This is a genomic window from Aerococcus mictus, assembly GCF_003286595.3.
Lineage (GTDB): Bacteria > Bacillota > Bacilli > Lactobacillales > Aerococcaceae > Aerococcus > Aerococcus mictus.
Genome location: NZ_CP132985.1, coordinates 115,344 through 173,014, shown reverse-complemented (window position 1 = coordinate 173,014; position 57,671 = coordinate 115,344). Strand labels below are relative to the sequence as shown.

Annotated in this window: 53 protein-coding genes and 4 pseudogenes (2 of these 57 cut by a window edge); 9 read left to right on the top strand and 48 right to left on the bottom strand. The window is 40.2% G+C overall.

The features are described 5' to 3' along the window. Nucleotides 1-529: the final stretch of a PAS domain-containing protein gene (locus DBT49_RS00780; protein ID WP_070559618.1), read on the top strand. Its footprint begins 689 nt before the window's first position; only the last 529 of its 1,218 coding nucleotides appear in the window; the start codon falls outside the window, past its left edge; its stop codon occupies nt 527-529. Nucleotides 530-713: 184 nt separating this feature from the next. Here DBT49_RS00780 and DBT49_RS00775 read toward each other — a convergent pair whose 3' ends face one another. From DBT49_RS00775 to rlmD (DBT49_RS00705), 15 genes are all read right to left on the bottom strand, one after another. Continuing rightward, nucleotides 714-2,168 (bottom strand): Na+/H+ antiporter NhaC family protein, encoded by a 1,455-nt coding sequence (locus tag DBT49_RS00775; RefSeq protein WP_070559619.1) that lies wholly within the window; start codon nt 2,166-2,168, stop codon nt 714-716. 13 nt (nt 2,169-2,181) lie between these two features. Then, nucleotides 2,182-3,231 (bottom strand): aldo/keto reductase, encoded by a 1,050-nt coding sequence (locus tag DBT49_RS00770; RefSeq protein ID WP_070559620.1) that lies wholly within the window; start codon nt 3,229-3,231, stop codon nt 2,182-2,184. After that, on the bottom strand, nt 3,225-3,578 hold the full coding sequence (locus DBT49_RS00765; RefSeq protein WP_070559621.1) for a TIGR04076 family protein: 354 nt from the start codon (nt 3,576-3,578) through the stop codon (nt 3,225-3,227). Before DBT49_RS00765 ends, DBT49_RS00770 begins: the two co-directional genes overlap by 7 nt. A 362-nt stretch (nt 3,579-3,940) precedes the next feature. Next, entirely contained in the window at nt 3,941-4,366 is a 426-nt protein-coding gene (locus DBT49_RS00760; protein ID WP_070559622.1) for a hypothetical protein, read from the bottom strand. Nucleotides 4,367-4,555: 189 nt separating this feature from the next. Continuing rightward, a complete protein-coding gene (locus tag DBT49_RS00755) occupies nt 4,556-6,991 on the bottom strand; it encodes an ABC transporter permease (protein WP_070559623.1) in 2,436 nt (811 codons plus the stop codon). Beyond that, entirely contained in the window at nt 6,984-7,664 is a 681-nt protein-coding gene (locus DBT49_RS00750; protein ID WP_070559624.1) for an ABC transporter ATP-binding protein, read from the bottom strand. Before DBT49_RS00750 ends, DBT49_RS00755 begins: the two co-directional genes overlap by 8 nt. Nucleotides 7,665-7,761: 97 nt before the next feature. Continuing rightward, nucleotides 7,762-8,601: a sensor histidine kinase gene (locus tag DBT49_RS00745; RefSeq protein ID WP_070559625.1), complete on the bottom strand. Its 840-nt coding sequence runs from the start codon at nt 8,599-8,601 to the stop codon at nt 7,762-7,764. After that, on the bottom strand, nt 8,598-9,239 hold the full coding sequence (locus tag DBT49_RS00740) for a response regulator transcription factor (RefSeq protein WP_070559626.1): 642 nt from the start codon (nt 9,237-9,239) through the stop codon (nt 8,598-8,600). The genes DBT49_RS00745 and DBT49_RS00740 overlap by 4 nt, the downstream gene beginning before the upstream one ends. Before the next feature lie 146 nt (nt 9,240-9,385). Then, entirely contained in the window at nt 9,386-9,766 is a 381-nt protein-coding gene (locus tag DBT49_RS00735) for a YbgA family protein (protein WP_070559627.1), read from the bottom strand. Between the two features lie 95 nt (nt 9,767-9,861). Beyond that, complete coding sequence (locus DBT49_RS00730; RefSeq protein WP_070559628.1) at nt 9,862-10,302, bottom strand: WapI family immunity protein; 441 nt, start codon at nt 10,300-10,302, stop codon at nt 9,862-9,864. An 85-nt stretch (nt 10,303-10,387) separates the two neighbouring features. Beyond that, on the bottom strand, nt 10,388-11,338 hold the full coding sequence (locus DBT49_RS00725; RefSeq protein WP_070559629.1) for an ABC transporter permease: 951 nt from the start codon (nt 11,336-11,338) through the stop codon (nt 10,388-10,390). A 2-nt stretch (nt 11,339-11,340) separates the two neighbouring features. Next, nucleotides 11,341-12,081, bottom strand: a complete 741-nt coding sequence (locus DBT49_RS00720) for an ABC transporter permease (protein WP_070559630.1) — start codon at nt 12,079-12,081, stop codon at nt 11,341-11,343. 12 nt (nt 12,082-12,093) lie between these two features. Further along, nucleotides 12,094-13,035 (bottom strand): ABC transporter ATP-binding protein, encoded by a 942-nt coding sequence (locus DBT49_RS00715; protein ID WP_111846160.1) that lies wholly within the window; start codon nt 13,033-13,035, stop codon nt 12,094-12,096. Between the two features lie 11 nt (nt 13,036-13,046). After that, the gene (locus DBT49_RS00710; RefSeq protein ID WP_070559632.1) at nt 13,047-13,625 is read right to left on the bottom strand and encodes a TetR/AcrR family transcriptional regulator; all 579 of its coding nucleotides are present in this window, start codon (nt 13,623-13,625) and stop codon (nt 13,047-13,049) included. A gap of 204 nt (nt 13,626-13,829) precedes the next feature. After that, entirely contained in the window at nt 13,830-15,224 is a 1,395-nt protein-coding gene (gene rlmD, locus DBT49_RS00705) for a 23S rRNA (uracil(1939)-C(5))-methyltransferase RlmD (RefSeq protein ID WP_070559633.1), read from the bottom strand. Between the two features lie 209 nt (nt 15,225-15,433). Between rlmD (DBT49_RS00705) and DBT49_RS00700 the strand changes: the two genes are divergently transcribed. Then, the gene (locus DBT49_RS00700; protein WP_070559634.1) at nt 15,434-15,991 is read left to right on the top strand and encodes an isochorismatase family protein; all 558 of its coding nucleotides are present in this window, start codon (nt 15,434-15,436) and stop codon (nt 15,989-15,991) included. Between the two features lie 902 nt (nt 15,992-16,893). Here DBT49_RS00700 and DBT49_RS00695 read toward each other — a convergent pair. The 8 genes from DBT49_RS00695 to DBT49_RS00660 form a co-directional block, all read right to left on the bottom strand. Beyond that, nucleotides 16,894-17,328, bottom strand: a complete 435-nt coding sequence (locus DBT49_RS00695) for a GNAT family N-acetyltransferase (protein WP_070559636.1) — start codon at nt 17,326-17,328, stop codon at nt 16,894-16,896. Nucleotides 17,329-17,498: 170 nt separating this feature from the next. After that, nucleotides 17,499-17,642, bottom strand: a complete 144-nt coding sequence (locus tag DBT49_RS00690; protein WP_168163193.1) for a hypothetical protein — start codon at nt 17,640-17,642, stop codon at nt 17,499-17,501. 54 nt (nt 17,643-17,696) lie between these two features. Beyond that, the gene (gene abc-f / locus DBT49_RS00685) at nt 17,697-19,238 is read right to left on the bottom strand and encodes a ribosomal protection-like ABC-F family protein (RefSeq protein WP_070559637.1); all 1,542 of its coding nucleotides are present in this window, start codon (nt 19,236-19,238) and stop codon (nt 17,697-17,699) included. Nucleotides 19,239-19,643: 405 nt separating this feature from the next. Then, nucleotides 19,644-20,522, bottom strand: coding sequence for an SAM hydrolase/SAM-dependent halogenase family protein (locus tag DBT49_RS00680; RefSeq protein WP_070559638.1), 879 nt, complete (start codon nt 20,520-20,522; stop codon nt 19,644-19,646). 3 nt (nt 20,523-20,525) lie between these two features. Beyond that, on the bottom strand, nt 20,526-21,374 hold the full coding sequence (locus DBT49_RS00675) for an SAM hydrolase/SAM-dependent halogenase family protein (RefSeq protein ID WP_070559639.1): 849 nt from the start codon (nt 21,372-21,374) through the stop codon (nt 20,526-20,528). Between the two features lie 81 nt (nt 21,375-21,455). Continuing rightward, nucleotides 21,456-22,298 (bottom strand): energy-coupling factor transporter transmembrane component T family protein, encoded by an 843-nt coding sequence (locus DBT49_RS00670; RefSeq protein WP_070559640.1) that lies wholly within the window; start codon nt 22,296-22,298, stop codon nt 21,456-21,458. After that, nucleotides 22,299-24,029: an ABC transporter ATP-binding protein gene (locus DBT49_RS00665; RefSeq protein ID WP_070559641.1), complete on the bottom strand. Its 1,731-nt coding sequence runs from the start codon at nt 24,027-24,029 to the stop codon at nt 22,299-22,301. Next, nucleotides 24,029-24,583, bottom strand: a complete 555-nt coding sequence (locus tag DBT49_RS00660; protein WP_070559642.1) for an ECF-type riboflavin transporter substrate-binding protein — start codon at nt 24,581-24,583, stop codon at nt 24,029-24,031. Before DBT49_RS00660 ends, DBT49_RS00665 begins: the two co-directional genes overlap by 1 nt. Nucleotides 24,584-25,013: 430 nt before the next feature. Here DBT49_RS00660 and DBT49_RS00655 point away from each other — a divergent pair, with 430 nt between their 5' ends. Further along, entirely contained in the window at nt 25,014-25,280 is a 267-nt protein-coding gene (locus tag DBT49_RS00655; protein WP_070559643.1) for a type II toxin-antitoxin system prevent-host-death family antitoxin, read from the top strand. Beyond that, complete coding sequence (locus DBT49_RS00650; protein ID WP_064293314.1) at nt 25,273-25,587, top strand: type II toxin-antitoxin system RelE/ParE family toxin; 315 nt, start codon at nt 25,273-25,275, stop codon at nt 25,585-25,587. The genes DBT49_RS00655 and DBT49_RS00650 overlap by 8 nt, the downstream gene beginning before the upstream one ends. 109 nt (nt 25,588-25,696) lie before the next feature. On the opposite strand, the gene DBT49_RS00645 is transcribed toward DBT49_RS00650, so the two are convergent. The 4 genes from DBT49_RS00645 to DBT49_RS00630 form a co-directional block, all read right to left on the bottom strand. Next, entirely contained in the window at nt 25,697-26,206 is a 510-nt protein-coding gene (locus tag DBT49_RS00645; protein ID WP_101560493.1) for an RDD family protein, read from the bottom strand. A gap of 50 nt (nt 26,207-26,256) precedes the next feature. Next, entirely contained in the window at nt 26,257-26,472 is a 216-nt protein-coding gene (locus tag DBT49_RS00640) for a hypothetical protein (RefSeq protein ID WP_070559645.1), read from the bottom strand. A gap of 223 nt (nt 26,473-26,695) precedes the next feature. Further along, the gene (locus DBT49_RS00635; protein WP_111872409.1) at nt 26,696-28,369 is read right to left on the bottom strand and encodes a recombinase family protein; all 1,674 of its coding nucleotides are present in this window, start codon (nt 28,367-28,369) and stop codon (nt 26,696-26,698) included. A gap of 87 nt (nt 28,370-28,456) precedes the next feature. Further along, entirely contained in the window at nt 28,457-28,621 is a 165-nt protein-coding gene (locus tag DBT49_RS00630; RefSeq protein WP_258451591.1) for a cobalt ABC transporter, read from the bottom strand. Between the two features lie 137 nt (nt 28,622-28,758). Here DBT49_RS00630 and DBT49_RS00625 point away from each other — a divergent pair, with 137 nt between their 5' ends. Then, a complete protein-coding gene (locus DBT49_RS00625) occupies nt 28,759-29,355 on the top strand; it encodes a hypothetical protein (protein ID WP_073997693.1) in 597 nt (198 codons plus the stop codon). Between the two features lie 47 nt (nt 29,356-29,402). On the opposite strand, the gene DBT49_RS00620 is transcribed toward DBT49_RS00625, so the two are convergent. Both DBT49_RS00620 and DBT49_RS00615 read right to left on the bottom strand, forming a co-directional pair. Then, nucleotides 29,403-29,777, bottom strand: a complete 375-nt coding sequence (locus DBT49_RS00620) for a hypothetical protein (RefSeq protein WP_111872411.1) — start codon at nt 29,775-29,777, stop codon at nt 29,403-29,405. A 222-nt stretch (nt 29,778-29,999) separates the two neighbouring features. Further along, the gene (locus DBT49_RS00615) at nt 30,000-31,154 is read right to left on the bottom strand and encodes a hypothetical protein (protein WP_111872412.1); all 1,155 of its coding nucleotides are present in this window, start codon (nt 31,152-31,154) and stop codon (nt 30,000-30,002) included. A 594-nt stretch (nt 31,155-31,748) separates the two neighbouring features. Here DBT49_RS00615 and DBT49_RS00610 point away from each other — a divergent pair. After that, complete coding sequence (locus DBT49_RS00610) at nt 31,749-32,729, top strand: site-specific integrase (RefSeq protein WP_111872413.1); 981 nt, start codon at nt 31,749-31,751, stop codon at nt 32,727-32,729. A 162-nt stretch (nt 32,730-32,891) separates the two neighbouring features. Beyond that, nucleotides 32,892-33,128, top strand: a pseudogene (locus DBT49_RS00605) (hypothetical protein); the annotation flags it as partial. A gap of 73 nt (nt 33,129-33,201) precedes the next feature. Here DBT49_RS00605 and DBT49_RS00600 read toward each other — a convergent pair. From DBT49_RS00600 to DBT49_RS00560, 10 genes and pseudogenes are all read right to left on the bottom strand, one after another. Further along, on the bottom strand, nt 33,202-33,531 hold the full coding sequence (locus tag DBT49_RS00600) for a hypothetical protein (RefSeq protein ID WP_000359188.1): 330 nt from the start codon (nt 33,529-33,531) through the stop codon (nt 33,202-33,204). Between the two features lie 648 nt (nt 33,532-34,179). Continuing rightward, nucleotides 34,180-34,563: a hypothetical protein gene (locus tag DBT49_RS00595; protein ID WP_001027813.1), complete on the bottom strand. Its 384-nt coding sequence runs from the start codon at nt 34,561-34,563 to the stop codon at nt 34,180-34,182. 15 nt (nt 34,564-34,578) lie between these two features. Then, on the bottom strand, nt 34,579-35,268 hold the full coding sequence (locus tag DBT49_RS00590) for a hypothetical protein (RefSeq protein ID WP_111872440.1): 690 nt from the start codon (nt 35,266-35,268) through the stop codon (nt 34,579-34,581). 424 nt (nt 35,269-35,692) lie between these two features. Continuing rightward, a complete protein-coding gene (erm(A), locus tag DBT49_RS00585; protein WP_000810833.1) occupies nt 35,693-36,424 on the bottom strand; it encodes a 23S rRNA (adenine(2058)-N(6))-methyltransferase Erm(A) in 732 nt (243 codons plus the stop codon). Between the two features lie 57 nt (nt 36,425-36,481). Continuing rightward, nucleotides 36,482-36,535, bottom strand: a complete 54-nt coding sequence (locus DBT49_RS09735) for an erythromycin resistance leader peptide (RefSeq protein ID WP_223839720.1) — start codon at nt 36,533-36,535, stop codon at nt 36,482-36,484. 476 nt (nt 36,536-37,011) lie between these two features. Continuing rightward, a complete protein-coding gene (locus DBT49_RS00580; RefSeq protein ID WP_002846217.1) occupies nt 37,012-37,506 on the bottom strand; it encodes a Csac_0668 family 2Fe-2S cluster-binding (seleno)protein in 495 nt (164 codons plus the stop codon). A 383-nt stretch (nt 37,507-37,889) separates the two neighbouring features. Further along, nucleotides 37,890-38,839 (bottom strand): annotated as a pseudogene (locus DBT49_RS00575) (IS3 family transposase); the annotation flags it as partial. A gap of 12 nt (nt 38,840-38,851) precedes the next feature. Then, nucleotides 38,852-38,962 (bottom strand): annotated as a pseudogene (locus tag DBT49_RS00570) (type I restriction-modification system subunit M N-terminal domain-containing protein); the annotation flags it as partial. Nucleotides 38,963-39,196: 234 nt separating this feature from the next. Next, nucleotides 39,197-40,852, bottom strand: a complete 1,656-nt coding sequence (gene rlmD / locus DBT49_RS00565; protein WP_111872442.1) for a 23S rRNA (uracil(1939)-C(5))-methyltransferase RlmD — start codon at nt 40,850-40,852, stop codon at nt 39,197-39,199. Continuing rightward, the gene (locus tag DBT49_RS00560; protein WP_070559647.1) at nt 40,821-41,000 is read right to left on the bottom strand and encodes a hypothetical protein; all 180 of its coding nucleotides are present in this window, start codon (nt 40,998-41,000) and stop codon (nt 40,821-40,823) included. Before DBT49_RS00560 ends, rlmD (DBT49_RS00565) begins: the two co-directional genes overlap by 32 nt. Before the next feature lie 32 nt (nt 41,001-41,032). Here DBT49_RS00560 and DBT49_RS00555 point away from each other — a divergent pair, with 32 nt between their 5' ends. Together DBT49_RS00555 and DBT49_RS00550 are read left to right on the top strand one after the other, a co-directional pair. Further along, nucleotides 41,033-41,797: an alpha/beta fold hydrolase gene (locus DBT49_RS00555; protein ID WP_070559648.1), complete on the top strand. Its 765-nt coding sequence runs from the start codon at nt 41,033-41,035 to the stop codon at nt 41,795-41,797. Nucleotides 41,798-41,887: 90 nt separating this feature from the next. Further along, a pseudogene (locus DBT49_RS00550) lies at nt 41,888-42,723 on the top strand (aldo/keto reductase). Nucleotides 42,724-42,801: 78 nt separating this feature from the next. Here the strand turns inward: DBT49_RS00550 and DBT49_RS00545 are convergent. The 9 genes from DBT49_RS00545 to DBT49_RS00505 all read right to left on the bottom strand — a co-directional run. Beyond that, entirely contained in the window at nt 42,802-43,287 is a 486-nt protein-coding gene (locus DBT49_RS00545) for an S-ribosylhomocysteine lyase (protein ID WP_070559650.1), read from the bottom strand. A 76-nt stretch (nt 43,288-43,363) separates the two neighbouring features. Then, nucleotides 43,364-44,341, bottom strand: a complete 978-nt coding sequence (locus DBT49_RS00540) for a LacI family DNA-binding transcriptional regulator (protein ID WP_070559651.1) — start codon at nt 44,339-44,341, stop codon at nt 43,364-43,366. A gap of 23 nt (nt 44,342-44,364) precedes the next feature. Beyond that, nucleotides 44,365-45,945: a bifunctional metallophosphatase/5'-nucleotidase gene (locus DBT49_RS00535; protein WP_070559652.1), complete on the bottom strand. Its 1,581-nt coding sequence runs from the start codon at nt 45,943-45,945 to the stop codon at nt 44,365-44,367. An 11-nt stretch (nt 45,946-45,956) separates the two neighbouring features. Continuing rightward, complete coding sequence (gene phnE / locus DBT49_RS00530; RefSeq protein WP_070559653.1) at nt 45,957-46,772, bottom strand: phosphonate ABC transporter, permease protein PhnE; 816 nt, start codon at nt 46,770-46,772, stop codon at nt 45,957-45,959. Nucleotides 46,773-46,783: 11 nt separating this feature from the next. Beyond that, on the bottom strand, nt 46,784-47,587 hold the full coding sequence (phnE, locus tag DBT49_RS00525; RefSeq protein ID WP_180754237.1) for a phosphonate ABC transporter, permease protein PhnE: 804 nt from the start codon (nt 47,585-47,587) through the stop codon (nt 46,784-46,786). 10 nt (nt 47,588-47,597) lie between these two features. Then, nucleotides 47,598-48,335, bottom strand: coding sequence for a phosphonate ABC transporter ATP-binding protein (gene phnC, locus DBT49_RS00520; protein WP_070559655.1), 738 nt, complete (start codon nt 48,333-48,335; stop codon nt 47,598-47,600). Nucleotides 48,336-48,511: 176 nt separating this feature from the next. After that, on the bottom strand, nt 48,512-49,555 hold the full coding sequence (locus tag DBT49_RS00515) for a phosphate/phosphite/phosphonate ABC transporter substrate-binding protein (RefSeq protein WP_083300488.1): 1,044 nt from the start codon (nt 49,553-49,555) through the stop codon (nt 48,512-48,514). 527 nt (nt 49,556-50,082) lie between these two features. After that, a complete protein-coding gene (locus DBT49_RS00510; protein ID WP_111872443.1) occupies nt 50,083-54,000 on the bottom strand; it encodes a G5 domain-containing protein in 3,918 nt (1,305 codons plus the stop codon). Further along, on the bottom strand, nt 53,988-57,671 hold the 3' portion of the coding sequence (locus DBT49_RS00505) for a G5 domain-containing protein (protein WP_181646019.1). Its footprint extends 852 nt past the window's final position; 3,684 of the gene's 4,536 nt are visible here — the last part of the coding sequence; its start codon lies beyond the right edge, outside the window; it ends in the stop codon at nt 53,988-53,990. Before DBT49_RS00505 ends, DBT49_RS00510 begins: the two co-directional genes overlap by 13 nt.

Sequence of the window (57,671 nt, the reverse complement as noted above, 5' to 3'; positions counted from 1 at the left end):
TAACCACTGGCTCGAACAAGCAATCGAGGTCAAAGATCCAGCCAGTGGCCAAGACTATGTCTGCTTAGACCGCGGCATCCTCACAGTTTCTCACTTGAACCATTTCTTAAAGCAGATCCCTGTAGAAGTGGCCTACTATGACCAGGATGACCACCTGCTTTATTTCAATTATAAGAACGATGTCGATGAAATGTTGAACCCTAAAACTGTCAGCTCAGTCGGACTAGATATTAACTCTAATTACCCCGAAGCGGAACATGAAACCATCAAAGATATCCTAGCTGCTCTCAAGTCTAAAGAAAAAACTAGTGAAAAATTCTTTATTTCTTCCACTTCTCCAGGTGAATGGATTATCTGTACCTTTAAGGGAATCTATGACGCAGGCGGCCATTACCTTGGCTGTGTGGAATACTGTCATAATATCCTCCCCTACGTCAACCAAGTCCTAGAAACCTGGGGTAAAAAATTAGTTGAAAAACCCGGTCAAAAAGCGGTCTGGCCGAAAGCGAGAGGACAGTACCAAGCTTAGGTAAACTACATAATTTCTCGCAAACAAATGAAAGAAAAGTTGTATAGTTATTGACGTTGAAATGAGTGAAAGACGTAACTTACTTTTGAAAATTTCTTTAATATTCACCAATAAAAAAGTCATTTTATTTCTAAAATGACTTTTTTTCTTTATATGTATGACTTCAATGGGCCATTCTATGCTTTTAGCTAAGAATTTTTGCTTTTTCATTGAGGTTTACTGCTAAAATTTCCTTACCTTGCTGTCCTTCAAAGCGACGGCCCCAACCAGTTAAGATTGAAATCAAGAAGGCTAAAAAGAGGTTATAGCTGTGAAAAAGATAAGGAGCAATTTGAGTAACAGATAAGGGGGCAACGAATTCATAACCCTGTGTTAATTGTGAACCTACAAAAATAAAAACAGAAAGGAAAGGAACAGCTACACCTAAACCATTAGCAAAACCATCCAATAAGTTGGCCCTTCGATAGGGATGGAGCTGACAGGCTTGGCCTAGCTCATTCTGTACCTTACCAAAAGTTGTCATTGAAGCTGAGGAAACCCCACCAAATAAAATAGTTGTTAGGGTAATCCCTAACATCATAGCCAATTCTGTTCCTGAAACAGTCTGACAGAGCTTAGATTGTCTAATCTGATCAGTCAATTGCTGTAAAGCCCCTGAAGCATTCAAGACACCCATGACGCCATAAACCGATAAAACCAAGAGACAAGTTCCCATCATCCCCTCAATGCCTTTGGTAAGAAAACCTGTCAGTGCGCCATCTTGGCTAGTCATGATATCGCTAACTTGAAGCACACCCGTTAATAATCCCACCATACAACCAGAAAGCAATCCTACTAAAATAGCTAAGTAAAGATTACGCTTACGAATCGAAATGATTAGCATTAAAATTACCGGAATCAACATATAGAGCGAACGCACGTGTTCAGCTCCAGGCACTATCGAGCCAGCCTGTATGATTCCACCTCCACCAAATAAAATAAAGAGGATAAAGGACACACCACCCGCAATTAAAGCATAGGGTAAGCGGGTCCGGACTGCACCCCCAATATCACAACTTTGCTTAGAAGTCCGATAGTGCTGGGTACCAGCGGAAATAATGGTCGTATCTGAAATAGGAGCTAGATTATCCCCAAAAATCCCTCCAGAAAGGATAGCGCCAGCTAAGGCAGCTGGATGGGCGCCTAACAAGATACCTGCTGGATAAAAAATAGGAAAACAGGTAAAGAAAGAGCCAATCGAAGAGCCTGTTGCGGTAGCAATGATTGAAACAAAGAGAAAGGTCATTGCTGTATAAAGACCTCCCTTTACCCCCATAAGCTGGGCAAGATAGACAAAGCCAGCTGAGAGATTAGCAGTCTTAATCATCTGGGAAAAAATCCCAATTGTCATCAGTAAAATAACTACTGGCACGGCTTCTCTGGCCCCTTCATAAACAGACTCCCAATAGTCTGTTGCCTGTTTGGGTTTAACAAAGATTGAACCCGTCAGTAAGCCTAAGATAGCTCCCATAGCTAGTGCATGCATTTCAAAGGCCTTTAAAATCACAAAGAAAAGGATACAAAAACCTAAGAAAATTACCAAGGGCAAGTAGGCCATTAAATAGCCTCCTCTGAACGCTAGAGTTTGTTTATCTTTCATTTATTTAGCCTCCTTAACCATTAGCATTTTCGTGACGACGGATAATTGATGAAAATATTGAATTAGGGTCTCTCTCAAGTTCATAACAATCTCCAGACAAACGTGGATATTGGTCCAAGAAAGATCGGATAACATCAAGATATTCTCGACCTAGTGTAAAGTCAAAGATTGCTAAGTTATCCTTGACATGTCGATGATTTCTAATGCCGATAATACTCCCAGCTACTCCTTTTTGCTGAAGAATATAGCGAGTCGCCACGTTAGAAATAGATACCTGGTGCTTATGAGCAATCTCATCCAATAAGTGTAAGAGTTCCTGATAGCCACTCTGACCCAGGCTTTGATCAATCACTTGTTGATATTTAATCTGAGATCGCGTCTCTAATTCAATATTGGTCTGATTGAGATATTTATCCGATAACAAGCCTCCAGATAAGGTTCCAAAACATAATTGCTGGATACCATGATCAATTGAATAAGATAAGAGTTTCTTTTCGGGGCGTCGATCAAAAAGCGAATACTGGGACTGACAAGAAATGATTGGAATACCAGCATCAACTAATTGTTTAAGGTGATCGGTGTCGAAATTTGTTACCCCAATATAGCGAATCTTGCCCTTCTTCTGTAGTTTAACCAAATGTTCAGCCACTTCAATGTAGCGATCGATACTGTAGTCCCACCAGTGAAATTGTATGAGATCGATATAGTCACGACCTAATTTCCTTAGAGACCGATCGATAATCGCCTCTGTATCTTCAAAACTCACAGTCTCTAAGACATCAATATCAGGCACGTACTTTTCGTGAATTTGGATATCATGAACGGTTAGATGAGAATGATGGTTCAATTCTTTCAGGTAGCGGCCTAACGCCTCTTCAGCCCCTGTATAAATATCCGCCAAGTCAAAAGTTGTAAAACCAAGCTCTCCTAATTGATGAAAAGTTTGGTTAATCTCTTCTAGGTCAAGCTGTCCTTTTAAGGTATGTCCTGGTGATAATTGCCACAAGCCATTTAGAACACGAGCAATACTGTAACCTGGACTTAATTCAATTCTTTCTAACATTGATCATCATCTCCTTGATTTAGCGGCACAACTGTTGTTTCTGCGTGGCTAAATTGTTTTTGCTTTTTTCTCGTTATCTTAAAAACTGCCCCACAATTAGGGTCTGGACAAGCAATGATAGCATCAGAACGCATCCAATCATTCTCCTGCAAAAGTCTTTGCTTGGCTGGCAACACAGGAAGTAAGGTAGCTAAGGCATACATAGAGAAAGATCGAGTCTGTGAGAAAATTAAATTCTCACCTTCCACAATAAAATAATCTCCCTCCCGGTGACTGCAGACAAAAGGCCGATCAGTAGCCAGAACTTCAACTTTTAAAGTGTACAAAGTAAATAAATCATCTGTCATCGTTCTTCCTCCAAAATAAAATAAGCACTTGCCCCCTATTCGTTAATACGAATAAAGGACAAGTGCTTAACCTGCGGTGCCACCTCTATTAGTCAGCAACTTGCTAACTCTCTCTAACAAGTCACCAAAAACTTGCCTTCCATGATAACGCGTTTGACGCGGTAGCTCAAGATAATGAGCTACTATCCGGTGCTTGGCGCACCCTAAGGCCCAGCCCCTAGCACAAGTAGGCGTCTCTCACCCACACACCCTCGCTTTAACTTGCTTGCCTAGGTTTTTCCTCATTAGATAAATTTTTATCTAATTATAGTGACTGAGTCATTTTTTGGCAAGAATTATTTTAGTTAAAGAAATAGACTATTCTATGTCATTTCACCTAGTTTTTCAGTCAAATCTTTCTCCAGTTTAACAATCGACCGACGCATCCTTTGCAGGGCTTGGAGCTGGTCTTTGATATCTGACTGGACCCGTGCATCCGTAAAGACATTGTCAAACCAGGTATCAAAGAAGTTGTCTTTTAGTCCATCAGCCATTCCTTGGGGCAAGGTCATACTGACATCCGCTAACTCTTGGTTTAAAAATCTTAAAGATTGACCAAGAGCCTCAATTTCTTGGTTTGCCGCCTGAATTCTGCGCCGCTTGATCAAACTAGGCAGAAAGTCACCACCCAGTAAATCCCACATCCCCCATTTGGAGGCCGATTGGAGCAATTCAATCCCCTTATCTAAATGAATCAACACTTCTTGGGCGGCCTGTTGAGCTTCTTCTAATTCTTTCAATGATTTCATGATCAGTAACCTCCTTAACGGAATAGTGGGTTTCCCACGAGTTACAATTTACGCTTTTAGCTTATCACGAGAAAATAAACCAGCAAAGTATCATGCCCATTCAATGCGCCTTTCTCCTCAATAAAAAAACCGACTTTCCGCGTCCTAAAAACAGGCTCAAAAAGTCGGTTACTTTTTATTCAATCTTTATTATATTCCCCGGATCAAATCAATCGGTTCATGGTTTAGAATAGCACTGAGACCTGTCCAGTAAATGAGCAAGTTCAAGCCATAAACTAAGAGTGAAAAGCCCAGAAAGACTATGTAGGGGAAGTATAAGATTAAGGACTTCATATCAACACTCTTGAATAGACCAGCAATCCCTAGCATAATCCCTAAGGTAATCAAGGCAGACAAGAGGAAAGACTTCCCTTGTTCGAAGAGAAATTCGCGACTGAAGTGATTTCTCAAGGCCTGGATATCCATCCCAATCGAATAGAGAGTTCCAATCTCTTTACGCCGGCTCATCAGACTGAGGTTGATAGAGGAATAGCCGTTGGTGATATTCATCAGGAAGATGATGGCCGCAATCCCATAGATGATCAGCTTGAAACTTTGAATATCTGTAAACTGTTCGGCCTGGATCTCCTCATCTGTAAAGACCTTGAAGCTTTCATTATAAGCAATGGTATTTTCGATGCGACTAGTGATCTCTTCCTTGGCCCGGCCAGCTTGTCCTTTAGGAAGTTTCAGCTTCAATTCGAAGGGATAATTATAATTTTTATCGTCTTGGGCCGCTTCCATCAGCTCTTGATAGGTCTCAAAATCCGTATAGACCATGACGGTAAAGGGCAGGACCCGGGTCTGGTAGGGGCCGAGCTCATCAATAGTATGCGCAATAGGAAGGCTGTGCTGCTTCTCATTAATGCTGACGTCTAATTGATCAGGTTGATCAAAATACGGCACTTTTTCAGCCTGAGCAAGGGGCTCGTTGGGATCTGCTTGGACCTGGTTGTAGAGGGTAAATTTCCCTGGCCTGCCACCCAATTTCTGAAGGTCGTCCTCTTCGAGGGCGACCAGAATTCCCCTGATGTATTGGGGCTTGGTGTCAGCCATCATTTGCTCCAATTGCTCATCCAGGCCCAGTGATTGGGCGGTTTGGGAGAGCTCCAGGTTAGGTTCAATGGCTAGGTTCTTTTCCTTAGAAATATAGCCCTCACCCTCATAGTCAGCAAGAATTTCGGGCAGGATAGGGGGCAATTCACCGGTGTCATTGTAGTAGTGGACCGTGAGATCATAGCCATCATCAAAGGCATAGAAGTCCCGGTTGTAGTCGGCAATGGCATAGACGATACAGAAGATGGCTACAATTAGGATGCCAATAGCTGAGATGTAGCGTTGGGACTTGATACTGGCCATATTGTTCAGCCGGAGTTCTTTCCAAAGCTTGGAACTTCGCTTCTTGCCCTTCTTCTTAGACAGGCTAAAATTTCCTTTGAGCCCTTCAATAATATCGATCTTCGCGATCTTGCGCGCCGGATAGATGACCGCGACTAGGACAACCGCTAGGGCCACCAGGATAATGACCAAAGACAAGATCCAGTTAAAGTGAACCTGGTTAAAGAAGACCACTTCAGCTTTGCCACTATTGGCGACTTCAAAGAGATAACGAATAAGGAAGAAGCCCAGGACATGACCAATTAAAACAGGCAGGACGGAGACTGTGAGTGCCCCTTTCACCAGTAAGAGATAAATTTGAAAGTCCGTCGATCCGATGGATTTATACATGGAGAGCTCGCGAATCTTCTGCAGACCCCAAACCCAAAAAATATTTTTGATAAAGAAGACAAAGATTCCCATACATAAGAGGAGGGAGAGGGCATTAACCAGCTTAGTCATCAAATTTTTACTCTGGCTGACATCCAGGCCGTAGTAGCGGACCAAGGAGTCATTAAAGTCCAATTCCACTTCTTTTCCTAGTAGATCTTGAATCTCGTCTTGGATAGCCTCACTCTGGGCATAGGCTGCCTTGAAGTCATGGAAATTGATCAAAGGGATCAATGCTTCGTCGTCATCCACCAGAGGCATACCGTAATTGATTTTTAAGTTCTCATTATAGAAATCTTTGTAGACACCAACTAGGGTATAGTGGCGGCTTTCTGTGGTCTCAAAGCTTTCTTCAGCAGTATAGGTCGACCGGGCATCGATCGTCTTCCCGTCCACCTGACGCTCTCCAAGCTCGATCACTAGCTCATCGCCTAGGGAGAGGCCTTCCTGCTTAACTAGAGATTCATTCAGGACAATTTCATTCGCCGACTCAGGAAAGCGCCCAGCCAACAAATAAGACTCTTCTCGCATCTGCTTGACCTGAACATCCTGTCCCACCATAGAAATGAGATGGTCCTTGTACTTAGCACTGTGGGCTCTGGCAGAAGTCCCGCCCGCTAGCTCAATGGCTTCAACTTGGTTGAGTTTAGCGATCTCCTCCTGGGACAGGTCTTCTGACAAGCGGGCATCGTAGAAATTCGTTGCCTTCAGCTGGCGGTTACTTGACGAAATATTGGTATAGCCATAGTAAAAAATCACCGTGAAAAAGAGGCTAACAATCAGAAGTGAAATGAAAATCGGTAAATTCTTCTTATTCATTGGGCTCATCTCCTACGATAGCCCCATCGACCATGGTGATAATCCGCTGGGTCTGAAGGGCCAAATTTTCATCGTGGGTGATGATCAGGATCGTCTGCTTGAGGGTCTGGTTGAAGTACTTCAAGAGGTCAATGATCTCCTGAGAGTTCTTCCGGTCCAGGTTCCCGGTCGGTTCATCCGCTAAGATGATCGAAGGCCGGTAGATCAGGCTGCGAGCCACAGCCACGCGCTGCTCCTGGCCTCCCGATAGCTCACTCGGAAAGGCCTGCAACTTATCGGATAAGCCCAGCTTAGTCACCAAGTCATTAAAGAAGGCGTCATCCACCTGGCGCCCGTCTAACTTCAAGGGTAGTTTAATATTGTGTGCCACGGTCAGATTGGGGATGAGGTTGTAGAACTGGTAGATCAGCCCCACCTTGCGTCGCCGGAACAAGGCCATTTCCTTAGACGAATAGCTGGCAATATCGGCCCCTTCAATGAGTATCTTCCCCTCATTAGGCCGGTCCACCCCACCAAGCATATGGAGTAGGGTAGACTTCCCCGACCCACTCGGCCCGACAATGGCAATAAGCTCTCCCCGGTTGACGGACAGATTCACCCCATCGACAGCCCGAACTTGCTTCTCTCCCTCGCCATAAATCTTAGTCAAATTGTCAACGCGAAGTATTTCCATAAGATCTCCTCCTAGTTTGACTATAGCCGATGAAAATGACAAGTCGGTGACAAAGCGGCTAAAAAGAGAAAAAATTGCCTCCGCGATTACTTCCCTCTCACTTATAGAATTGCAGGATAAATTCTGCCCCTTGGTCGGTATTTCGGCAGCTAATTTGTCCCTGGTGTTTCTCAACAATGCGCTTGGCCATAGCGAGGCCAATCCCAAAGCCCTTAGAATCAGGATCCTTATAGAAACGCTGGAAAATCTTTTTTTGCTTACCTTCAGCAATTCCTCCCCCATCATCTTGAATAGATAATTCCAGATAAATGGGGTTCTCCCGAGCCCTTAGCCAGATTCGGTGCGTACCTTCCTGGTTAATGGCATTCTTTAGGATATTAATAACAGCCTCGCTCAACCAGTTAAAGTGCCCGAGCATAACCGCCTCCCCTATATCGATAGAGACACTAATTCCACGGTCCTCAATCTCGTCACTTAAGATGTCTAAGGCGTAATCCACCACTTCCCGCAAGTGGACTGGCGACAACTTGAAGCCCTCAAGGTTATTATCCAAACTGGCCAACTTCAAGAGCGCATTGGATAAGTCGTTGAGCCGGTTTAATTGCTGGGAGAAAGTCGCCGGATCCGTCTTATCATTTTCCAAGGCAAAGAGCATGCCCGTAATCGGGGTCTTAATCTGGTGGGCAATGTCTTCGATATTCTGACTCTGATCTTGGGAAAGTTGATGAACCTTTTCCTTTTCTTCAACGAGCTCAATAAATAACTTATAGATCTGGTCTTCCAACTGGGAGAAATCATCCTGCTTCATGGGAATCTGATAATCTTGCTGGTAGAGTTGGTCGATCAGGTAGGTCAGCTCTTGAATCCGCCGACGCTGGCGGATTTTCAACCAGCCAACCACAATTAAAATACTTAGAACCCAGAAAATATAAATCATAGCTTCAACCGGTAACCGATGCCGCGGACGGTTTCAATCAGATCCTTGGAGGTCTTGTCGCGGATCCGCTTAATCGTGGCGGTCAGGGTATTGTCATTTACATAGGCCTGCCGGGCATCCCAGAAGCGCTCCAGCAATTGGTCCCGAGTCAGAAGCTGGCCCCGGTGTCTGATAAAGTGGGCCAAAAGACGATATTCCAAAGCGGTCAAAGCAACCACCTGCCCCTGGTAATAAATCATACCCTGGTCTTCTTTAAGGACTAAATCCTTGTCCTCTTCCATAGGCCCAAAGTCCCTCAAACAAGCCGCAATCCGAGCCCGCAGGATATTCAGGTTAAAAGGTTTGGTGAGATAATCCGACGCCCCAGCATCGAGAGCCTCCGCAATAAAATCTACATCAGCAACCACAGTAGTAATGATCACCTTGATATGATTCTGTAAAAAGAGCTTCAAAAGATCAAAACCATTCCCATCCGGCAAATTTAAATCCAGGATAGCCAGATCATAAGCCTGCTTAGAAGCCGCTTGCCCTTCAGCAAAATTTTTCGCCAGCTCTACAACAAAGCCATGCTTGGTCAAAAAGTCGACAATCTCTTGACCAATCATGGGATTATCTTCCACTAAAAGTAGGGAATTCATGTTAAAACTCCTTCACTGATCAATGTAGTCATCTATTATCTTCACTATATCCTGATAAATAGTAGGCTGCAAGTATCATGTAAGCGCTAAAAAAGCCCCCATGCAGGAGCTTTTAAAATTTCTAAAATGGATTTGAAATCCTTTCGCTATCTTTTATTTAATAAGCTAGATCTTTCCAAGTAAGCATTAGGATAAATAGCCAGTAAAGCTCTCACAGCCTGAGCCAAATCGTCTTGACTAGCTTCGCCCTTTCGGTATGCCGACAAGAGCTGCATAAAATCAGCCTTCTCTTGGTCGGTCGCTCTATTTTTAAAGTAGCCCCAGACATGCTGGTAGGCATTAACAACCTGACCGCGGTCTTCTGGCATGGCCTCGGCTTGATCAATGTACGCTTCCACCACAGCTAATTCAGGGTCTTCTGTTTTTAAATACTCCCGAATTTCTAAGTAGATCTTTTGCGACTTACTCAATACCAGATATTTATTTTGCGCCCAAAGTTCTTGGCAGGCCTGGACTTGCTTGGACATTACCGAACCTCCTTATTACAGATTAACCATAACTCCATCAGCTTTCTTCCATACAAACATATTGGAACTTTCTTTTAAAAGAGTTTACGACAGTCTTATCTTACTGGATATCTCTGAAAGAAATCCTTTAGTTGAAGGTTCAACTGCTTAAGCTCTTCACAATTCAATGTTTGACACAGGCAGACTTCCTTCCAATCATTATCCTTAGTGTCATAGACAAAGCTTATTTGGAAAGTATAAGAATGATCGATTTCCGTAATAGCCAGGGTCAGGTAGGGCTCTGTAAATTTCTCCAAGACAGCCGTTTTCTTCCCCGATATCAGCGAATGGATACTTTCAATGATTTCTCCCAGTTCAAAACTTAATAGGCAAGGATCCACTTGTTTAAAGGACTTGACTGAATCCGAATAGCTAAACGCTACTTTTAACCAATTTCGATCAAAAACATCATCACTTTCAGATAGATCTTTGAATTCATAGCCAAGAATATCGACAGTTAACCGCTTATCTTCTTCAGTAAAAACTATGCCAGTCATCGAATCCCCTTCGTAAATATTTCTCAAATACTGCTCGTTTTATTATAACAAATCCCCAAAAACGAGAAAATCCGGCGCTCTAGCATCAATCGATGATTCTACGCTTTTGCATCAACAGCGCGATTACAAAGAAGGCCAAACTATATAGTAAAAGAACCCCTAGGGATTGACTCAACGCTTCTACTTGACCGTCCAAGGCTGAGCCTAATTTGGCAATATAGAATTGCGGAAAAATAGGCTGGATCTGTTCTTGTAAAGAGTCTTCTTTTACAGCTAATAAGGCCCCCGAAAGCAGCATGGTCAAAACAGACAGCATAGTACCGACTAGGAGGGCCTCTTGATTTTTCTTGACTAGCGTTGATAAGGCCATGCCAAAATTAGCCGCAAATAATTCAACTACAAATAAGTCTAAGAAAAGGCCTCCAGATAGGTCCAGGTCAAAGCAAGGTAAGACGATACCACACGCTAAGGCATTAATGGTAAACAACAGCAAGAAAGTAAAAAGTACTTGCTGGGAAAGGTATGAAAAGGTCGAAAGCCCGCTGGAAAAAATTCGTTGATCAATCCCCTGACGGTCATCAAAATAAAAACGATAAAGAATTAAGGATAGGATCATCGAGCTCATGGCTAAAACGCTGAGCAGCACTTTGAAATGATCGCCGCTTGGTGCAGGTTGATTGGGAATTTTTCTCTCATTGAGCCATTGACTTAAGCCTTCACCTAAAGCAGCATTTCTTACCGTTGTCACTTGATATTTACCAGCTTCCTTACTGATGTAGGCGTCATATTGACCAGTAATTAACGGACTATAATTCTGCTTCTCCCCTGACAGTTCTTCAACAGCTAAAGCGTCATTATCCATAGCTAACAAGTCACTGGCACTTGGGGCGACTCCTATTATGGGCTTAGGGGGATCCATAGTCAGAACATAAGCACTAGCAGCGACCGTTACAAAAACAATCAAAATCGACAGCCAGAGATAAGACTTTGCTTGAATTAGTCGCTTTAAATTATTGTTTAGAATGATAAATTTCATGTTTACTCTCCAAAATCTTCGGGATGATATTTTAAGTGGATAATGATTAAAAATCCTAGTGACGCTAAACATAAGGTCATCATGGTCGTTAAAAGAGAATGAGCATTGTTATCGTAAATGAGCTCAAAAAAGCGATTCATCACTTGCCCAATCGGTGACAGATTGGCTATTTGACTAATCCGCTTGCCAAAGATAGACATGGGAAAGAATAAACCTGACAAAATCGCAAAAAGGTTAATCACTAAGTTTAGAATTTTTGTGGCTAGATCTTCACTTTTTAGTAAGAGACAAAAGGCTCCCCCAAAAGTGATCGAAAAAATCACCAAGCTTAAATCAAGTAATAAGATATCCACCACATGCCGTCCCCCATAGTTAACTAGTCCGGTCCTATTAAAAACCAAGATATAGCTGGCTAGAATGGTATAGGAAACCAGAATAGCCACGATTAATTTGGATAGGTAAACCTTATACCTGGCTATGGGCGCATAGACAATCCGATAATTGGCATACTTGACTTGGTGGCCAAACAAGAGCTCGGGCAAGATAATCACCGTTGCCATAGATAAGTAGATCATCATGGTGACACCATAATAGTCATAGGACGTGAGTAAATCACCACTAAAAAGCGGAGAAAAAACAAAGCCTGTCACAGTAATTAAGAGCAGCGGATAGAGTAAAAGATAGGTCATTATTGGCTTATTTTTAAAGAGATTCACCAGATCTTGTTTCATGATGGTTAACATAAGCATCCCCCTTTAGTCTCTTAATCTCTTCCCAGTTAAGCTTAAGAAGACATCTTCTAGGGTTTTCTGTTTGCTTTGGATACCGCTAATAGCAATACGGGATTGCAACAAAAGCGACAAAATAGCATTTAGGGAAGTGCCTGTTTTCTTCATAGTGAGATTCAAATGCAAATAACTGTCTTGATCAACCGTCAACACATGAGGGAGCTGACGGATCTTGTCCAGTAAATCTTGAGACATGGGCTGATCGAGGCTAATTTTATAAACGGCATCACTATAGTCATCCAAGATATTATCTAAATAGTCATTTAACAAAACCACTCCCCCATCCATAATGATGACCCGGTCACAAATTTGCTGGACTTCTTCCATGTAATGAGTGGTGTAGATAATGGTGGCCCCTTCAGCCCGCAAAGACTTGATAGAGTCAAGAATGTGGTTTCGAGACTGAGGATCAATTCCCACCGTAGGTTCATCAAAAATAATTAATTGGGGATCATGGGCAATGGCACAGGCAATGTTTAAGCGCCGCTTCATCCCACCTGAAAAAGTGGCGGCTTTATCATACTTTCGCTCTTCAAGCCCCACCTTTCTAAGCGCACTGTTTACCTTGTCTTTCATCTCAGCTTTCTTGACCCCATAGAGAGAAGCAAAGAATTTAACATTCTGAAAGGCAGAACTATCTTCATAAATAGCCAGTTCTTGCGGCACAATACCTAGGCTTTGTTTGATTCTCTTCAAGGACAGTCCTTCATCACCAAAGTAGGTCAGCTTGCCTTCATCCGACTTTAAAAGCGTGGATAAAATATTAATGGTGGTACTTTTCCCAGCACCATTGGGGCCTAAAAACCCCAGTATTTCACCCTTTTCCACCTGAAAATTCAGATGATCTAAGGCTTTCCGCCCATTTTTATAGGTTTTCGATAGGTCTTTGACGGTTAAAATATTCTCCATAATCTCGTCCTCTATTCATTAAAGCTCAGATCAAAAATTATTTTGACCACTTTCTCCATATAAGCTTCTTGTTCTTGGTCATCCTCAAAACTAGAAAAGACAGGGTAAGAGTTTTGAATTAAGTTCATAATTAATTTGGCCTTAGTGACTTGATCTTTATCCTGACCACCATCTTGAATAATGGTTAAAATAGCAACAATGATAGCAACCATCTGTTCATTAAAAGCCAACATCAGCTCTCTAAAGGCCTGGCCCTTTCGTGACAGCATCAGGATATCGCTATTTAAGAACCGATTTTCCCAGTTCTTATCCATCCCTTTGACCAAAAATTCTTTAAACTTTAATTCTGACCGGAGGTTGTTGCCGGTAATTTCTGCTTTAAGTCTTTCCAGTTCTGCTAGTGAATAATTGAAGAAGCTCTTGACCAATTCGGTAAAGACATCTTCTTTGCTAGTGAAATAGTTGTAAAAAACACCAACAGACACTCCAGCCTCCTTTGTAATCTCCTTAGTCGTAATCGAGCTAATACTTCTATCTCTAAGCAAGCGGTCAGTCGCTTTAATTAACTTTTCTCTATTATCTTTAGTCATGATGGCCTCCATAAAATTTTACTTTTATGAATTATAGTTCATATTATCCAGAAAATAAATATGAATATGAATAAAAGTTCATTATTTATATATTTTATTTGGCAAACGATTAACAAAAGTTAATCAGAAAGACTTCCTTCCAACTATTTTTCTCCATAATAAAAAGCCCCCTTTCAGGAGCTTCTTCAGAAATTTATTTAAATGCTATTTCTTCTCCAACAACACGACCGATTCAACATGCTGAGTATGAGGAAATTGATCGATTAATTGGATCTTTGCAATCTCATAACCGAAGTCTCTTAGCCAGACTAGATCTTCAGCTAGGGTTTTGGGATTGCAGGAAACATAAATAATCTTCTCTAAACCCATCCGGCCAATCCGACGCATGATTTTTCCACCGGCACCATTCCGGGGCGGGTCGAGTAAGAGCAGGTCCGCCTGACCCCATTCTTCTTCAATTTCAGCCAAACCGTGCCGAGCATCACGAGCCATAAAGTGGGCATTAGTGATTCCATTATCTCGCGCATTACGTTTCGCCGACTCAATCGATTGTTCCACAATCTCAATCCCCACTAGGGCCTTAGCCCCTTTAGCTAAAGGCAAACTAAAGCTACCGACCCCACAAAAAAGGTCAATCACCAGACTATCTTGATCGAGATCAGCCCAGTCACAGGCTAAATCAATCATTCGTTGGGCTTGAAGAGGATTAGGTTGGAAGAAGGTATCGAAGTACAGCCGATAATTGAAACCAGCCAACTCATCACGAATATAGTCGCGTCCAACTAAGACTTCTACCTTGTCAGCCCCCATCCGGTCCGCAATGGCGGTATTCTTAATCCACATCAAGCTCTTAATCTCAGGATAAGCCTGTAGACGTTGGATTAGATCTTCAATAGCACCTGGATCAAGCTCTGCCGATTCTTCTTGGGCGAAAATCGCTACCATGACTTCCCTACTTTGATGGCCTTGGCGCAAGAGTAACTGTCTGAGCAAACCTTGCTTAGACTGTTTTTCGTAACCTGCTAAGTTCCAGGCCTTTTGCCATTCTTGAACTTCTTCTTTTAGGGACATGAAGATTTCTGGAGCCAGGATATTCTTTTGCCAATCAACAATCTGGTACTGGTCCCCCTGGACGAAGAAACCCAAGTCGCCGTCAATGGAGAAGCTTAGTTCGAGCTTATTGCGGTAGTGGTAAGGATCGTCCATCCCCCATACCTCACCCACTAAGCTAGGATCAAACCCCTTGTCAGTTAAGAAGCCCTGGGTGAGGGCACGCTTATAAGCCAATTGATCGGCGTAGTTCATGTATTCCAGGGGAGCGCCCCCAATTTGAGGGCCATTTAATTCATAGCCTCCAATCCGACTAGGCGCCGGTTCAATAATCCGGTCATAGGTCCGCGTTGCCCGTCTCCTTCCTCGGGCATTGGGTACAGTAACTAATAACTTATCCCCCGGTAGGGCCTTAGGGATCTGGAGCTTTAGCTTTCTGCCCTTACCCATCTCCGTATCCGGAAAACGATATTGGGCTAGGCCCAGCCCCTTCTCAGATAATCCCGTCACTTCGACTGCTAATTGTTCACTTGGATAACGTTGCTTCATCGGCAAATCCCCTTTATTACTTCATTTTGTTTCGCTCTGAAAAATTCATCCTGTTTAGTAAAGCATAATCTCAACCCGGGCGCAAGTGATTCTCTAAGCGGTTGTCAGAGAAAATTTATTCCTGTAAAGCTCCTAGCCCGGAAATTAGGCATCAGATCCTGTGCTTGTTATAATAAAGGTAAATAAGATTCTTAGAAAGGAAGTTCACCATGACTTCAATGACTGTTGATAATACCCTAGTTCTTGTCATCGATATTCAAGAAAAATTAGTTCCCGCAATGCATGATTCCGATACTTATCTGGCTAACCTGCAATTTCTTCTTGAAGGCTTGAACCACTTAGGCGTTAAGAAAGTGGTCACCGAACAATATCCTCAAGGTTTAGGCGCTACCCATCCTGCCATCAAGAGCTATCTGACTGAGACACCAGTTTACGCCAAGACGCGTTTCAATGCTTGCATTCCCGAAGTCGTCAACCACATCACCCCTGCCATTGAACATGTAGTGATTGTCGGGATGGAAACGCCTATCTGTATCGAGCAAACCGCTCATCAATTATTAGACGATTATCCTCAAGTGCAAGTCACCTTGGTCCGTGACGCCGTAACCGCTAGAAGTGCCCAAGAACACGAATGGGCCCTCAGCCAACTGCAAGCAGATGGGGCAACTCTCCTATCCAGTGAGAGCTTACTCTACCGTCTCCTAGAAGACGCCAAAAACCCACACTTCAAAGCGATTTCTAACTTAGTCAAAGAGCGTCAAGCTTAATAAAGTGGCTAGGTCAGTCAAGTTATTACAGAGAAACTAATACAAAATAAAAGAGACACAGAAAGCTGTAGCCCTAACTACACGCTCTGTGTCTCTTTTTGTGGAAAAGCTTCGCCAGTTTTATACCATCCACTTTGTCCTAATAATGACAAAAATAACTAAACAAATTCCATAATACCCTAGAGCCAAACAGAGGCCTAAGTTTTCTTTAAAAAGAAAACACAGGAGGGCAATCATGGTATTGAAAGCAATAGAAGGCAAGAGACTTTTAAAGTTTTCGAGACCAGTGGCTATGTCTTCCTTGCTATTCCTGCGTAAACCTTTTTGGTAACTTTTAACTGCCTTATTGAAGAAAAGTAAGATAAGATTTTCTGTTCCCAGGACAAAGAGCAACTGGATAAGCAGAGCCTCCTTGTTCACGATCGCTAGCGGATAAAAATTAAAGGCTTTTAGAATACTTAGTAAGAGAAAAACGCTAAGCAATAAAATAAGTTCAAAAAGAAGCGTGAAGAGATTTTTACTTATTATATAATCAATGACTTTCCAGGGTGAGCTGAGCTTGACGAATTCCTCATGAAATAATTCATCGGTGGTAATATACCTAAACACACTGGAAGCTAAAATAGTCGAGGCCAGAATAATTAGCCAAGCTGGCAATTGCATAAAAGCAAAAGTAAACAAAAAGAGTAAGCCAAAAAGAAAAGCATAAAGATCTAAACTGCCATCTTTTAGAAAAAAACTTCTTGACTGTTAATTGGAAATAAGACATGGCTAGTCCTCCTTAAGGATTGGTCTATCCGTCTATCTTCCCTACCATTATAACAAAAACAGCGACCTCAAGTTAAGCGAGGTCGCTGTCCTGTTCTAGTGAACAATCTCGTTAATATGAAATAATCAATCCATCAAAAAGTCTTAGAAAAGCGCTTTTGGGTACGATCTTGGGTATAGCCAATACTTTGGTAAAATTGATGGGCTTCTACACGATGGACCGCTGAATTTAATCGAATGTAGTGGAGTTGATGATTGATGGCATAATTTTCGATAAAGGTCATGAGCTGTTTACCGATGCCTTGTCCTTGATAGTCAGGACTTACCGCAAGGCCAAGAATATTTAAGCCTGTGTCACTATAGAGTCCTTCATAGATCTCAGCGTGAACAAATGCAATCGCTCTAGAAGAAGTCTCCTCTTCATAAACAGCTATAATATGATGGTCATGATCTTGGGATAATTTTTTGATTTGTGATTGGACTAGATTCAGATCAGCATCATAACCGAGTGCTACTTGGCATAATTCCTGAATCGCTTTGGCATCAGTCTCTTGAATGGATCTTATCATAGACTCTCATCTCCTATGGATAAAGGTATAAAAATGCCTCAAGTAATCCTTAGATTACTTGCTGGACTAGCATTTTATTAGGCTAAATTATATACCTCTTATAAGGCGTTTTGAAGCTGATATAAAAGTTTTTATCAGCTTCAAAACGACTAGTGAGTAAACTTTTTGGGTTAATTTTTCTTAAAGCGAACCCCATTTGCCTTTAACTTATTAATTGTACCTTTTCCGATACCATTAATGGCTAAAACTTCTTTTTCCGTTTTTGTTTTAGGATAATCGTGAACTAAGATGGGCGTGATCCCTACATTACTCAATTTTTCCTTTTCTGCTAACTATTCGGATTTTTCAAATAGTTTGTACCCTATAGCTTATTTCATCTTATGTTTTTCTTTTAATAGCCTAATCTTATTTTGGACTTCTCTGACCTCCTCTAGACCTACCCTTTTATCAGCAATCATCTGATTAAGGCGAAAATCTAAACGGCTAATTTCTTTTTCTACTTGATCCTGATTATCTTTCTGATAGGAAGGACTTAGTAGCTTTTTGTTTTTAATGAGATATTGTTTATCCACGCAATGATTGACGAATTCCTGGTCGTGAGAAACCAATAGAATAGCAGCAGGATGACTCCTGATAAAGCCCTCAACTTTTTCAAGGGTTTGGATATCTAAATAATTAGTCGGTTCATCTAATAGCAAGAGATGGTAGTCTCCTAATAATAATTTAGCGAAAGCCAAGCGAACGCGCTCACCTCCCGATAGGCAATTGGCCTTATCCGTCACTTTGTTTTGATCAAAGCCCAGAGAAGCCAGAACCTGATGAATCAAGTCATCCGACTGTAAACTTTCTTCACTAACATTTTCTAGAATACTTTTATTCAAGTGGAGCTGATCAAAATTTTGCCTAAAATAGCCAATATTTAAATCAGCCATATAATATCCGGGGAGCTGACGATGGAATAACTGGCTAAGAAAAGTAGTTTTTCCTGCTTGGTTGCGTCCCTGAATAGCCACTTTAGCTCCTGCCTGCAATTTAAATTCTGGGAATGTAAATAATAAACGTCCATCGACATGAACCTCTCCTGCTTCTAATCGGAGCAAGCTCTGTCCAGCTTTAACCGCTAAATTACCAACAGCTTTAAAGCGATACTGCCGTTCTTTCTTGGGAGGATCGACTGGGTCAATTTGGTCAATTCTTCTTTGCAAGGCCTTAGCTGATCTGGCTAGACCTTTCTGCTGACCATCATACTTTCCCGCGTAGCCACTCACTTTATAATCTGAACGAGAAAGGCTCTTTTTCTTCTTTTTAAAATTTTGCGCCCGCAGATTTCTTTCTTGGACCTCTTTCTCTAATTGATGCACTTTCTTTTGATAATTTTTATAAGCGGTTTCCTGTCCTTGAACGGCCTTTGTCTTAGCTGTCTGATAGTCGTCATAGTTACCGACATACTTAGTTAGTTTACCTTGGTCGAGCTCCCAAATCTGGTTCACTACTTGATTTAATAATCGACGATCATGAGAAACCATCAGGATAGTGCCCGAGTATTTTCCCAAAGTTTGAGTTAACCAATCAATATTTGTAACATCCAAATTTGAGGTCGGTTCATCAAGAATGAGTAATTCTGCCCCTTGGTTAAAGACTTCCTCCAATAATCTTCTCTCTTGCTCTCCCCCAGATTCCACAGTCGTTTTTTTGAGTTGAGGGAGATAGGCATAACTTGGATGAATAAACATTTGGCCGGTATATTCCTGGTCGAGTCCCGCCAGCAGGCGTAATAATGTTGATTTCCCCACGCCATTCTTACCGATAAGGCCGATCTTATCTCCCTGATTAGCTATTAGCTGGTCAATTTGAAATAATTGACGATCTGCAACGATCTTCGAAACATGCAATAATTTTATCATTTCCATCTTTAGCTCTCCTTTAAGTTCAGTACTGCGATCATCAATGAATCTGAGCTAAAAATGTGTACACAAAAAGACATGATAATACACCAAGTGTCTGAGTGCATACTTATCCCCTTAAATGATGGGAAAAATATTAGCTCAGATGCTTAGATTAAAATTACCATGTCCTTTTTTCCTCGACTTTCTTAAGTTAAGTCTATTATAGCAAATCATTCTATACAGAAAACAATTTTATTCATTTTTATCTTTCTTTTCAATGAAGCGATTTGTTTCAACGCTGGCTAACTGCTACAAAGATCAACCGATTTATCCTTTTTCGTCAAAAAGAAAGAAGCCCCATTGCTGGGGCTTCTTTCCATTCATAATACTCGTGGATTGATTTAAGATTACACAATCAACTATCAAAAACTAGTTACTTTTTTGAAAACTGACTTGCCAATCGGACCCGTAACCGACCTTGTAGGCTTGGGCAAAGCTGTTCTGGTTGAGGGCCACTGCCAAATTCTTCAGCGAGTTACAGTAAATCAATGCCCGACTCTGAGGCACGGATTGGAAAGACTGAACCACGGGTACGACGTCGTCATAGACCGTTTGCCCTTGGTGGTTGATCTTGAGATGGAGTTGGTCTCCTGTATTCACCGCTAAGTCTTGCAAGGAGTCGTAAGGAATATTAGTCCAGAGCGAGCCAAAACGTTCATCATGAATGGCAACGTGACCGCTAAGAAGCCCCTCCTCAGAATTAACCTGGAAGTCATCAATCTCGTAGAGCTTAAGCTCGCTGATATCAAGTTCTTCGCCCACCTCACTCAAGTCCAGCTGCCCACTGGCTAAGCGAGCTGCCGTATAAGCATACAAGTCACGACCATAGAAGGTATAAGACTGGTTAGTCGAGGGTAACAAGTTTTTCTCCTTGTCAATTTCCCAGACCGCCTGGATTCCCACATACTTGGCTAGGAAGGACAGAGTGCCATTATTAGGGGTGACGATATAGTGGCCACTGTCTAATAAGGCAATGACTGACTTTTGCTTGTAGCCCACACCAGGGTCCACAATCGATACGAAGATGGTTCCCTCAGGCCAGTAGAAATAGGTCTGATAGAGCCGATAGCCAGCCAAATAAATATCATAAGGGGGAATATTATGGGTTAAGTGATGGATGCTCAAGCTCTCATCCACTGTCACCACCACTCCTGTCATGGCCGATACCGCCCCATCATTCAGTCCAAAGTCACTTTGAAACACTAATTGCTGACGAAAAGCCGGTAATTTACTGAAATCAACAACCATTCTCTATTCCTCCTCACTCAATACTACTTCAACACTGACACCAACCCCATAAGGCAGGTCATATTTAGAGATAAAACTGCCTTGGTTAATGGCTAGACTCAAGTTAGCAAATTCATTCTGGTAAATGGTTAATTCACCTAGACTCACCTCGCCAAAAGTCTTATGAATTTGAATCGGCTCATCGAAGACTACTTCTCCACTAGCCGAACGAACAATGACCCAAACTGACTTCCCGGCTTGATCTTTTAACCAAGCAAAGGGAATATTGGTCCAATAATTACCAAAGTTAGGATCAATAATTTCACCCATGCCTGTCAAACGGTTCTTTCCTTGCACCGGTTCGATCAAATCGAAAGTGACAATCTCATCTACTGTGTATTCCGTCCCAAAATCTTCAAAGGCAACTTGCCCGCTAGCGAGCTGGGCGGCACAATAAGCAAAGACATCACGGCCATGAAAGACCGAGATTCCTTCCGTCCCCTGGCCTTTGAGACGGTGACGGTCAATATCTATCTCAACCACCCGTTCAATGCCAAAGTGCTCAGCAACATGGGTCAAACTCCCGTTATCAGGGGTCACAATGGTGTAGCCGTTTTTGGTCTGGGCAATACAAGCTCTCCGACTCGTGCCCACGCCCGGGTCAATGACCGAGACGAAAATGGTGCCCTTAGGCCAAAACTGCATGGGTTGGTAGAGTCGGAAAGAACCGCTCCAGATATCATAGTTAGGAATCTCATGAGTCCCAGTAATAATTTCTAAGTCGCGGTCGACTGACTTGACCACACCATACATGGCGCTAACAGCAGCCTCTTTATAGGTAAAATCGGTCTGAAATACTAAAATAGGTTTCACTATGTTAATGGTCTCCCTTCTATCATGGCGTCCAATCACTGTGAATAGTGAATACAAGCCGCCTGACTAGTCATCGCTTAGCTAAATGACCCACAATTCGTGCACTCTTCCTGTCAGCCGTAACCACATATAAATAACAAAGATTCCCCCTTGAACAATAGCCAAGAGTCTCATCTGTTTATCGTGGTCACCAGGCTCAAGGTCGCCGTAATAAGTCCGTTTTTTCCCTTGTCCATAGCCCCTCAGATCCATAGCACTGGAAATAGTTTCCACCTGGTCAAAGGAGACAATAATTAAGGGCAAAAGAATGGCGGTATTAGCCTTGAGTCGTTTGAAGAGGCCGGCCCGCCTAGGATTGAGCTCCAAGCCCCGCATCTGCATGGATTCCTTGATCGCCGTAAAATCACGGAAGATATCAGGCATATATCTCAGCCCCAAGGAAAACATGGTGCCAATTTGGTAAGGCACGCCCATGGCATACAAACCACTCGCTAACTGGGTAGGGGTAATAGTTAGGATAAAGCACAAACTGATAATCAAACTACCGATCATCTTCATAATTCTGGCAAAGAAATAAACTAGGGTCTCATAAGTAACGACAAAGTAATCATTAAAGCGATACAAGACCGTTACCTGTCCCGCCAACTCGGTCCCGGTTAAGGGATTAGCCAGATAGTATAGCAAGACATTAATCAGGTTCATAATTAACATAAAACGAAAGATAAACTTCAACGCTCGACTTTCCCGATAAACCTGCTTAAAAATCCAAGTATGAATCAGAAAGAGGGGGAGAATAATCCGTAGGTCAAAAGAGACCATCATTAGGGCAAGCGCAGTCACAAAGACCCATAGCTTGGTTGAACCCGCCAAGCGGTCAAAGTAACCATCGCCAATTTCATAACGGATAATCAATTGATCCTGCATCTACTTCCCCTCCCTTTCGCTTTTGATGAAGGCTTGGACAAAGTCAGCCACCGGTAAATTCAGACGGTGGGCAAATTCAAAAATGGATGTTTTCTTCAAGGAAGCCCGCTGAACCAATTGGTCATCCGCTAAAATGTCAAAAATCGGCCGGTCAGCAATTAAATGCCCGTCCTCAATCACCAGCCCCCGGTCGGTATATTCCAAAGCCAGATGCATATCATGGGTGATAAAGATCATGGTCATTTGATAGGTCTGGTTCAAGTCATCAATAAACTCCATGATTTCGCGGTAATGGGCATAGTCTTGTCCAGCAGTTGGCTCGTCTAGGATAATGCAGGTAGGCTCTAAGGCAAGCACAATGGCTACTGATAAGCGCTTCTTCTGCCCGTAACTTAGGGCTGAAATTGGCCAGTTCCGCTTCGCATAGAGTCCAGTGACTTGGAGGACTTGCTGGACCCGCGAATCGATTTCAGCCTGATCAACTTGACGGTATTCCAATCCTAAGGCGATCTCCCGGTAGACTGAATCCGTCACTAGCATTTGATTAGGATTTTGCATGACATAACCAATCAGTTGGGCAATTTCTTGGATAGTAACCGGGTTGCCTAGGCGCTCGATCTTACCCGACTGCGGCTTTAAGACGCCGGTTAAGAGCTTGGCCAAGGTAGACTTCCCTGATCCATTCTCACCCACAATGGCGATCCGTTCTCCCTGTCTAATGCTTAGCTTGGGGATTTGAATGAGCGGCTGCTTGGGATCATAGCCAAAGCGTAAGTCTTCTAGACGGATAATGACCTGATCAGGCTCACTTTGCGGATCCTGATCACTTGCCTCAGATTCTTTAGAAGCGGTGTTCTCGCCAGCTAGCCAAGATTGTTTGCCTTGATAGGCAGAGAGATCAAGTGTATCTAACTGGGTCAAGCCTTCCTCTTGCTTCAAGCCCCCGTACATATTCTTCAAGGCACTAATATAAAGCGGCTCACGGATGCCATATTGAATCAAGAGATCAGAAGCAATCAGTTCATCTGGCGTCATCACGGTCACAATCCGCCCTTGGTCTAACAAGACCACCCGATCAATGGGACGGTGGAGGACATCTTCGAAGCGGTGTTCGATGATGATCACGGTCTTCTCATCCTCTTTATTCAAGGAATCGATGAGTTCAACCATGGATAGGCCCATCTGGGGATCTAAGGCGGCTAGAGGTTCATCAAAGAGTAAAATCTGGTTTTTCTCCCCGAGAATCCCGGCCACAGAAACTTTTTGCTTCTGTCCGCCTGATAAGGAATAAGGTAGCGACTGTAACTGGTCAACCACCCCGACTCGCCTGGCGACTTTGTCAACAAAAGTTCTCATCACAGACCTGGGCGTATTACGGTTCTCCAGGGCAAAGGCAATATCTTCAGCCACGTTAATCCCCACAAATTGGGCATCACTATCCTGCAAAACAGAGCCGACTTCTTGGGACAAATCAAAAACCGACGAAGACCCCACCGCGTGTCCAGCCACAGTAGCTGTTCCAGTGATGGTCCCGTCAAACTGGTTAGGAATCAGTCCATTGATGCACTGTCCCAGGGTTGATTTCCCACTCCCGCTGGCTCCTAAAATCAGAATCTTTTCGCCGGGATAAATTTCCAAGTTAATGTCTTTAAGGGCTGGTTCTTTGGCGGAGGCGTAGGTAAAAGAAAAATCTTTGAATTGAATGATTGGTGAAAGGCTAGTGTGCTTCATTAGTCCTCATCCACCAAATTAGTTGACCCCCGATACCGTTTAGCTAGAGTAAAGAGCAATGGAATCCCAACGACAAGGACGACGATGGAATTGGTTAAAACAGCCACTTGGGCTTGAGTGATGGTAATCGCTAACTCACCACCGTAGAAGACTTTAGTCAAGAGTGGGGTGATCAAACCAAAAGAAAGTTCTAAGCCAACCACCGATACCAAGGCATAAATCACTGCGTGCTTAGCTGTAAAGATGCCCCGCCGGATATCTGCTCCATAAAGGCTTAAAGCACCGATAAAGAAACAAGCAAACATATTGCCCACGGTCCAATCTAGCCAGAAACCACTGCCGCCTAAGGCATCTGCAAAGACGTTTCCGATCAAACCAACTAAGGCTGCTTGAACCGGTCCAAAGAGGGCGCCAACGACGATAGGAACGATATAAGCCGTGGATAACTTGGTATTGGTAAAAACCGGAATCCCTCCATAAGTCATCAAAATCCCAAATAGGGCTGCTCCAATAGCGACTGCAACAATGTTTCGTGTGGTAAAATGTTTATTCATCTTTTTTCCTCCTTTACTTAAATCTAATATCAATAGTATTTAAGTTCTTTATGATTAAGTTATTCTATCATGGGACTTTTAAAAATGAATTATCATTTACCGATCAAGCGTGTACATTAAATAAGGATGTGAGGAAGGATCAGGGAGGGAGATTCCTTGGAGGAAAAGATGATAAGATCAACTTGTTGATCGTTCAGCTTTTCTGAAAGGACATCCCCTCACCCTTCCGAACTCAACTTGAGAGTGTAACAAGCGCTCAAAAAAAGCCCCATTGCTGGAGCTTCTTGCTAGTTTATTATTTCAATTTTCATTGATTCATCTATTTTTTCAAGATCTTATTGAAAGTATAGGCAATAAGCTAGGCTAGGAATACCTTTCTTTGCCGATCTAAAGAAATAATGGTATTATTTCTTTATAAGGAGTGATTTAAATGCCTAAGATTCAATCAAGTACAGATTTAAGAAATAACTACAATGATATTTCTAACTTTTGTAACGAAACCAATTCTCCTGTTTTTATCACTAAAAATGGCCGTGGCGATTTAGCTGTGATGAGTATTCAAGCCTACGAACAACTCGTTGGCAAGCATGAACTTTATGCCTTATTAAAAGCCGGAGAGCAAGATGTTGCCGCTGGACGAACAAAACCACTCAAAGACGTCATGAATAATTTAAGAAAAGAGCTGGAACATGAATGATTACGGGATTGAAGTCACTGACTCGGCTCAAGCTGACCTCAAAGAAATCGTTCGCTATATTCAAACTGACTTAACTTCTCCTCACACAGCTGATAAATTTCTTAATGGCATTGAAAAAGCTATGGAACAATTAGCTTTTATGCCTGAAAAATTTCAACTCGTCAGAGATGATTACCTAGCTGGTAAGGGCTATCGTTACACAGGCTATAAAAACTATCTCATTTTCTATATCATTAATAACAGTCAACACACTGTGCTCATTCATCGTATTCTACACGCATCAAGACAATGGGAATATTTAATCTAATGACACTCTCCGAGCGAGAGTGTTTTTTTAATGATTCCTCGCTCTTGGTAAATGGACTGGACTTGTTGTCCTTCCCTAAAATTTTAATGCTTATTTTGCTAACCAATTTCTATTGCTTCTGTACTTGAGTATGCGCCAACAAATCGCCTAAATGTCTTTTATCATTGCGCATAAGCCCCATTAATAATAATAAGACAGCAAATCCGATGCTTACAAAAGACAGCCCCATAGCCCATGTGTCATAGTCAGCATAGATTCCATGAATCGTGCTCATATGGCCTATTTGCCATGGTAAAAATTTGATCACGTTTCTGATAAGGCTTGTTAGAAAAGATTTATCTTTATAAACAAGTTTTAAACCGGCTTTTCGTTTACCCATACTGCCATCTTTTGAATAATCCAAATAAGCAAAAAGCAAAATCATCGGAATAACTGATGTCAATAAAGCAATGACCTGCGCTTGTAACTCATTCATTTTCGGAATCCCTTTAAAAAATAGCCGATAAACTACCAGGCTTATTCCAAATAACAAGGCTAAATACAGAAGGGTAAGTAAATAATCAAGAAACAATTCTTTCATGCGGTTTTTAAGTGGTATTGGATTATTTTTGATAAGCATAATTTCTCTCTTGGGGCTAAACATCTTTTCTTTTTTTAGACTGGTACTTATTATTTTTTCATTAATTGTTCTATATTTTTATTTAGTCTATCAAGTTGTCTCATGATGATATAATTTTGGACAACCAAAGCACTTACACCACCAGAAGCTGCTTCATTTGAGTTGTTCAATAGTACTTTCAAATCATCCTTATTAAGGCCTTCAAGATCAAAATCTTCTACTATTTCTTCATATTTCTTTTCATCATTTTTATCAAACAGTGCCATATATCATACATCCTCCTTTTTTTACTATATCAAAATCAAAGATCTAAATTTTTTAAAAACTATTCACTAGTCGAGCTTTTAGCAGTCTTTGAGAGGGCTTGGCTTCCTTCTTTTTAGTCGACTTCTTGGGAATTTTTGACATGAGTCCTGTTTATTAATCTCTCTTCGCATAGGCCTGTGACATTGACACTCAGCGGTTCACTCTTTCCACATCATTTCATCACTAGTTCCGCGTCAGGCCCACAACCGCTTCGACATTATCTATTTTGTCCAAACTATAATCAAGGTCATGATCTATAAGCGGAAGCTTGAAAACAACCGATTTTATCCAAGTTCCATTTTTAGGTTTTTCGTCATAGATTTGAATTTCTTCTATCAATTCATTAAGTAATCTCTTCTTGTCGATATCTGAAAGGACTGTATAAAGGCTATTAAAATTAACAAGGATTTTATAAATATTATCTGAGGTTATTTTTTCTTCAAGGATCGCCTCTTTCCTTTTTCTGATATCATTTAACTGCATTTCTGCATATTCTAACTGATCATATATTGCATCAAGTCTGAGATTTAAATCAGTATATTTTCTATCATAATGTTTTTCTTCAAAATTTAAAGAGTCTATTTGATTAATTAGTGATGCTTTTGTACCTGTTAATTGCCTAATCTTCGCTAAGTGCTTATTAATAACTTCGTCAATCTCTTTAGTGTCTATTTGAATATTGATTTTTTCTTCAATTTTTTTGGCAAAAGTAGGATTGCTAACTATTTGAGTAATTATTGTTTCTACTTCTTTTTCAATTAATTCAGCCCTAATTTGTTTATTAAAAGTACATGTATGTCCATTCATCATTTGTCGATGTTTGCAACCGTAATAGTAATAATCTTTATAATGCTCTCCTTCTTTGTTTTTATTACGTTTACGGCTTTTGTTTCCATACAAACCAGCACCACAATATGGGCATTTTATTAGATTTGATAAGATATGAACTCTCTCATCTTTTCCTCTATTTATCTTCTCATACTTTTTAGCTTGAGATTTTCTTTTTTCCTGTACTGTATTCCACAACTCATCATCAATTAAAGCTTCATGATTTCCTTGAGCTATAATATAATGATCAGATTTTTCTAATTTAATTTTACCAGTAGTTTTATCTTTAATTGTTTTTCTTCTTCCATATGCAATTTTCCCATTATATACAGGATTATCCAATATTTGTCTTATTAAACTAGCTGAAAAATATGGATTCTTGCCATTTTGTCTTATAGGTTTATTAATACCTAAAGAAACTAAATACTTAGATACTCCATTGGCTCCCATATCTGAATTAGCATATAAATCAAAAATCATCCTTACTGCTTTAGCTTCATCTTCATTAACAACTAATTCTCCATTATCTAATGAATAGCCAATTGGAGCAAAACCACCATTCCATTTTCCTTCTCTTGCCTTTTGTTTCCTTCCTTCCATAGTTTGAGAAAGTATATTTTCACGTTCCATTTCTGCTACTGCCGATAGAATTGTTATAACAAGCTTTCCAGAATCTTTAGAACTATCTAAACTATCATCAACACAAATCAGATTTACATTATGATTTTCCATGACTTGCAATGACTGCAATACATCCGCTGCATTTCTTCCAAATCTAGATAATTTAAAAACCATTACATAATCAACTTTATCTTTTTCAGCTTCTATATCATTAAGCATAGCTATGAATTCATTTCTACCTGAAATAGATGTTCCTGATTTTCCAGCATCTTTATAGGTTTCTATTATTTCTATACCATAAGCTTTTGCATACTGTTTTATTCTTTCTTCCTGAGCATCAAGTGAGTAACCGTCAATTTGCATAGATGTTGACACTCTTGTATATACATACGCCTTTTTATTTTTCATTTTTCCACCTTTAGTTTGGACATATTTTCACGTTATAGTTATACCTATATTTTACATAAATCATAATATAAAAGTCAATACAATAACCTAATCCGATGAATTAATATTATCCTCATTTTTATTTTTTTCTGAACATCTTGGCGGTACTTCCAATTTTTCAAAATCTAACTGATCTGCATACTTTTCTATTAATTCTTGAAGAAGCACAGCCAATGAATCTAATTGATTATTTTTATTTGATATATTATCCAAGTTAAAATCCTCCGATATTTTAATTTCAACTTGTATATGTCAGAAAATACTGCTTAGCCTTTTCCTACACACAGGTTTTTTTATTGAAAAACTTTTAATGCACATAATAAACGATTAATTGAAGAAAGGAGAAAAAAATGAAAAAAGATAGGAAAATCCCATTGTTAAATGAATTTTATTGTCGAGGAAGAATTGTAGGAAAAGGAGGTTTTAAAGAAAGAAATCCATATTTAACAATCTTTATTAAAGGAAAAAAAGAGCCCAATTATATGAAAGTATACTTTGAATCTGTAGATATTCATGATTTTAAAATGAATCAAACTGTTTTTATTACAGGTTTTGTGAAAAGCCCTGTCATTCCTTATTTATATGAAGGTAGGAAAGAACAGTATTTTCTTGGTGAAAAAATAGTCTTAGAGAACACTTTGTTATCGGAAGCCTTTGAAATAGAAAATATAGGTTTTTCTTTTAAAAACCCATTTTCACGAGTTTTTCTTAGCGGTTCTGTCTTAAGCATCAAAGAGTTCAATAATTGGATTACGATTCAAGTGCGAGACTATAGGGAGCAAGTCATTACACTTCAATACTCTAAAAACATGCGTGTAAATGATGTTTCGCTCGAAATAAATGACTTTGTTTTCGTATCGGCAATAGTGGTCTCTTCAAGGAAAAATTATGATGGGATTACAGTTGACTATGAGGATTTAATCGTGGATGATTTAGCTGTGAATTAAAAAATAAAAGCTTGAGGTATAATCTCAAGCTTTTATTCTTACTAAATTTACTTATAATTTTTTTGCCCATCTCTTTGGATTTCATGCACAAAGCTATTCCAGTTATTAAAGAATTTTTCATTAAACAAATGGGACAACTTTATGAAGTTTTTAAAGCCTATACTCTCTAAATCAAGCTCTATATCAAAACTTCCATAAACTTCTGCATAGCATCTTATGGTTACTATCATATCGCTTAAAAAGTACTGAAGTGACTCACCTTCTCTTTCTAGTAAAATATCTCTAACGCCATCTACACAATAAAAGTGTCCTCCAATATCTAACCATCCTTCTCCATTTATAAGAGATCTTTCTATAGTCATGATATCCATGACTATACTTTTAAAAACCTTATCCAAAAATTCTTCTTTTTCTAGTATCATAATAATTTCCTTTCCTAATAAATTTAGATACGTCTTACAGTCGTTATATGTAAGAATTAATATCCAATAACAAACTTGTCGTCATTGAAAATTCTTCCTATTATTATAAGAGATTGCTACTTATCTTTTACACTAACTAAAGAAAGTAATACTTTCTTTAAATTTTGCTACTTACACCAATCAAATATCTATCCTTTTTCACAATACATATCACTTCTATCCTCATTTAATGAGACCCTGAAATTGACTTTTTATACTATAAACTAAATTTTCAACTTTCTCTTTTTTATTTTTAGAATAATAAAGATACGGCTCCTTGCAAAACAGTCTTTTTATATATCCTAAAATGCGCCCTTTGTTTTTATCTTTTAAAAAAACTTCACTAACAATTTCTAACAAATCTTCTGAATCAAAAAGTATTTGATAACCTAATTGTCTTTCTTGAATTAGAATATCGCTAATCATCAAGCTTCCCCACTCTTTTCCCCTTCGATCCTTTTCCCTATATTTTTTAACGGCTTTCACAAGAAGGTCTCTACACATTAATTTTTGCTTTTCATATGGCTTAAAAAGATTTTTTTCTAAATATAAGAATAATTTTTGACGAAACACTCCTTCATTTAAATTAAAAAGATTTGTTCCTTCAAAAACATTTTTAAACTTATCTGTTTTTTTTATTGTATGCTCATATCTATAAATACTCCCATTTAATATCTCTCCATTTTCATCAACGATGACGATTTCTTTATTTTTATGCTTCTTTTTTGTTTCTTTTGATTTATCATAAAATGTAATTTTATGTCGTTGATTTTGTGCTGTTATTGTTTTGGATTCATAGCCGTCTTTCTCTTTATGGTTTTCAATATCTATGCAAATTTTCATATACGGGATAAATCTAAGCAGAGTACGTAATGGGTCTTCAAAATCTTTAGTATTACCTGTCGTCAAATAATTGTAGTTAATTTCACAATAGCTAAAAATGACATTTGATATGTCTATCTCAATTTTATAATCTTCGTATAATATATTTTTAATTTCCACAACCACATCTTTTAATTCTTCTAAAGAAAAATTTTCTATATTTTGTCCTAGAATGTCCGTTGGAGAAAAATCTATTCTTGCATATAAGCCCCAATCTATGTTGTAACTATTCTCTCTACTTATCACTAATCTCCCAATGCCTCTTCTTTCGATGCGAAGAGATTTTAGATTTTTTGAATTATACTTGATTTTCGCTACTCCATATGATTTGTGATGGCAATCCTTTAACATATCAATATCATATTTTATAACTCTTATATTTTTGAACTTTACTCTATCAAAACCAAATCTATTAAAATTTTCATATCTTACTAAGATGTTTTTTCCCATTTTCATAATTCCCCCATATAAAAGAAAGTTTTTATTCTGTCTCTTATATGTAAGAAAAGTTGATGTTTTTATTTTCTACACACAGGATTTTCAATAAATAAAATCTGTTTATACGCTCCATTTATGGACGTATAAACAGATTTATGGTACTTACCAAGGATAAGTTTTTAAACTCTTTTGTTATTAAGGACCCTTTCTGACAAATTATAGATAGAAAATTGATGGCATGGAGAAAACAAAAAAGGAAGTGATAAAAAATGAGGAAACAAAGAAAGGAAGTTGCAAAATATGGAGTAAAGAAAAAATAAAAAAGATTTATAGAGCAAAAATTTTAAGTAGGTAAAAAAATGTATAGTGTAGGAATGCACTTACAAAAGCATTAAATAGCAAGCCAAGCTATCAATCTAAAAATGTGTACTTTAGAGCAAGCCAAGCTCTTTAAAAAATGTGTTTTGTCTTAGATTAGACAACTTAGAAGCTTCTACGGACTCGGTAGTATAAAAAGCTTAGTCTTAACAATTAGAGTAACAAATAAGGCTCTAGAATCGATTTTAAGAGCTTTAATTTTAAAAAGATAGTTATATTTGAAAGGAGCATTCTATGTCTTTTAATATCACACACGAAGCTTTTAACAAAGCATTTGAAATAATAGATAACGAAAAGAAAAAAACTAAAAAATGGGATAAAAGAAAGCAAAAAAACATTTTAAAAAATCAGATTTATGATAGATTAACAAAAATGTTAAATGATGGTATGAGTACATCAAGAAATAACGACAAAAATGATTTATCAACTACAACAAAAAATAAAATTTATAGCGTTACAACCTATAAGACATATAAAAAACAATGTTATAAATTTGCAGAATATTTGAAAGAAAATAATCCTGAAATAAAGAAAATACAACAAGTTAAAACAGAACACGTAAATGAATATCTTAAAAACTTAACAAATCAAGGCTTATCTGCTTACTCAATTAGCACATCTAAATCAGCTGTAGCAAAGGTTTTAAGAACATCATCTACAAACTTTATAGCGACACCTCCAAGGACAAGAAAATCAATTAAAAGAAGTCGATATGAAACTAAAAGAGATAAACACATATCAGAAGAGCTAGAAAGAAAATTTTCTAAAATAACAAGCTCTACAGGATTAAGAAAAAAAGAAATGGAAGCTGTAAGAGGGGTTGATTTAAAAGAAATCAACGGGAAATATTATGTAAAAGTTAGACAAGGAAAAGGTGGGAAAAAACGCTTAACTTTAATCATGGGGAAAGATAAAGAAGAAACAGATGAGATAATAAATATTTTTAAAGAAGCTGGAGAAATTAAAATAGCACCAAAGTTACCTTCTCATTATGATAACCACCATTACAGAGCAGTATACGCCAAGAGAATTTATAATCATTATGCAAGACCAATAGATGAAATACCTGGTGGTTTAATTTCAGAAGGAGGAGAAAGATACATCATGAGAAATGATAGAGCTGGAGAAATATTAGATCGAAAAGCTATGTTAATAACCAGCAAATACTTAGGACATAATCGTATTGATGTAATCGCTCAATCTTATCTGTACTAAAATAAATAGATGTAGATATAAAATCTAGGTTTGGAGAAATTGATTTAAAGCTAGTTATTTTCTTATGATATACAACATCCACTGAATAAATTTTAAAAAATTGAAACTGAAATAAAGATCTTACATCATGAAGTATAAAAATGTAAAAAAACTGAATAAAACCAATTTACAGAGAAGTATTATATCGAACTTTCTATTTATAAAATAGCTACTAATGAAATTTTAGAAATCTATAAAATATTACCAAACATAAAAGAAATATTAATCAGACTCGATAAGTTGCAATAAAAAAGAATACCCTTATGCAAGAGCATTCTTTGAATAAAGAAGAATTTTCTGACCTTTTTCAGTATAGGAAAAACTATGAAAATCACTTATGGGAAGGAAGTGGAGAGATAAAATGCTATAAGCAGATAAACTTATATCTTTTTAAGATTATTTACAAAATTTTACTCTAAGCTTATTATATTACTTAAGGAGATCCTACTAGATGACCTACGAACATTGTTATAGGAAGTAATAAAATCAAAAGGATATTTAATGCCATAAACAACTTATCCTTTTCCTTTACCCCATATACTAAACCTATTAGTCCAATAATTGGCAGAAAAACATTAATGTGAAATTTATAATAATCTTTATGAATTTCATGAGCATCTATATAATTACTTGATTTGATTTTTATTTCACATCCACCATTAAATTTACAAACAACTTCATAAATACCATCACTGGAAAAATTTAATGGATATTCAACATTTTCATCATGATTTATAACTCCAATATATGCCAATTTATCCATTATTATCCACCATAAAATTTACTACTATATCTTTTAAGAGACATTTTAAAAATAAAGAAGGTTAACAAAAACAAAAATGTTCTTGATAGTAGTAGTTTTATATAATCATGTTGTAGTAAACTTAAAACTTTTATAGTCATCGGAAATGTAATATATCCACTATTAACTACTAAAAGTACCATTAATAAAATGTAATAGTTTATATAGTAAACAAATCCTTTTTTAATAGTAATAAAATAGATAGAACTATATAACTTGCAGATAGAATTTCTAAAATTGTTAATACATTAAACTTAATACTAATTAAATACACTTCACCTGTTATAAAATAATTAATTCCTTGAAAAAAAATTTGTCCCAAAATATAAAATATTAATTCAGTCCCCAAAATAATATAAAATATCTTTCTAATATTCTTTTTCTCGTTAATTGAATATATTACCATATAGTCTTTCTGTATACATATAAACTTTTCATTTATTACATTTAATACAAAAATAGGCACCAAGAATATTAAAAATACTTGATGAGTCAAAAGACGAAATAAGGAGTTACTCTAGCACTTTTATTGTTTTTTATTACTTCCATTGCATATTCTTCTCCATCTAGTTCATCTAATTCTTTAGTTGCTACTGCCATTTTCTCAGTTTAATATAGATCCTTGCCTAGCTTATCAAAATCGCTGAAGTTATTTATAAGGCTATAGCAATGCAAGTTGAAACTTAGGCTTACTAAATCTGCCATTGTATTAGGTTCTTCTGTAAAGGTCGCAGCACAAAACTTTTCTATTTCCCTTGGACTGAACCCATCAAATCTTTTCATTAAATAGTTTAGTTCATCTATATTTACATTTTTATCAGCCAGTATATTTGAAAATCTTTCATCCCTACTGCCTTCTATATAACAGTTTGACCTTGTACTCATTTCTATTCCTAATTCATTGCATACCTCTTGTAGTTTATCTTCCTCCATTGGAATCCATATGGTTTTTCTTTTATCATCATCCCTTGATTTTTTAATAGTTATATTCAATCTTTTTCCTCCATTCTATTTATTAATTAAAAATAACTCTGTCCCGTATCTATTGATTAAGGCAGAGTTAATTATTGATTTAAATATATAGTCATCTATTAATTCCCTATCTGCTAGCTCATTGATTCTTATACACTCCTTTCCAGTTGATAGGGTCTTTGCAGTTTGGTATAAAGCATAGCCATTGGTATCTATATCCCGAAGACATATTTGTTTTAAGCCAAACTTAACATTTAAAATATGATTTTCAGAAACCTTCCATAGATTTTCATCGGCAGTAAGTAAAAATAGGATAGCAATAAATCTTGGGGATATATCATGAATATCTAGATCTTGGTTTCGAAGAAAATTATAGAATCTTTCTTTGTGGTTATGATTTAAAAAGATTTCCCCCTTGAAATTATTTGCTAGACTTTCTAATCTTTCCTTTAAATAATAATTATTTATCTTTCCAAAGCACTCTCTGACTAGATCATTATATCTACATCTATCCACATTGATTTTGAAGTTTGAACCAATGTGTCCACACTCCTTACAATCATCATCAACATTAATCACACCAATCTTGCAATCTCCATCACCCCCTTGGCAATTAAAATAATTATTGATGATTATTCCATTTCCTCTTGGCTGGAAATTTGGAACCATAACCATCAATTGCTCTATTCCTTCCAAGGATGTACCATACATAAATAATTTTGACATTGTTCCCAATCCTTTCTTTCTATTTTTAAGCATAAAAAAATGACGAAGTTTATTGGTCTTTAGTTGACCTAAACTTCGCCACCATATTCTCGATATTTAATCTTGATTTATATACAAATAGATGTATTAGAATATCAGATATTCTAATACATCTATTTGCTACATTTCAAATTCCTTTAAATATTATTTCTTCATTAATTAGTTGCACATATACCTACTATATCAATAAATTTTGAGTTATCATTGACTATATTAGTTGCTATTATCAGAATAGTCGTCGATAACTATATTTTCGTGCAAATATGCAAATAAGTAAAATGATAGTTATGTTATATCATAATAATTGAAAATAATAGAATGCATTTTTCAATGTAATAAGATTAAGCGTTCTCTTAAAGTTAGAGAACGCTTAATTATTTTTAATTTATTGAAATAATTTGTAACTATTGAAAACAGACAAAAATTGTTCATTGGATAATTTATCAAGATCAGTAACATTCGCATGCTTCAGCACCTGTCTTAATTGATTTTTAGTAAAAAGAACATGATATTCCCTGTTTACCCATTTATAAACGAAAAATCTATACTTTTTGTAGTCCTTCTTTAAAATAAATGGTTTATGCCTTTCAAGTACAATCAATACAGAATCTACATTAGGCTTAGGGTGAAAATATGCTCGTGGCACTTTTTTAAGAATTTTTATATCCATTTCCACCATTAACAGCAAACCTAAAGCTCGTTGGGTATTTTGCAACCTTTTAGCAAATCCCCTCTCTACAATAAGGTAGCTATATTTCGCTTGACTATCAAAAGCAATCTTTTTTACAATATCAGTACTAATATTGTAGGGAATATTACCAAATATTTTATAGTCTGTATTTTTAGGAAAGCTAAACTTCAAAATATCCTCATGAATAACTTTTATATTCTGAAAAGGTTCAACTGCTTTTTTCGTGGCATGACATAAACCTTCATCAATCTCTATAGCATTCACCCGTTGACTCATTTCCACAAGTTCCTTGGTAAAATGTCCTTTTCCTGACCCAATTTCTATTATTTTATCTTGTTTATTGATATTCGTATATTTTAATATTTCCTTTACATGCTTTTTAGATGTAATGAAATTTTGCGTATTTTTCGGGTTTTTCTGTTTCATTATAACCTTCTCCTTGCCGGTTATAATGAACTAATCTTAAGAGCTCATTATAACCAATTATTTTTGGTTTAGTTGATAATGAAATCTCTCAATAACAAATATAGAAAACATACCCATACCTTTACCTCCTTTAATTTTTTTCATTATAAATGAGATAAAGTAATATCTACTACTGCAATACATGTACACATATTTAACTCCTCCTTATGCAACTGATTATATCACTTTTAATTTCTCTATTCAATAAAGTTCTGTGCTAATCTACCTCACCCTATGGATTTTTAATCCCGAAACATCAAATGTCATCTGTCAAATGCCCTATTTAAAAGGGTCAAAAAACGGTATTTTTTAGCCTGTTTTTGACCCGATTTTCGTACTCAAACCACTACATGTTGTGGTTGACTCCTATTATTCCTTGTCCAAACCACAATACGTCATCAGAATTGCTGCTTCAACGTGTGTCGAGTTGCCTTGATAGCTATCAAAACTGCATTCTCAACCCCTAAGGTTATGGGGAACATATCCACGCTCGTAGATGGAAACATATCAAAGATTGGCTCTCGTTTGTAGGAACATATCGACTGTAATTATTTCATTTTCAAGCCTTTATCGATAGCTTCCTGAATAATCTTATGACAACAAACTCCCAACGGATTGTTTTCTTTACAATTAGAATTTTTCATTGCCCCAGTGATGGCATTTACTTCTTTTACGGATTTCGCGCCATGCTTTACAACTGCTTCAATTACCTGATTTTCTGTGACTTCGCTACAATAACAAGCATACTTAGGATCTGCATCTTTCTTAAACCAGATAGGAACTCTAACTTGGTCTTTCAAGAATTTTATTTCATTATCTAAGTTATAGTAAACAACGTCGCAGTCCTCGTTCATGCAAATCTTATATTGATCTCCGTTAACAGCATTACGATAATCATCTACCACTAGATGTTCAACAGTTACTTTACTAACGGAAATCCCTTCATTATTACATACAGGACAATTGTCTTTAATTTGATCCGGCTTTTCTGTTTTGCATCCACAACAACATTCATTATTAATCTTCATATTCTTAGCCTCCATATTTTCATTATAATTTCTTTTTTAAACTAGGTAAAACCAATTTCATATACTTGTCATTTATTAATAGCGTCAAACATTTTAGCTGGTGTTAATTTACTTAGCTCCCTGTTGTCAGCCAACGCACGTGTAGCTTTTTTGTGTATAAACACATCAGCGTCATGTTACCCATTGCTCGGCATTCTTCTAATGAACCCAAATACATGGAATGGCAACCCTTTTTTAGACAATTTATAACCGAACATTATCAAGCTTGAAAGTTTCTTTAGATTATAAAATATATTCTCAGACAATCAAGGGTAAAGGCTTCGCCCAAATTTCATTGAAATTTGCCCTTGACAGTCTGTTCATATATTTTATTTAATTTATGAAACTTCCAGAGCTTTTTATTCTGCTTTTCTATATTCTACTGGTGTTTTATATCCTAAAGATCCATGAATTCTTAGGTTATTATACCAATATACGTATTCTGCTAATTTTAGATTAAGTTCTTGGAAATTAGTAAAGTTCTCCTGATATATGAATTCTGTCTTCATTACTTTATTGACTGCTTCGCTTACTGCGTTATCATATGGGCTTCCTTTTTTACTTAGCGATCTTTTTATCCCAAATACCTTTAATATTTCTTCTATTTTTATATTTTTAAATTCTCTTCCTCTGTCTGTGTGAAATATTTTTATACGATTTAGTGGCTGCCTTATTGAGTAAAATGCTTCTGCTACTAGATTTGCATCTTTGTTTTTACCTGATGAGTATCCTATTATTTCACGGCTGTTTAAGTCTATTATTAAACATATATAATTCCATGTTTTTCCTACTCTTACATATGTTAGGTCGCTTACTATTGCTTCTAAATAGTCTCTATTGTCAAATTATCTATTTAAAAGGTCAGGGATGTCTTCTTCGTTGCATTTGGATCTTATTACTTTATATTGTGCTACTGTATAGTTTGAGACTAGGCCATTTTTCTTCATTATTCGGCCTATTTTTCTTCTCGATATTTTATATCCAATTTTCCCTAGTTCTTTTTTTATTTTGCGTGTTCCATAGTTGTTTCTACTTCTTCTGAATATTTCTTTTATTTCTTCTATTAGTTTTTCATCTTCATCTAATTTCACATCTTTTTCTTTGTTCAAATGATAATAGACTAAACTTCTTGTGACCCCAAGTAGTCTACACATTGCACTAATGCTATATTTATCTCGGTTCGAGATAATGAGGTCTATTTTTTGCCTAACAGTAATGCAGCTTGCTTTAAAATATCATTCTCCATTTCAACCTGTTTCAATTTTTTACGAAGTCTGATTATCTCTTTTTGCTTCGCATCCACATTATCAAAATGGTTACTCTAAGCAGCACACCAACTATTTATTTTTTGAGTTTTAAACTTTGGTAGAAGTCTTGAACTCTTTATATTTACATAACTATTTGCCTCTATCACTATTATGACACGAAACCCTGCACAATGATCTAAAATTTTCAATTCTAACAAGTCTTTTTCAGTATTTTTAACTTCATAAAAACCTCTTTGGCAATAATGCCTAATTCTTCTTTAGTTGTTAAAATTTTTTATTTTACCATCATCGTTCCCCTGATTTTCAATTAATCTTCTTAGGTTATATAAGAAGTACATATCTTTTTAATCTTAAAGTTTTTAAGTCTTAATTTTAAAATTTTCAATCTTAGATATTATTTAAATCATTCCAAAATGCTCTAAAGCATCTTCGATTGCTTTTTCTTTTTCTTCTGGGCAATTTGGCACTCTTTGATTTTCTTTCTTACTAAAATTATAATTTTCTCTCTCTATTAGACCATGTTTCCTTTTTATTTGTGCAATATATAGGCTTGAAACTTTTAGTCCGTATTTATCTAACACATACTTTTTAATTTCTCCATAAGTTGCGTCTTTTGAAAAGTCAATTTCAGATAATTCATCTTCCCCTATTTCTATATCTAAATGATGTTCTGTATTTAGTTTGGACAACAGAGCTACCGTCTCAACGTGGTGGGTTTGCGGGAACATATCTACGGGTTGAACCTTACCCAGTTGATAGCCCTGGTCGACAAATTTAGCTAAATCACGGGCTAGAGTGGCAGGATTGCAGGAGACATAGACGATTTTAGGCGGTTGGACCTCTAAGACAGACTGGATAAAGTCTTCCGCTAGCCCCTTGCGTGGTGGGTCAACGACAACGACATCGGGTTTAAGTCCCGCTTGGACCCAGTCCTGGATGACTTCTTCTGCTTTTCCAGCTTGGAAGGTCACATTATCCAGTCCATTGAGCTGAGCGTTTTCGCGGGCTTGGTCAATGGCATCAGGAACTACCTCGACCCCATAGACCTCTTTAGCGGCTTGGGCGAGACAAAGCGAAATGGTCCCAATCCCACAATAAGCGTCCACCACCACTTCATCGCCCTTAAGATCAGCGGCTTCCAGGGCTTGATGGTAGAGTTTTTCCGCTTGGCTGGTGTTGACCTGGAAGAAAGACTTGGAGGAAATCCGAAAGGTCAAGTCAAACATGCGGTCTTCATAAAGGTCCTCGCCATAAACCACCCGTTGGTCTTGGCCCATAATAACATTGGTATTTTTCTGGTTAGAATTAATCACAATAGAAACTAAGTCAGGAATTTCAGCTTTGAGTGCTGCAACGATTTTCTCTTCATCAGGGAGCATTTTCCCATTAATCACAATCACCAACATGACTTGGCCAGTATAGTAACCCTGGCGAACGATCAGATGGCGGAGTAGGCCTTGATGGGAGTCTTCATCATAGGCAGAAATGGGATACTGGTTAAGGATGGTCACTACTTTTTGTAAGGTCTGGTCAATCCCAGGCAGTTGAATTTGGTAATCAGTCATAGGGACTAATTTATGGGACCCCTTGCGGTAAAAGCCAGTATAGAGCTGGCCATCCGCTTGGCCAATCGGAATTTGAGCCTTATTGCGGTAGTGCCAAGGCTCTTCCATGCCGATGGTTTCTAGGACTTGGGTTTGGTCAAGCAGGCCTTGTTTTTGTAAGCTGTTGATCACCTGTTGGCGCTTGAAAGCGAGCTGGGCGGGATAGGCCATGTGTTGGAGGGGCATGGTTCCCGTTCTTAGGCCATTTTCATCACGGAGGGGAACGCGACTATCCGCATCATTATAGCGTTTGAGGACAATCGCAAAGGCAAACTTCTTGAGCACTTTAACCACCTTGACCTGGCAGTCCTCCCCCACCAAGGCATTTTGAATGAAGAGGGGGTAGCGGTCGATTTTAGCCACACCCATGCCTTCATAAGTTAGGTCAGTGATGGTGACATCGAGTATTTGATTCTTCTTAACTGGCGCTTGCCATTTTTTCTTTGCCATATTGACATCCTCTCTCTTTGGTCCTTTCTATTATATCATGGCAAAGCTTCGCCTGTTTCTCAATACCGCCTGGCGAAATATTTTTGACGGACAGGCGCTTTTTTATACTTTTCTTCCACTTTGTTTTATCCTTATTTAAAAGACCCAAATCAAAATTCCTGATAGAAAGGCAGATGTTTTGTGTCCATCACTATCCGTCATCGTTGGCTGGGCACCATTCCTTTACTGGAGTGCGCACCCAAAGACCAGGTCCATGACGCCTTACCCTTAATCATTTATTACCACGGTTGGCGGTCGCACAAGGAATTAAACCTCACCGCTGCTCGCCGCCTGGCCCGTTTAGGTTGTCGGGTTATTGTTCCCGATGCCACTAACCACGGAGAGCGCCAAGTTCCGGTCCAGGGCATTCCTTCCCAGACCTTCTGGCAGAGTATCCAAAGCAATCTTTTTGAATTTACCTATATCGTCAACTTCTTTCAAGAACGCCAACTGGCCAATGACCAAGTAGCGGTTGCTGGGGTATCTATGGGTGGGATAACCACCTTTGCCCTCCTAAGCCAACACCCTAAGATCCAAGCAGCAGCGGTCCTCATGGGAACACCCCAACCGCTAGCCTATGCTGAGCGTTTATACCAACATGCTAAAGCAGCTCAACGTTTCATGCCTGATGATTACTTTGACCTCATCGCCTGGCTAGAAAACTATGACCTATCTAGACACAGTGAGCGCTTAGGTCAACGTCCCTTGTTTATCTGGCACGGCCGCCAAGACCAACGCGTGCCCTTTGCCCAGACGGAAGACTTTGTTAAGCAAAACCCCAAGGCCCATATCCATTTTCTTGCTGAAGACGCTGGCCACCTAGTGGATATCGAGACCACCAAAGCCATGGTTGAGTTTTTCGACCATCACTTTATTAAAAAGGATTCCTCTGCCATTCACTCTTGATCAGATCAAACTGTTATGTCTCTCATCTGATCCGTGTTACTATGAAGTCAAATTCAAGCAGTCTGACAAAATAGAGAAAGGAAAGGTTCAATGAAAACCTATAAGTTATCTAATAGTGTTGAAATTCCTGCCATCGGTTTTGGTACCTGGAAATTAGAAGGCGACAAGGCAGTCAATGCGGTCTCCTACGCCTTGGAAGTGGGTTACCGCCATATCGATACTGCCCAGTACTATGGCAACGAACACGAAGTGGGACAAGCCATCAAAAAGAGTCCCGTGCCTCGGGAAGACATCTTCTTAACCACAAAAGTTTGGAACGATAAAGTCGGTTACGAAGATACCCTGGCTTCCTTTGAAAAATCCTTAGAAAAATTAGGCACAAACTATGTCGACCTGCTTCTCATCCACTGGCCTAATCCCAAGCCTTACCGAGAAGAACCTGGCTATAAGGAACGGAACGCCGAAGTCTGGCGGGCTCTAGAAACTATCTATGAAAAAGGCCAAGCCAAGGCTATTGGGGTCTCCAACTTCCTCCCCTACCACCTGGATGCCCTCTTAGAAACGGCTAAGATCATCCCTATGGTTAACCAAATTAAGTTAACCCCAGGACTCACCCAAGACGAGATCGTGGAGTATTGTAAGAAACATAACATTCTCCTGGAAGGTTATAGCCCGCTGGGGTCAGGTGAGATCTTCGACAATGAGGAAGTCCAAGCCATTGCCCAACGGTTAGGTTACTCCGTGGCTCAAATTGCCCTGGCCTGGTCCTTAAACCATGGCTTGTCCCACTTCCTCGGTCAAAAACGCCAGAAAATATCAAGGCCAACTTAGATGTCTTTGATATCCAACTGACTGACCGCGATGTGGAATTACTTGATACAGTCGCTGATATCGAAGCCCCCGATCCTGATAGTAAACCCTTCTAGAATGCAGAAAAAAGCGTTAGACCCACGATTTGGGAATAACGCTTTTTTTGTGTTTAAATTGAGCTTTGCTGGGCTAAACTAATCTTCCGGCACTTGGACCACTTGGCGGTCAAAGGGATCTTTGGAGAAGCCTTGGTCAAGGATCTTCTTAGCCCACTCTTGGGCACCGAAGAGGGAATGGTCCCGGTAATTCCCACAAGAAACTGCTTCAGTTCCTTGCACATCGGACCAATCGCTCTTAGTAATGTCACGTAAAACCTTAGTATAAGCTACCGCCACTTCTTCGGGTTCTGCTTGGCCCCACATGATTAGATAGAAACCAGTCCGACAGCCCATTGGGGATAAATCAATCACCCCATCCAGATAGTCACGAATATAAGCCGCTGACATATGTTCAATGGTATGGAGGGCTGCAGTAGGAATCGCTTGTTCATTAGGTTGAACTAAACGAATATCGAACTTGGTAATTTTATCACCATGTTGCCCCTCTTCACGACCAGCCACCCGCACATAAGGGGGTTTGACTTTATTGTGGTCTAAATCAAAACTTTCAACTTTTGCCATATTTCCACGCTCCTTTATCACTTTCATTATTAATAATAACACAGGCAGTGATAATGAGCTATGGCTCCCACTTAGCTTATGGCAAATGACTTTGCCGCAAGAGCATTTGGGGTTGGATTAGGATTTTTTGATAGGGCGCTTGGGGGTCTTTCAAACGCTCTAACAACCTTTCCACTGCGACCTGACCGATTTCTTCAGTTCTCACATCCACACTAGTCAGTTGTGGGGTCGTCACTTCCCCATAGGAATCCCCATTGATGGATAAGAGTGGCAGATCAATGTTTAAATCTTGCATGACCCCCAAAAAGCCAAAGGCGATGGGATCATTGGAACAGATGATCACATCAGGCAAGGACTCGCTTTGACTAAAGAATTTCTTAGCTGCTTGGGTACCGGAATAGGAACTTTGCTTGATGGAAATAATTTGTTGGCAGTCAATAGTCGGGTACTTCGGCAAGATAGCCCGTAGGATTTGTTCCTTACTACTCATCAAATGGGCCTGGTCAATTTCTTCACCAGATACATAAACCAAGGAATGATAACCCTCATCGGCGACCTGGTCTAACAAAAGTTCCATGGCTTTTTCAATATCATAGGCCACCTGGTCCATGTGATCAGGAAAAAAATTCATTAAACAAACCGTAACAATGGGGCAATTGTGGTAAGAAGTAATAATCTCTTTTTGTTCTTCTTTAGTAAAATTGCCCAATAAAAGGATGCCATCAAAAGTCCGTTTGAATTTCTTTAAGCGACTAATGGGAACAAAATAACAGCTATAACCATATTCATGAACGATGGACTCAATTCCAAAACGCATATTAAAATAATAGGCATTGTCAATATGGTCGCGGAAATGGTCATCTTTATGGATAACGAGAATATCATAGGCATAACTACTGACTCCACGAATGGTATAGTTCATGGCCTGCGCCACAGCATTAATCTCTTGACGGGTAGAGCTTTTAACGGATAGGGTAGGATCTTCTCTCAATACTCTAGAAATTGTTGATACAGAATAACCTGTTGCCTTGGCAATATCCTTTAAAGTTGTCATCTACTCACCTTCAACACCTTGATCTAAATATCGTCACTGATTGCTTGATAACCTATCACTTGATAATTGTCGTTTTCTGGGACTTCAACAAGGTCATGGTCAGCGAAATAATTGATGATTAAATTGGGAATGTCAGTAGTCAGATCTTCTAAGACTTTGTCTCTAGAGAAATGCGGGAAGTTACCGCCTCCCGCCATCCGATATTGGTTAATGGCTAGGTATAATTCATCATCATCTTTAACTTCTTGCCCCTGATAATCGAGTTGAACAATCCGCTGGCCTCGGTCTTTAGACACATCAATCGTGTAGTCAATCCCAGAATAAATATCATAGTTATAAACTTCGACTTTAGGATTGAGGTAGTCCTCACTAATTACCAGTCGGCCTTGGTCATCTAAGGCAAAATATTCGGCATTCTTTTCCAAGTTTTCCCTTAATTCTTTACCGGTGAGCTTAATCTTACATAAACCGTTAGAGAAGGGATAATTAATCACCAAATCACGCACAGTGACTTCTTGCTTCAAACCATAAACATCCAGATTAAAGACTGAAGAAGCTGAAATATCCGTCCCTGCAGCCTCCATCTGAATTTTATTGGTCAAGGCAAAATACGGATTGCCCTCAACTTGAGCTTCAAAGAAATTATCCACTAAGGCGGGTCGATCCAAATGCCCCAGCGGTTGGTCAAGCCAGTCTTGAATCTTTTCATTATCCTCTGCCAAAAGTTCTTCTAGCTCTTGGTCAGCCGGCTGATCAGCGAGTGAATGTAATTGGCAGCTCTCCACCCGCTTATTCAGCTGACCATCTGCGTCTTTATCCAGCTCTAAAATGACTTCGCCATATTTTTGCGCCCGAAAACCCGGCTGAATGATGGGTATTCCCTGCCATACGGTCGCAATCTCACGGTGTTGGTGCCCGGTAAAGAAGGCATCAATCGGCAAGCCACTGGTTAATAGGGCATAGCCTTCATTTTCTCCGGTTAAGTCTTCTTCCGGTTGGCCGGTCTCTAAATTACATTCAAAGCCCCCATGGTAGGTAATGAAGATAAGATCACAGTGTTCGCTTTCTTTCATGAAGGGAATATAATATTGGGCTGTCTCCAGGGCGGACTTAAATGCTAAGCCCGCAATATTTTCTTCCTTCTCCCAGTGAGGGATATACTGGGTCACTAATCCCAAGACACCAATTCGAATATCTTCACATTGAAAAATCCGATAAGGCTTATGGCAGAAAACCTCTCCATCTGAAATCACATTAGCCAAAGCCAGGGAATCAGGCATATGGCTTATGGTTTTCTTTAAGTAATCTAAGCCAAAATTAAATTCATGGTTACCCAGGGTCCAGACATCAGGCTGCACATAATTATAGACCTGGCTGGATATCTTGGCATAGTCATGATGGCTTTCCTCATAATTGGTCAAGGGCGAGCCCTGAATCATATCCCCACTTTCCAGATACAGAAGATGCTCTTCTTGGCGACGCTTGGCCTTTAAAACACTGGCAAAACGTGATAAACCGTTAGCCGTCTTTTTATTTCTTGCTTGAAAACTTTGGGTTGAAAAATGGCCATGAACATCACTCATGGCGAGTAAAGTTAATTTCATGCTTGTCCTTTCTAAAAGTGACCATAGGCGAGGTATTGACGCAGGCGGGTAGAAATGGCTTCCACTAAGAAGACCAGTAAGATTAAAGCAATTAAAATGGCGCCCACTTGATTCCAGCGATAAGAGTTAATCGCAAATAGTAGGGGAGCCCCAATCCCACCAGCACCAACCAAACCTAGGGTAGTTGCATCTCGAATATTCATATCGAAACGATAGATTAAAGTCGATAAGAAACTAGCCGATAACTGTGGAATGATACCAAACATGATCTGGTCCATGGTGGTCGTTCCCATGGCGCGGAAGGCTTCCAGGATGTCGGTATTTAAATCGGCAATGGTTTCTGAAAAGAGCTTGGTTAACATCCCAATCGAGGTAAAGGTCATGGTTAAGACCCCCGCAGCTGGCCCAGGACCAGTTACCCGGATAAACATCAATCCGTATACAATGGCTGGGACGGTCCGAAGCATCATAATCACCACTCGGAAGATTGCGGCTAGCCAAGCAGGAACCACATTACTGGATGATAAAAAAGCTAAAGGTAAAGAAATGATACCACCAATTAAGGTCCCAACAAAAGCAATACAGACGGTTTCAAATAATAAAAACCATAAACCACTGGAAGAAAAATCCGTCAACATAGTCATATCGGGATGAAGCACCCCAGAGATGATTTCTCCAGCTACAGCCCAGCCGTCCTGGCTATAATTGGAAAAATCAATCACACTGGATGACCAAAATAATACCAGCAGCACAATGACAGTAATGACTCCTTGAATGGCACGGTAATTCGGCTCTTTGTCTAATACGCTTTGAATTGAATCTGTCACAGCTAGCCCTCCTAACTAATCTTACGCCGAATATAACGGCTTAAGTTCTCGATGATGAAAACAGTTATTAATAGGACAAAGAGAATGGTCCCAACTTTTTCATAATCACGCCAACCAATATTTTCATTAATAAGTAAACCTAAACCGCCGGCGCCCACATAACCTAAGATCGAGGCATAACGCACATTCCCTTCAAAGTTAAAGAGGGCGGTAGACAGATAGAAAGGCATAATATTAGGAATCACCCCTTTTAAAAAGGCAAAAGGACGGGTATAACCCATAGCAATCATAGCCTCAAAGGCTCCTAAATTAGTGGTTTCAATTTCTTCATACAAGAGCTTACCCACATAGGAAAATGAAAACAGGAAGATGGCTACCGTCCCTGCCAAAGTCCCTAGACCAAACAAATAAGTCGCGATCAAGGCAGAAACTAAGGTTGGAATGGTACGAATAATGGTAAATAACACCTTAACCAACCAGTTCACTGGCGCAAAATGGACCATATTGGATGAGGCTAAAAAGGCAAAGGGTAAGGCAACTGCCGCCCCAGCAAAAGAGCCAAATAATGACATCTTAATGGTATCCAGCAAGGGTTGGATGACATCAGATAGATAGGACCAATCCGGTTGAAAGAGTTGGGCAACGATAGTAGTTAACTGGTGGCCCCGTTTTATAATGTCAGCGAAATCAAACTCGGTCACCTCTAAGGCAACATATAAAGCAATGGCTAAAACTAATACAATCACTGGCGTCCAAGAGCGTTTTTCTTTAAATACCTTTCCAGAAGCCAGTTGATATTCTTTTCGTTTAAACACTTTAATCCCCCTAAGACTTCTTGTAAATCGTATCTAAAATCTCTTGATTAACCTCACTACTTGGACCATAATAAACAATCTTCCCTGAATTAATTCCGATGACACTATCGGCATAATCTAGGGCCATACCGACATCATGGATATTAATTAAAATGGTAATATCTTGGCTTTGATTAATATTTTTAAAGTAATCCATAACCTGCTTAGAAGAAATCGGGTCCAAACTGGCTACCGGTTCGTCTGCTAAAATAATCGATGGCTCCTGAACCAAAGTTCGAGCTAGGGCCACCCTTTGTTTTTGTCCACCAGACAATTGGTCGACCCGGTCATAGGCCTTATCCAGAATATCGACACTTTCTAAGGCTTCCAGGGCTTTAACCTTTTGCTCTTCTGTAAATAGAGAAAATAGTTTCTGATGCCAGGCTAAGTCAGGCAAAAAGGCATTTAAAACATTATTTAAGACCGTGGTCTTCTCCACCAGGTTAAAAGATTGAAAGACCATACCAATATTTCTCCGGAATTTTCTTAATTGGCTACCTTCTAAGGCCGAAACATCCCTATCGTTAACGGTTAATTTTCCTCCGTTAATGTCATGCATCTTATTAATGGTACGAATTAAAGTCGATTTCCCCGCTCCGGATTTCCCTACAATGGCGACAAAACGACCATTGGGAATTTCTAAATTAATATCATCTAAAGCCTTTAATCCACCTTCATAAACCTTATCCACATGTTCAAATCGAATCATTTTTTATTCCTTTCTCCAAAACATGATCGCTCACAACAGCTAAAACAAACGACTTAACCACCATAAGTAGAAATAGGAAAAGTGCATTCAACCAATCTTTAGCCATTGATCGAAGCACTTTTTTATCCTAATAACTTATTCATAAACTCAAAATAACCATCGAGTTATTATCTCAATTAATTCATTTCTTGCACTAATTTTTGGGCTTCACGTTCGGTATCATAGTCAGATGGTTCTGCCTTTTCATATCCTTCGTGGGTGTAAACGGCAATAATTTCTTGGCCTTCCTCTGTTTGAGCAATATTGATGAAAGCTTCCTGTAAGGCTTGGGCTAATTCAGGAGTCATGTTTTCAGAGTTCTTGGATACGGAAATGGTATCGTTCATCATTGGTTTAGTGACCCCAATCACTTGAACTTCTTTCCAAATGTTATCACTACCACCGAGTTGTTCTTGCCATTTTTCTTCATTATCTAAACGGGCATCCGCATAGGTAACCATAACATCCACTTGACCTGAAGCTAAACGGGCAAAAGCTGAAGCATAGGAGTCCGCTTGCACCACATTAGCTAAGTCAGTAATATTCTTACCATAGTTATCTTGTAACCAAAGGGATGGATAGATGTAACCCGCTGGGGATGAAGTCCCCATCACTGACCAGTTGGCTGAATTGAGGTCTTCCCAGTTGAGTTCTTCGCCATTATTTACCTTTTCGGCTAATTCTTGACCTTTTTCACTAGGTCCCGCTAAGATGAGGCCGTGATAGTAAGTCACTTGGTCGTCTACTTTAGTTACTGGTTCTTTATTCCAGTCTTGAGGATTTTCACCAGTAACCGAAAGTCCGCCACGAGTAGCAGTTAAGATCGGTTCGATGCCTTCTTCATAAAGGACATAGGTCCCACCAGGAATAAAACCAACGTCAGTAGTCCCAGCTTCTAAGGCTTCACCGGTTGCTTCATAACTGGTTCCCACGTTGATATCGACATTATCAACAGTGAATCCTTGTTTTTCTAATTCTTCCTTCAAGATGTCCTTCAAAGGATCAGTGACCGTAATAATTTCTTCAGGGTCACGGGAAGGAACGAATTCTACTGATAAAGTATCGATATGATTACCTGCCTCAGCTGAATCCCCACTCTCTCCACCTTCATTACCACAAGCTGCCAAACCAAAAGCGGTTAATACACTTAAACCACTCAATAGCCATTTTTTGATACTCATTTTATCCTCCTTGTAGGCTGTTTATTCAATTACTCTTACACCTACAGGATCTCATACTTATATAAAAATACCGTCAATTCAAAGTATAGTTTTTGTAAATTTTCACATGTTTTAGTAAAAATTTTTACCTCTTAATAAATTTTCCAACAAAAAAACGAGCTTTCGCTTGAAAGCTCGCTGGGAGAAAAATATAAAGAAATTTATTTGGACTGTCTTTATCATAAAGGCCATTTGTGAAAAAGCTATGAATTAATTAGGCAAATGTTTCTAACTTTTATGAATTTTCATCTCAATCCATAAAAAAAGCCGAAGCGAAACACTTCGGCTAAAAACCTATTCCAAAAGTCAGCCCTGACGTCCACTTCACGAACTATGTGCGATAGGCTCCCGCCTATCTTCCATAGTTTGTTCCAGTGGTTCAGGGCTCTTTTGACTTTTGTCACACTCTCTAAAAACCTATTCCAAAAGTTAGGACTGAGCCTAGCTTCAGGGCGCTTTTATTTTACTTTCTAAGTTTTTTAACAAACTTAATCTTTCTTCTTACGGTCGAGTCTGAGACAGCCCAATCCAGCCAGAAGTAGGGATAAACCGACTCCTGTCACTGAAGCAACCGCACCCGTTTGTGGGAGAACTGAAGCCACTTGAACAGGTTGGGCACTTGCTGTTGAGCTAGCCTTGTGACTCGCCGGACTGAGGCTTGCGGATGAGGCTGGGTCAAGCGTTGGATCCTCACTGACCAGTTTACCGGTTGAAGCGTCTCCTTCTGAAGTTTTATCTGTTGAGACTGCATCCCCCTCAATACCAGAACCTGGTATCGGATTTCCGGGTGTGGTGTGATCGGATGGATCCTTACTTGGAACTAGGTTATTTGAGCTGGACCCACCTGGTGTGTCAGGTTCAGAAGTGTCTTGACCGGGTTTCTTGTCCCCTGGTTGAGGATCTTCTGATGTCTGACTACCTGGCTTGTCATGGCCTGGTTGATCATCACTTGGGCGAGGATTTTCCGGTGTATCCCGTCCTGGACTAGGCTCTCCTGGTTGCGGTGTTTCAGGATTGCCTTCCTCTGGAGTGTTATTACCAGGCTTTTCAGGTTTTCCTGTATCTGGAATATGCCCACCTGGTGTGGTGTTATCGCCAGGTTTGTCCTCATTTGGCTTGTCGGTATTTGGTTTGTCTTGTCCAGGTTGATCGGGTTGACCAGGAACTGGGCAGATTGGGCAATCCGGTCCCACTTCAATGATATGATCTACCGCTGCGACTTCATTATGACGGTCTGCTTGGAGTGGGCCGTCAGCTTGGCCGTTCTTAATTTTTTGGGTAAAGGTAACGTCATAAGAGCCTCTGACCCCTTCTTGGACGGTCTTCACTTGACCTGGTTTCAAGGCCTCATTGCGACGAACAATCACCTTAAAGGCCGTTTCGAAGTGTTCGGTATGGCTGACTTGACCGGTAAAGTCCTTGCCGCCTACCTTAATGACTTCGGTCACTGGTTCCTTGGTGACCACAGCACTCGGTGTCCCCACAACTTGAGAGTTTTCAATGGTTACGGTGGTGGTCTTTTGACCGACTTGACCAGGGGTTTCTAGCTTGTATTCACCCTTATTGAGGCTTGGATCAACTTCTACGACCACCTTGAATGGAATTTCTTCCGTATGGGTGTAGCTTCCATCAGTCTTCGCTCCAATGCGGACAATTTTCTTCACTGGCGCCTTAGTTTGAGTGGTCTCACCTGGAGTCGATTCCGTCACTTGACCATTGACAATGGTATGGGTGATTGGGGTTTCTTCTTCCCCGACAAGGCCCTCTTGGTCAACAACTTCAGTGCCTGGGGCAAGACTTGGATCTAGTTTGTATTCCACTTCAAATGGTACCGGGTTCTTATCCACGGTGGTGAAACTTCCGGTAAAGTCCTTGGTACCCACCTTAACGATATGCTTGGCAGGCGTCACCACGGGCACTTCTTCAGTCACCACTTGACCGTTAACCACCTTGTTGACCAGTTTAGTGGTCACATGACCCGGCACGACTTGGACGGTTTCCACCTTGCCCTTGTCGAGACTTGGATCGTATTCAAAGATGGTTTCGACAGGGACATCCTTATTGCTTTCATGGGTGTTACCTGCCACCGGTTTGGTACCTACTTCAATGATATGAGCTTTCGGTGCAGTGTAGGCGCCGTCTTGGCTGACAGGTGCCCCTTCCGCTTGGCCATTCTTGATGGCTTGGGTATAGTCCGTGGTCTTGGAGCCTGGGACGCCTTCTTGCACAGTCTTCGATGTTCCCGCTGGTAAATCAGGATTTTCTTTGATTTCAACTGGGAATGGGACTGGACAAGTGTTGGAGAACTTGTAGTCGCCGGTAAAGTCCTTGGACCCAACACGGACGATTTGTTTAGCTGGGGTCACAAGGGTTTCTTCTGTATTAACCACCTGGCCGTCCACAACTTTAGAAACAACCTTAGTTTCTGTCTTCCCTGGAGTCAATTGACCGGTTTCAACTTGACCTTTTTCGAGGCTATCATCGAAGACATATTCAACTTCAACTGGAATTTCCTTGTTGATGGCCGTTTCTGTGCCTGCAACCGGCTGGGTGCCGACTTCAACGATATGCGCTTTCGGCTCAACCGGGTTGGTGATGGTTTTAGCTAAGTCACCATCGGATTGACCATTCTTAACGGCTTGCGTATAGGTCACGTCATAGGAACCTGGCTGACCTTGTTGAATCAGCTTAGTTTCGCCAACCTTGAGATTTGGATTCTCACGCACTTCTACCTTGAAAGGCACCTCGAAGCGTTCCGTATGGCTCACTTGACCGGTAAAGTCTTGGTTACCGACCTTGATCACTTGAGTCACAGGTGCCTTGGTTACTTTAGAGACGGGCTCGCCAACAATTTGAGAATTTTCAATGGAGACGGTCGTTTCCTTGCTACCTGGTTGACCTGGCGTTATCACTCGGTACTCACCCTTAGCTAAAGGAGGATCGACTTCAACCTTGACATCAAATGGAATTTCTTCTGTGGAGGTATGGCTACCATTCGTCTTGGCACCGATGCGTACGATCCGATTTTCAGGAGCGATCACTTCTCGAGTCTCACCGAAGACCTTATCTGCCAGTGTGCCATTGACGTATTTCTGACTGACCTCACGTTCGATTAAACCGAGTTTCCCGTCTTGTTCAACCACTTCTTGGCCAGCTTTCAGGCTCGGGTCAAGGATATATTCGGTCTTGAATGGTGCCAAGCTCTGTTCGGTATGCTTGAATTCACCGGTGTAGTCCTTGGTTCCGACCACAATCACTTGTTTGGCTGGGGTGACCACTTCTTCAGTTGTGGTTTCGATCTTGCCAGTTTGAGGGTTGAACTTATTGACGATCTTACTTTCAACCTTGCCTGGGCTGTAAGCACCCTTTTCAACCGTTCCTTTGTCCTTGGTCTTGTCGTAGACGTATTCAATCTCAGCAGGAACTTCCTTGACTCTCGTTTCAGCGTTTTCCGGAGCCTTGGTGCCGACCTTGATGATATGGGTCTTAGGTTCAGTGCGGGCAATTTCTTCCGCCTTCAACTCACCATCAGCTGCCCCATTCTTAATAGCTTGACTGTACTTAGTGGTCTTAGATCCGTTTTCACCCTTTTGAACTTCTTGAATTTCAAAGAGTGGAAGAGTTGGATCTTCTTGGATTTCTACCTTGAATGGTAGTGTTTCAGTGACATTATGGGAAACTTCTCCAGTAAAGTCTTGGTCACCAACTTCAACAATATGTTTGACCGGTGCCTTGGTGGTCGTCACGCTTGGTGTGCCGACGACTTGGGAGTTTTCGATGGTTACCGTGGTGGTTTGTTCACCGGGTTGACCTTCTTGAAGGACTCTGGTTTGTCCCTTCTTAAGGTCAGGCGCCTTTCTCACTTCAACTTCGAATGGGAGAGCTTCCTTGTGGGTATAGGTGCCATCGGTCTTCGTCCCGATTTCAATCACGCGGTCTTTGGGTTCTCTGACCGTGGTGTAGTCACCAAGGACTTGTTCGCCGAGTTTTCCATTGGTGAAGGATTGGCGAACGGTCCGTTCCTTGAGACCAGTATTCCCCGCTTCAACCACCTTGACTTCATTTGGCGCCAAGTTAGGGTTGATGGTGACCTGGGTATTGTTTGGAATCACATCTGTATCCTTGTATTCAAAGTTCCCGGTGTAATCCTTGGTCCCGACGATGATTTGTTGCTTGGCTGGGGTCACGATATTTTCAACGGTGTTGACTACTTGGCCGTCAACCACCTTGGAAACGACCTTGCTTTGGGTCTTGCCAGGAGTGACCTGACCGGCTTCAACAAAGCCCTTGTCCTTGGTGTTGTCGTAAAGGTATTCCACTTCAACCGGAACGTCTTGTTGGATTGGGGTTTCCGTGCCAGAAACTGGCTGGGTGCCGACTTCGATCACGCGGTTTACTGGTTCCACGCGGTTGGCTTCGGTCTTCTTGAGTTCACCATCAGCTTGGCCATTCTTGATAGCTTGACTGTAGGTGACATCAACAGAACCTGGCTTGCCTGCTTCAGGACCTTGGTCTCGCCAGCTTTGACGTTGGGGTTGTAGCGGATTTCCACCGTATTCGGTACCGGTACCGTTTCGGTATGGGTTACTTGGCCGGTAAAGTCCTTGTTGCCGATCTTGATTAAAGCATTGGTCGCAGGGGTTTCTTGAGTCACCTTGCCTTGGCCGACCACAGAGTTAGTAATTGGCCATTCGGTGGTCCGTGAGCCCACTGCACCTGGGGTCACGATTTCATACTTGCCGGCTTCGATAGCTGGGTCGTATTCTACCGTGTAGCTAAATGGCAGTTTTTCAGTGTAAGTATGGACACCTTCTGTCTTAGCGCCCACCTTGATCTTGCGGTTGACTGGCGCCTTGGTCTGAACCGGATCAGAAACCACTTTTTCACCAGGAACACCATTGCTAATACTTTGGGTCACCTTGGTGGTCGTTTCGCCTAGCTGGCCTTTTTGAACTTCAACCACTGCATTTGGAGCCAGACTTGGGTCCACTTCAACTTCGGTTTCAAAAGGCAGGACATTGGTGTATTCATGGCTGAATTCGCCGTTATAGCCTTGAGTCCCGACAATAATCTTCTTATTGACAGGTGCCTTGGTTTCGGTCGTGGTGGTGGTTCCTGGGGTCACCGTCCCATCTTGAGCAGTTACTGGAGTGGTCTTGCTTTCTTCACCTGGCACCCCTGTGTTTGGCACGACTTCAACGCTTCCAGCAGGCTTCGTATTGTCGTATTCGATTTCCACATCGAATGGTTTTTGGTTGGTGGTCATCACAGTGGTAGAGCCAGTTAAAGGCTTGGTGCCAACACGAATAATGTGTTCTTGAGGCGCGCTTTCCGCTTTGACAGTTGAAGTCAGGGCGCCATCCGCTGTCCCATTCTTGATGGCTTGGCTATAAGTCGTGGTCTTAGACCCTGGAATCCCTTCTTGGTCCACATGGTAGGTGCCCTTGTCTAGGGTCGGATCTTCAATGACCTTGACTGGGAATGGGACTTTTTCGGTCACATCGTGGCTAACTTCGCCGGTAAAGTCTTGGTCACCCACTAAAACGACCGCATTTCTAGCTTGTTCATTGATAGTTGGTTCAGAAGTAGCGGTCACTTGGGAGTTTTCGATGGTCAGGGTCTTGGTCTGACTGCCTGACTTACCTGGGGTTTCAAGCTTGTATTCGCCCTTCTTCAAACTTGGGTCCTTCTTGACTTCCACTTGGAATGGAATTGGTTCAGTCACTTGGTGGCTGCCATTGGACTTGGCGCCAATGCGGACCACCCGTTTGACTGGGACTTTAGTTTGAAGGCTTTGACCTGGGGTGGAAGCCGTCACCTGACCATTTTGGATGGTATGGATAGTTGTGGTGGTCTTCTCACCGAGAGCACCTGGGTTTTCCACTATTTCCTTACCAGGTTCAAGGGTATTATCAACAATATATTCAGTTTCATAAGGAATTGGATCCTTGTCGACGGTTTCAAAGCTGCCGGTGTAGTCTTTTTGGCCCACCTTGATCACCGCATTGACTGGGGCTACCGTTTCAACGACCGGCTCGCCCACAACCTTGGAGTTCTCAATGGTCCAGGTCTTCTTATTGGAACCGGCTTGTCCTGGGGTCACGACCTTGTAGTTTTCGGTCGCATCAGGATAGTTCTTGTAGAAGTCCGGATCGAATTCCACCGTATACTTGAATGGAATTTCATCGGTATCGACAACCTTTCCGGTAGTCTTGGTACCGACTTTGACTTTCTTAGGCTGAGCTGGTTTCGTCGTAGCCTTCGTGATAGTGACCGCACCAGTTTGAGGGTCTCTGGTCGTTTTCACGGTAACTACGCCGTCTTGGCCTTCCTCCACAACGACCGGTTCAGCAGTCGGTTCCATATTTGGATCCACTTCAACTTCAACAGGTCGAGGGATCGCCACAGTTTCTTCAACCGGTTTAACCCCAACCTTCACTAAACGGTCTTGTTTCTCTTCAATGGTTTCGGTCCGTTTGCGGAAAAGTTGGTCGCCAGCTGTAAATTGGCCAGTGGCAGGGTCAACCAGACCTTTTTGGCCATTGATCACATCTTGTTCGAAGATGGTCCGTTCCTTACCAGGTTTACCTGGGGTCACCACTTGGATGGTTCCTGCAGGCAGAGTTTCATCGATGACTTCCTTAGTTTCATAAGGGATCAGCTTGTCATCGGTGTCGGTAACGGTTGTCTTGTATTTCGGACGGGCGATGAATTGGGCGGCCACTTCTTCACTCGACCATTGCTCAGATTTTTTATCTTGGTAATTGACCTTAACAGGGATGAAGATATTTTCTCCCCCAATAATCGTCGCATTTTCAGGAACAGTGGCTGTGACCACACCTGTATCTTTATCAATTGTTACATTTTCCCAGATATTGCCTTTATCATCCTTGTAGCCACCCTCTTGAGGAATGAGCTCATAGGATTTCGGTAACCGTTTTTTCTTTTCTGGGTCAGGTTCTGGGTCAGGTTTAATAATAGGTTTATTCGTTAAAGTATCCCCTTGGAAACCTACCTCAGCAGGATATTCTGGACGATTGTTGTTAGAGTCTTGAACTACAAAGTGGAACCAGTGGGTATCCTTTGAGCCGTTGGTGTAGGTGTAATCTACAGAGACAGCTATAAATTCACCAGCTTTAGCGTTCTTAGGTGCTTTAATAGAGAAGGTAGAGAGATCACTTATATCATGTGTGATAGTCCACTTCTCATCTTCTCTTAAATCCTCTACTTTTTTCCCTAAGCGATCAGCTATTTTTTGGTTTTCAATATTAATGAAGTCTTTATTGATAACGCCCGTAGCTTCTCCTCTATTTCTAGCCGCATTCATCTCTTTACCAGATTTTTGATTTGGTTTAGCTTTATCACCTGTAGGCTCGTACATTTCAACCTTAAATGCTTTACCTGGAAAGATAGAAGAGGAGGTGTGATCTTCGGTATCCTGTTTGTCATTATCAATGAAAGATTGGTCATAGTATCGAGTGTCGTCCAGGTTAACTGTAATTTCACCTAACAAATTATAGTTATCGTAGCGGGCGATACCTTGCTTATCGGCTATAACTTCCTTCCCGTTGTGGTTAAGAGTCTGAGTGCCGGCACCGGTTTCGACGTATTTGAAAGGGGAAGTGTCCCAGCCCTCTGCAACGGCTGTCTTATATTCTTCCATTGTCGGAACACCGGTTTCATACATGTTCTTGGTGTCAGCAGCTTCTTGGAATTCCGCAGCGGTTCGTGGTCGAGCAAAGAATTGGGCCTTAAGGCTTTGGATGCCTTTAAATTTTTCGGTGTTGAAGATAGAATTTGGATCTTCCAAGGCACCCTTAGGCATGGCAAAGATAATTTGGCCAAGTTTAATATCATCCCCTAATTTAGTTTTGAATTCATCAATATTCTTAGGGGTAATAATGAAGGCGTTAGCTTCTTTTACTACAGAACCATCTGGATGGTAGACTTGGCCCACTACCCGGTCATAGTCAGCAGGATCGAGATTTTTAATATGGGCCCCTGTCTTAATATAACCTTCTTTAACAGCTACACGGTTAACATTGGTATCTCCAGCTACCTTAATCAGAGATAAATT

Excerpts from the sequence above, each read along its gene's own strand:
- DBT49_RS00775 (WP_070559619.1), bottom strand. The coding sequence starts at position 2,168 with ATGAAAGATAAACAAACTCTAGCGTTCAGAGGAGGCTATTTAATGGCC.
- DBT49_RS00770 (WP_070559620.1), bottom strand. The coding sequence starts at position 3,231 with ATGTTAGAAAGAATTGAATTAAGTCCAGGTTACAGTATTGCTCGTGTT.
- DBT49_RS00765 (WP_070559621.1), bottom strand. The coding sequence starts at position 3,578 with ATGACAGATGATTTATTTACTTTGTACACTTTAAAAGTTGAAGTTCTG.
- DBT49_RS00760 (WP_070559622.1), bottom strand. The coding sequence starts at position 4,366 with ATGAAATCATTGAAAGAATTAGAAGAAGCTCAACAGGCCGCCCAAGAA.
- DBT49_RS00755 (WP_070559623.1), bottom strand. The coding sequence starts at position 6,991 with ATGAATAAGAAGAATTTACCGATTTTCATTTCACTTCTGATTGTTAGC.
- DBT49_RS00750 (WP_070559624.1), bottom strand. The coding sequence starts at position 7,664 with ATGGAAATACTTCGCGTTGACAATTTGACTAAGATTTATGGCGAGGGA.
- DBT49_RS00745 (WP_070559625.1), bottom strand. The coding sequence starts at position 8,601 with ATGATTTATATTTTCTGGGTTCTAAGTATTTTAATTGTGGTTGGCTGG.
- DBT49_RS00740 (WP_070559626.1), bottom strand. The coding sequence starts at position 9,239 with ATGAATTCCCTACTTTTAGTGGAAGATAATCCCATGATTGGTCAAGAG.
- DBT49_RS00735 (WP_070559627.1), bottom strand. The coding sequence starts at position 9,766 with ATGTCCAAGCAAGTCCAGGCCTGCCAAGAACTTTGGGCGCAAAATAAA.
- DBT49_RS00730 (WP_070559628.1), bottom strand. The coding sequence starts at position 10,302 with ATGACTGGCATAGTTTTTACTGAAGAAGATAAGCGGTTAACTGTCGAT.
- DBT49_RS00725 (WP_070559629.1), bottom strand. The coding sequence starts at position 11,338 with ATGAAATTTATCATTCTAAACAATAATTTAAAGCGACTAATTCAAGCA.
- DBT49_RS00720 (WP_070559630.1), bottom strand. The coding sequence starts at position 12,081 with ATGTTAACCATCATGAAACAAGATCTGGTGAATCTCTTTAAAAATAAG.
- DBT49_RS00715 (WP_111846160.1), bottom strand. The coding sequence starts at position 13,035 with ATGGAGAATATTTTAACCGTCAAAGACCTATCGAAAACCTATAAAAAT.
- DBT49_RS00710 (WP_070559632.1), bottom strand. The coding sequence starts at position 13,625 with ATGACTAAAGATAATAGAGAAAAGTTAATTAAAGCGACTGACCGCTTG.
- rlmD (WP_070559633.1), bottom strand. The coding sequence starts at position 15,224 with ATGAAGCAACGTTATCCAAGTGAACAATTAGCAGTCGAAGTGACGGGA.
- DBT49_RS00700 (WP_070559634.1), top strand. The coding sequence starts at position 15,434 with ATGACTTCAATGACTGTTGATAATACCCTAGTTCTTGTCATCGATATT.
- DBT49_RS00695 (WP_070559636.1), bottom strand. The coding sequence starts at position 17,328 with ATGATAAGATCCATTCAAGAGACTGATGCCAAAGCGATTCAGGAATTA.
- abc-f (WP_070559637.1), bottom strand. The coding sequence starts at position 19,238 with ATGGAAATGATAAAATTATTGCATGTTTCGAAGATCGTTGCAGATCGT.
- DBT49_RS00680 (WP_070559638.1), bottom strand. The coding sequence starts at position 20,522 with ATGGTTGTTGATTTCAGTAAATTACCGGCTTTTCGTCAGCAATTAGTG.
- DBT49_RS00670 (WP_070559640.1), bottom strand. The coding sequence starts at position 22,298 with ATGCAGGATCAATTGATTATCCGTTATGAAATTGGCGATGGTTACTTT.
- DBT49_RS00665 (WP_070559641.1), bottom strand. The coding sequence starts at position 24,029 with ATGAAGCACACTAGCCTTTCACCAATCATTCAATTCAAAGATTTTTCT.
- DBT49_RS00660 (WP_070559642.1), bottom strand. The coding sequence starts at position 24,583 with ATGAATAAACATTTTACCACACGAAACATTGTTGCAGTCGCTATTGGA.
- DBT49_RS00655 (WP_070559643.1), top strand. The coding sequence starts at position 25,014 with ATGCCTAAGATTCAATCAAGTACAGATTTAAGAAATAACTACAATGAT.
- DBT49_RS00650 (WP_064293314.1), top strand. The coding sequence starts at position 25,273 with ATGAATGATTACGGGATTGAAGTCACTGACTCGGCTCAAGCTGACCTC.
- DBT49_RS00645 (WP_101560493.1), bottom strand. The coding sequence starts at position 26,206 with ATGCTTATCAAAAATAATCCAATACCACTTAAAAACCGCATGAAAGAA.
- DBT49_RS00640 (WP_070559645.1), bottom strand. The coding sequence starts at position 26,472 with ATGGCACTGTTTGATAAAAATGATGAAAAGAAATATGAAGAAATAGTA.
- DBT49_RS00635 (WP_111872409.1), bottom strand. The coding sequence starts at position 28,369 with ATGAAAAATAAAAAGGCGTATGTATATACAAGAGTGTCAACATCTATG.
- DBT49_RS00625 (WP_073997693.1), top strand. The coding sequence starts at position 28,759 with ATGAAAAAAGATAGGAAAATCCCATTGTTAAATGAATTTTATTGTCGA.
- DBT49_RS00620 (WP_111872411.1), bottom strand. The coding sequence starts at position 29,777 with ATGATACTAGAAAAAGAAGAATTTTTGGATAAGGTTTTTAAAAGTATA.
- DBT49_RS00615 (WP_111872412.1), bottom strand. The coding sequence starts at position 31,154 with ATGAAAATGGGAAAAAACATCTTAGTAAGATATGAAAATTTTAATAGA.
- DBT49_RS00610 (WP_111872413.1), top strand. The coding sequence starts at position 31,749 with ATGTCTTTTAATATCACACACGAAGCTTTTAACAAAGCATTTGAAATA.
- DBT49_RS00600 (WP_000359188.1), bottom strand. The coding sequence starts at position 33,531 with ATGGATAAATTGGCATATATTGGAGTTATAAATCATGATGAAAATGTT.
- DBT49_RS00590 (WP_111872440.1), bottom strand. The coding sequence starts at position 35,268 with ATGTCAAAATTATTTATGTATGGTACATCCTTGGAAGGAATAGAGCAA.
- DBT49_RS00580 (WP_002846217.1), bottom strand. The coding sequence starts at position 37,506 with ATGGAGGCTAAGAATATGAAGATTAATAATGAATGTTGTTGTGGATGC.
- rlmD (WP_111872442.1), bottom strand. The coding sequence starts at position 40,852 with ATGGCAAAGAAAAAATGGCAAGCGCCAGTTAAGAAGAATCAAATACTC.
- DBT49_RS00545 (WP_070559650.1), bottom strand. The coding sequence starts at position 43,287 with ATGGCAAAAGTTGAAAGTTTTGATTTAGACCACAATAAAGTCAAACCC.
- DBT49_RS00540 (WP_070559651.1), bottom strand. The coding sequence starts at position 44,341 with ATGACAACTTTAAAGGATATTGCCAAGGCAACAGGTTATTCTGTATCA.
- DBT49_RS00535 (WP_070559652.1), bottom strand. The coding sequence starts at position 45,945 with ATGAAATTAACTTTACTCGCCATGAGTGATGTTCATGGCCATTTTTCA.
- phnC (WP_070559655.1), bottom strand. The coding sequence starts at position 48,335 with ATGATTCGATTTGAACATGTGGATAAGGTTTATGAAGGTGGATTAAAG.
- DBT49_RS00515 (WP_083300488.1), bottom strand. The coding sequence starts at position 49,555 with ATGAGTATCAAAAAATGGCTATTGAGTGGTTTAAGTGTATTAACCGCT.